This is a genomic window from Rossellomorea sp. RS05, from assembly GCF_039822645.1.
In the GTDB taxonomy this organism is placed as follows: Bacteria; Bacillota; Bacilli; order Bacillales; family Bacillaceae_B; genus Rossellomorea; species Rossellomorea marisflavi_B.
This window is the reverse complement of the sequence record NZ_JBDKWY010000006.1, coordinates 230687-276902: the sequence shown is the minus strand read 5'-3', so window position 1 is coordinate 276902 and position 46216 is coordinate 230687. Positions and strand designations below refer to the sequence as shown.

General features: G+C 50.2%; 34 protein-coding genes (1 of these 34 only partly in view). 8 read left to right on the top strand and 26 right to left on the bottom strand.

Translation table 11 applies throughout. The features are described from left to right. The first annotated feature begins 382 nt into the window (after positions 1-382). A complete protein-coding gene (locus ABJ225_RS16255; RefSeq protein WP_347321090.1) occupies positions 383-2641 on the top strand; it encodes a hypothetical protein in 2259 nt (752 codons plus the stop codon). A 37-nt stretch (positions 2642-2678) separates the two neighbouring features. On the opposite strand, the gene ABJ225_RS16250 is transcribed toward ABJ225_RS16255, so the two are convergent. Then, a complete protein-coding gene (locus ABJ225_RS16250) occupies positions 2679-2981 on the bottom strand; it encodes a DUF3817 domain-containing protein (protein WP_048006498.1) in 303 nt (100 codons plus the stop codon). Between the two features lie 321 nt (positions 2982-3302). Between ABJ225_RS16250 and ABJ225_RS16245 the strand changes: the two genes are divergently transcribed. Continuing rightward, on the top strand, positions 3303-3395 hold the full coding sequence (locus ABJ225_RS16245) for a putative holin-like toxin (RefSeq protein WP_220096603.1): 93 nt from the start codon (positions 3303-3305) through the stop codon (positions 3393-3395). A gap of 189 nt (positions 3396-3584) precedes the next feature. Here ABJ225_RS16245 and ABJ225_RS16240 read toward each other — a convergent pair whose 3' ends face one another. From ABJ225_RS16240 to ABJ225_RS16225, 4 genes are all read right to left on the bottom strand, one after another. Further along, the gene (locus tag ABJ225_RS16240; protein ID WP_347321089.1) at positions 3585-5576 is read right to left on the bottom strand and encodes a sigma 54-interacting transcriptional regulator; all 1992 of its coding nucleotides are present in this window, start codon (positions 5574-5576) and stop codon (positions 3585-3587) included. A 16-nt stretch (positions 5577-5592) separates the two neighbouring features. Then, complete coding sequence (gene iadA, locus ABJ225_RS16235; RefSeq protein WP_347321088.1) at positions 5593-6753, bottom strand: beta-aspartyl-peptidase; 1161 nt, start codon at positions 6751-6753, stop codon at positions 5593-5595. 27 nt (positions 6754-6780) lie between these two features. Continuing rightward, positions 6781-8208: a Na+/H+ antiporter NhaC gene (gene nhaC / locus ABJ225_RS16230; RefSeq protein WP_347321087.1), complete on the bottom strand. Its 1428-nt coding sequence runs from the start codon at positions 8206-8208 to the stop codon at positions 6781-6783. 329 nt (positions 8209-8537) lie between these two features. After that, positions 8538-10511, bottom strand: a complete 1974-nt coding sequence (locus tag ABJ225_RS16225; RefSeq protein WP_347321086.1) for an acyltransferase family protein — start codon at positions 10509-10511, stop codon at positions 8538-8540. 191 nt (positions 10512-10702) lie between these two features. On the opposite strand from ABJ225_RS16225, the gene ABJ225_RS16220 reads away from it, so the two are divergent. Next, positions 10703-11239 (top strand): hypothetical protein, encoded by a 537-nt coding sequence (locus tag ABJ225_RS16220; RefSeq protein ID WP_218247592.1) that lies wholly within the window; start codon positions 10703-10705, stop codon positions 11237-11239. Between the two features lie 41 nt (positions 11240-11280). Here ABJ225_RS16220 and ABJ225_RS16215 read toward each other — a convergent pair whose 3' ends face one another. From ABJ225_RS16215 to manA, 16 genes are all read right to left on the bottom strand, one after another. Beyond that, entirely contained in the window at positions 11281-11721 is a 441-nt protein-coding gene (locus ABJ225_RS16215; RefSeq protein WP_347321085.1) for a hypothetical protein, read from the bottom strand. Between the two features lie 164 nt (positions 11722-11885). Beyond that, positions 11886-12158 (bottom strand): hypothetical protein, encoded by a 273-nt coding sequence (locus ABJ225_RS16210; RefSeq protein WP_056538759.1) that lies wholly within the window; start codon positions 12156-12158, stop codon positions 11886-11888. Positions 12159-12284: 126 nt separating this feature from the next. Beyond that, on the bottom strand, positions 12285-13736 hold the full coding sequence (locus ABJ225_RS16205) for an ABC transporter substrate-binding protein (RefSeq protein ID WP_347321084.1): 1452 nt from the start codon (positions 13734-13736) through the stop codon (positions 12285-12287). 48 nt (positions 13737-13784) lie between these two features. After that, the gene (locus ABJ225_RS16200) at positions 13785-14639 is read right to left on the bottom strand and encodes a carbohydrate ABC transporter permease (protein ID WP_082139787.1); all 855 of its coding nucleotides are present in this window, start codon (positions 14637-14639) and stop codon (positions 13785-13787) included. A gap of 131 nt (positions 14640-14770) precedes the next feature. Continuing rightward, on the bottom strand, positions 14771-15709 hold the full coding sequence (locus ABJ225_RS16195; protein ID WP_048006490.1) for an ABC transporter permease: 939 nt from the start codon (positions 15707-15709) through the stop codon (positions 14771-14773). A gap of 299 nt (positions 15710-16008) precedes the next feature. Continuing rightward, positions 16009-17469 carry a response regulator transcription factor gene (locus tag ABJ225_RS16190; RefSeq protein WP_347321083.1) on the bottom strand — a complete coding sequence of 487 codons (1461 nt, stop codon included), beginning with the start codon at positions 17467-17469 and terminating at the stop codon, positions 16009-16011. Next, positions 17470-19221: a sensor histidine kinase gene (locus tag ABJ225_RS16185; RefSeq protein ID WP_347321082.1), complete on the bottom strand. Its 1752-nt coding sequence runs from the start codon at positions 19219-19221 to the stop codon at positions 17470-17472. A 63-nt stretch (positions 19222-19284) separates the two neighbouring features. Next, on the bottom strand, positions 19285-22371 hold the full coding sequence (locus ABJ225_RS16180; RefSeq protein WP_290031956.1) for an alpha-mannosidase: 3087 nt from the start codon (positions 22369-22371) through the stop codon (positions 19285-19287). A 12-nt stretch (positions 22372-22383) separates the two neighbouring features. After that, a complete protein-coding gene (locus ABJ225_RS16175; protein WP_290031955.1) occupies positions 22384-23697 on the bottom strand; it encodes a glycoside hydrolase family 125 protein in 1314 nt (437 codons plus the stop codon). Positions 23698-23709: 12 nt separating this feature from the next. After that, entirely contained in the window at positions 23710-26385 is a 2676-nt protein-coding gene (locus ABJ225_RS16170; protein ID WP_347321081.1) for an alpha-mannosidase, read from the bottom strand. Further along, entirely contained in the window at positions 26382-27005 is a 624-nt protein-coding gene (locus ABJ225_RS16165; protein WP_056538790.1) for a YesL family protein, read from the bottom strand. The genes ABJ225_RS16170 and ABJ225_RS16165 overlap by 4 nt, the downstream gene beginning before the upstream one ends. Then, entirely contained in the window at positions 26998-27891 is an 894-nt protein-coding gene (locus tag ABJ225_RS16160; protein WP_290031953.1) for an ROK family protein, read from the bottom strand. The genes ABJ225_RS16165 and ABJ225_RS16160 overlap by 8 nt, the downstream gene beginning before the upstream one ends. Continuing rightward, positions 27869-29269 carry a glycoside hydrolase family 1 protein gene (locus ABJ225_RS16155; protein WP_347321080.1) on the bottom strand — a complete coding sequence of 467 codons (1401 nt, stop codon included), beginning with the start codon at positions 29267-29269 and terminating at the stop codon, positions 27869-27871. Before ABJ225_RS16155 ends, ABJ225_RS16160 begins: the two co-directional genes overlap by 23 nt. 293 nt (positions 29270-29562) lie before the next feature. Then, on the bottom strand, positions 29563-31518 hold the full coding sequence (locus ABJ225_RS16150) for a PTS fructose transporter subunit IIABC (protein WP_290031951.1): 1956 nt from the start codon (positions 31516-31518) through the stop codon (positions 29563-29565). Between the two features lie 370 nt (positions 31519-31888). Further along, positions 31889-33814, bottom strand: a complete 1926-nt coding sequence (locus ABJ225_RS16145) for a BglG family transcription antiterminator (RefSeq protein ID WP_347321079.1) — start codon at positions 33812-33814, stop codon at positions 31889-31891. A 683-nt stretch (positions 33815-34497) separates the two neighbouring features. Continuing rightward, positions 34498-35445: a mannose-6-phosphate isomerase, class I gene (gene manA / locus ABJ225_RS16140; protein ID WP_347321078.1), complete on the bottom strand. Its 948-nt coding sequence runs from the start codon at positions 35443-35445 to the stop codon at positions 34498-34500. A gap of 266 nt (positions 35446-35711) precedes the next feature. Between manA and ABJ225_RS16135 the strand changes: the two genes are divergently transcribed. The 3 genes from ABJ225_RS16135 (at position 35712) to ABJ225_RS16125 (ending at position 40651) form a co-directional block, all read left to right on the top strand. Then, positions 35712-36923, top strand: coding sequence for an SGNH/GDSL hydrolase family protein (locus ABJ225_RS16135; protein ID WP_347321077.1), 1212 nt, complete (start codon positions 35712-35714; stop codon positions 36921-36923). 363 nt (positions 36924-37286) lie between these two features. Further along, positions 37287-39008, top strand: coding sequence for a pyruvate oxidase (locus ABJ225_RS16130; protein WP_048012449.1), 1722 nt, complete (start codon positions 37287-37289; stop codon positions 39006-39008). 62 nt (positions 39009-39070) lie between these two features. Next, complete coding sequence (locus ABJ225_RS16125; RefSeq protein ID WP_347321076.1) at positions 39071-40651, top strand: FMN-binding glutamate synthase family protein; 1581 nt, start codon at positions 39071-39073, stop codon at positions 40649-40651. Between the two features lie 37 nt (positions 40652-40688). On the opposite strand, the gene nadR is transcribed toward ABJ225_RS16125, so the two are convergent. From nadR to ABJ225_RS16100, 5 genes are all read right to left on the bottom strand, one after another. Beyond that, positions 40689-41711: a multifunctional transcriptional regulator/nicotinamide-nucleotide adenylyltransferase/ribosylnicotinamide kinase NadR gene (gene nadR / locus ABJ225_RS16120; protein WP_218247576.1), complete on the bottom strand. Its 1023-nt coding sequence runs from the start codon at positions 41709-41711 to the stop codon at positions 40689-40691. Position 41712: 1 nt separating this feature from the next. After that, entirely contained in the window at positions 41713-42408 is a 696-nt protein-coding gene (gene pnuC, locus ABJ225_RS16115) for a nicotinamide riboside transporter PnuC (protein WP_079514452.1), read from the bottom strand. Continuing rightward, complete coding sequence (locus ABJ225_RS16110) at positions 42405-42956, bottom strand: cysteine hydrolase family protein (RefSeq protein ID WP_347321075.1); 552 nt, start codon at positions 42954-42956, stop codon at positions 42405-42407. Before ABJ225_RS16110 ends, pnuC begins: the two co-directional genes overlap by 4 nt. 18 nt (positions 42957-42974) lie before the next feature. Next, entirely contained in the window at positions 42975-43751 is a 777-nt protein-coding gene (locus tag ABJ225_RS16105; RefSeq protein WP_347321074.1) for an NUDIX domain-containing protein, read from the bottom strand. Between the two features lie 207 nt (positions 43752-43958). Next, the gene (locus ABJ225_RS16100) at positions 43959-44606 is read right to left on the bottom strand and encodes an SDR family oxidoreductase (RefSeq protein WP_309515893.1); all 648 of its coding nucleotides are present in this window, start codon (positions 44604-44606) and stop codon (positions 43959-43961) included. Between the two features lie 221 nt (positions 44607-44827). Here ABJ225_RS16100 and ABJ225_RS16095 point away from each other — a divergent pair, with 221 nt between their 5' ends. Together ABJ225_RS16095 and ABJ225_RS16090 are read left to right on the top strand one after the other, a co-directional pair. Further along, positions 44828-44998 carry a hypothetical protein gene (locus ABJ225_RS16095; RefSeq protein WP_179125662.1) on the top strand — a complete coding sequence of 57 codons (171 nt, stop codon included), beginning with the start codon at positions 44828-44830 and terminating at the stop codon, positions 44996-44998. Positions 44999-45070: 72 nt separating this feature from the next. Further along, positions 45071-46216: the 5' portion of a sigma-54 interaction domain-containing protein gene (locus tag ABJ225_RS16090; protein WP_347321073.1), read on the top strand. It continues 213 nt past the right edge of the window; the window shows 1146 of its 1359 coding nt (coding positions 1-1146); the start codon lies at positions 45071-45073; its stop codon lies off the right edge, out of view.

Genomic DNA, 46216 nt, shown 5'->3' with positions numbered 1-46216 from the left:
CATGACACTCTCTATCGTACCAAGGGAGCTTTTTTTATGCACATCGCTAAAATCCCACTTTATCCTCATATTCCTTTATAACAGGAATGCTCCTCGTGCCTGCGGGGTCTCGATCATCCTCCTTTTCCGCAGGAGTCAAGCACCTTCCGCTCCACTCCACTCTACGTTTTTTATCAAAGTACGGATGCAAGAGGAGCGAATCTCCCAAACCATCCCTTCTTTACAAACCATTCACAAAAAAAGAGAATAATAGATGGGCACATCACCCATTTTATGAACCATCTTGAAATCCATCACCACGACCTCAACACCATCCATCTTGAAACCAACCCAATAACTGAATCGTAAATAAGGAAAAGCATCCAGCGAAAGGAGCACCCACGTGAAAAAGATCATCCGATTCCTCACCTTCAACGGCGTCTTCTTCATCCCGGCCATTATCCTGAGTGTTATGCTCTGGAGCGGATACAATGACTCTATCTCAGAAGGGAAACTCAAACCGGACGACATCGACCGGCTCTACACATTTGATGGAGGAAACCGTGTCATCGGCATTACATTTGACCATGTACCAATGACACAAATGACTTCTAGTATGTACGATACGAAAACCAAGCAAAAACTCCGGTCCTGGACATCCGGAAGCTACTCGTTCGATGAAATGTCGGTGACAATTCAAGGAAAACAGCTTCTGCTCGCATCCAAAAGCCCTGCAGAAGATCTTGAGATCTACAATTATTTTCCCGATGATGACCGAAAGGAACTGGTCAAAAAAAGACTCACCATCCCTTCTTTCCTGAACTCGAATACATATCAGTGGAATGGTCGAATGATTTTCTCTGGAGGAAGCGAAGGGACCGCTCTCATACTCGGGGAACTGAAAGATGGAAGATTCCTTCTTCACAATCTGAATGAGGAAGACCTCCCGGCAAGACCCACCAGGATGGAACCTGTCATGAATACCTTTAACGGCCAGACCCGCATCCCGATCTTTGAAGTTACACTTAAAAATGATCAAAAGGCCTTTGTCAGCGCCATATCAGACGACAACGATCACCTCAGTGTCTACGTTGCAGACGAAGAGGACCAGTTTCCCATCGTGGGAAATGCGGTCGAGAAGCAAATGCGCCGAGATATCGGTCAAGAGCAGGAGATGGCGGTGGATGTAGAACGGGAATACCCCAACAGGGCCCGACTGGTGAAGACTGACGGGGAACTTGGAGAAGTCGTAGCCACACCTGAGGAAGTTTACCAAGCGAACGTGTACCAGCTGAACGACGAGGAAGTGCTGATTGCGGGCTCCACGGATGAGGACGATGCGAAAGGAGAACTCACCGGGTTCATTTACAACCATCACACCGGCGACTCTGTCTCGGTGGATCCTGTCTTTAACTCGCTATCCTTTAAGTCACTTGAAGACAGCGGGCTGTCGTTCCATAAAAACCTTGAGAGCACCTCCCTTTACTATGCATACAACAATCAATCCACAGGTGTATACGATATGGATTCAAAGGAAATGAACGAATGGACGGCTGCAGATATTGTTGCGATGGAAAACGCCGACCCTTCTCATGAAAAATCGTTCGATTCCTTCAAAGACTATGTACTTGAAGGCGGGGCACTCGTGCTAAACTGGGCCATTTGGATTTTCATCCCCCTACTGCTTTTGGCAGTGGTGTTCATCCTTCCTCCTATCCTCAGGGTCATCAGAAGGAAGAAGCTCGAGGAAAGTGAAACCTTGGCGGCCGAGATCGTATCGATTCAAGAGACGGGCAGCTATCTGAACGAGCAGCCCGTTGTAAGAATCCAGCTCAGGTTCCTGCATGAAGGGAAGCGGATCGAGAAGACGGTCAAAACCGTCGTTTCCTATGTTCAGATCCCACGTCCGGGACAGCAGATTCTGATCCACTATCATCCGAAAAAACAAAGGGTGACGCTGCTTAAAGAAGGAGATGCGATCAGGGAGACCAAACCGGAGATGATCAACGGGGCAGTGTTGCGGAAAGTGGAGTCCTACGGGATGGTCGGACGGGGACATGTCGTCCTGCTTACGTTTGAACACAATCGGGAAAGCTATACGATCCCTGCCATCCAGGCTTCCGGTTTCGAATTCCAAGAGGGAGAAAAAGCAGATCTTATGCGGATCAACGGGCAACTGAAGATGGTTGCTTACGGTGACGCAATCATGAACCGATCGGGAAAAGATGTCACGGTTACGGGGACCATCCTCCGTGCCCAGACATTCCCGATCGCCCTGCATGATCAAACGCCGGTCCTCCTGGATTTGACGATATCCTCCGACGGGAAACCCGTTCAAAGGACCGTAAGTCAGTTTATCCCCAGTCATATGACCATTGAGCCTGGTGCCACCATCCAGATTCAAACGAAACAAGGGGACTTGGAGAAGGAGCTTGCCTTCGCGAACGAAAAACAAGGAAGCGCCACGATCACCAGCGTGTCCTTTACCGGTGTGGTAGGCAACCTCCCTCTTGCCACCATTCACGCTGATCGAAACGGTATACAGTATGACATCCAGCAGACCATCGACCCGATCACGGGTGTGATGCCAGGCGATGAATGTTGGATTGCCTATAACGAAAGGACGCATCAAGCACTCATCATCAAGTACGCGTCCATATAAAAAAAGCGTTCCTCTTCTGGAGGAGCGCTTTTTGCTTTTAAGCACGGGTTTCAAACTTGCGTAGGACCCTATCATAGATGAAATTCCCAAACGGAATGAAGGCGACCAACACCCCTGCCACGGACCATTTCAAATGCCAGCGCACCTTGAACGTCACGTAAGCGAGGATCAACAGATAGATCACGAACAGACCGCCATGAAGCGAACCGACAATCGTGACGGCCATGGGGATATCCGCCATATATTTAAGCGGCATGGCGATCAAAAGCAGAATCAGAAGCGACATCCCTTCAACAAAACCGGCCTGACGAAGCCGACCAATACTCGTTGTATGTTGCATATACAAACCTCCCTGAGCTAAAGCTTGTTTTCCTCCTTCTAATATAAACGAAAGATGAGAGGTACATGCCTGAATCGATCAAAGATTCGAAATTTGTTCATGATTAAGGAATGAAATCCCTTACCCAATCGAAGCAGGAAGACTTCCTTCAATCCCTGATAACGTTACCAAAACAATCCGCAAGCCTGTCAAATATTCAACATGGGTCCTTTGTAAGAGAGTAGGACAATCCCAAAACGTGTTATAATAGAGGTACACAACATATATGGGGGCAGCGGCTCACCCACTCCTGATTTCATTCGGAAGGGGGGTGATACGCTTATGATAGCAATAGGTGATGTGCTTCATCTCATGATTGCGTTTGGTTCGCTTATTGTGGCGATTATCGCGGTTACCAACGAAAAAAAGAAGTAACCATCGTCCCCATGGCCTTGAGGAAAATCAATGATTACTTCACTTTCGATTGACTCTTGTGAGCCGCTGCATTCATGCAGGTTATGTTGTGAAGGAGTCCCGATGGCAGTCGGGGCTCCTTGTTTTATTTTGGTTTCGTACTTCTATTATATACGCTAAGCCTGGATTTAGTAAAGAAATTACACCACATCAGCCGAATGAGACAAGCTTTTTCGCTTCATTTCTTCCCTCTTCTGTCACCGTGCATCCACGAGCCCCTTTATGGACGGTGATCCAGCCCCGCTCCTTGAGCTCTTGAATGATTGATTTCACTTTCGATTCACCAATCAACATGCCTTTTTGCCTGAGCTGGTCGACCATTTTACGCCGTCCTATTCCATATGTATGATAAATCGTAAGCAGCACCTGCTCTTCCTCGGAAAGGGCAGAAGTGGAATTTCCCCGGCTCTCTGCCTCTCTGATCAAATATGTAGGAAGCTCGGAAAGCTCGATCCGTTCACTGGGTGGCCTAATATTGATGACATATTCCACTACATTGGTAAGTTCCCGAATATTTCCCGGCCAGGGGTGGTGAACAAGGAACTGAAGAGCTTCCTCCGTAAACATCTCATGAAGATGATAATGTTCTTCCTCTGAATGAACATTTAAATAGCTCAGCAATAAGGATGTAATGTCTTCCCTCCTCTTCCTCAGAGGGTGTGTCTGCAAGGGGAGGACGTTTAAGCGATAATAAAGATCCTCTCGAAAGCTCCCTTCCGCCACTTTTTCTTCAAGATTGATATTCGTGGCCGCAATCACCCGGACATCGATCGGTACAAGTTCTGTTCCTCCGACTCTCCGTACGACCCCTTCCTGAAGGACGCGAAGGAGCTTCACTTGCAGTGACAACGGTGCATCTCCGATCTCGTCCATAAAGATGGTCCCCCCATGGGCTTCTTCGAACAGTCCATGTTTACCACCTTTTTTTGCACCAGTGTAGGCTCCTTCTACATAGCCGAATAGCTCGCTCTCGAGTATCGACGGGGAAAGGGCAGCGAAATTCACCGGCACAAACGCCTGCCCTGCCCGCCCCGAGCCGTTATGGATCGCTTGGGCCAGCAGTTCCTTCCCTGTCCCGCTTTCTCCTTGAATCAAGATTGTGGAGTCACTTTTAGCCATTCGCTTCGCCATGTCGATCATCCGCGTGACCTCAGGATTCTTAGATGAGAGATCTTCAAAAACATGACGTGGAATGAACCTATGATGCTGGATCTTAGACCTGAGGGCCGTATCCAAGCGCCTGAAGCTATCGTAGTTCCGGCATTCCACCAAGTAGCAGATGACTCCCTCCTGATTCTCGACTTGGTCCACGGAGACAATGAACAGATTGCCGCCGATCTCGACGATTTCTTCTTCTCCCAGCTGATTGAGTGCCGTCCCTTCACCCATCAGGTCCGAAATATTCTCCCCATTGAAGATCCACTTCATTTTCTCGTTGGCGTAGGTGATGGTTCCATAGGGATCACAGAACATCAGGGCTTTGGAATATTTATCGAAGATCGTCGTCAGCAATAGATTGGATCGGTCCAGTTTACGATTGAGGGTGGAAAGGTAGCGTGTAAGATGCACAATTTCACTAACGAACTCTGAAGAAGCCACGGCCCCTGCATCATCCAGGATTTCAAGCTGTGCCATGACTTCCGTGATGGTCGTGATATCCACTTGCCGATGACCGATGTTGATGACCTGCTTGACCCCTTCAGGAACAAGATGGGGTTCACCAGGTGTAATGGAAACATCGCACGTTCGGTATTCCTTGATCCCCGGGTAATATGGATGGAAGGTGAACGAGTGGAATCCCTGGCTCTTCAGTTGTGCGATCGACTCGGTGCAGCTTTCCTCCGTATCATTCACAAGGAGGATATCGGTCGTTTCCTGAAGGGAAAAGACCGGCTCAATGAACTCATAGCTCATGGTCCTTCTCGCGACGATGAGCTTTTGTCCGGAAGAAAGGTTCTTTGCAATCATTCTGCCGACCAAATCGCTTGTCACCAGGATCAGGGGACAAGACCTGTCTGGCTCCATCCCCTTCTCCAGCGCAAATCCCTTTACCTGTACCCGATCGCCCAGGTAGCGGTTCAACTGCTCCATCATGCTGTTCAATGTATTCTCCCCAAGGGAGACCACCGCTAATTCCTTCATCCATTACACTCCTTCTTTACTCAAACACACCACGCTTCACCACGTCATAGCCCGCGACAAACGCTTCACCATTAATGAAGACGTCGCGTATGGTCAAAGAGTCATCAAGCAGAATCAGATCAGCGGCCCCACTTTCTTCAAGCTTTCCACGTCCACCCTGGAGCCCCAGGCCCTTGGCCGGATTGATCGTGAAGGGTTTGATTGCCTCCTCCAACGAGAGCCCTTCTTCAAAAACGAGCTCCTGAAGGGCAGTCAGATTCGGTTCGACTCCAGCCACTTTCAGTCCGACCAGCTGACCGTTTTCATCAAAGGTCGGCAGGCTCCCATTCGCATCGGAGCTGACAGTGATCGCATCGATTGAAACGCCTTTATCGAGAAGGTAGGTGACGCCTTGTGCAGGCGAAAGACTCCCAGCTGACGTCTTTGTCTGGATATTCGACGTCAGGTCGACCAGCCCGCCCCGACCTGCAAATTCTACCGACGCATCGAGCAACTCGCTTGTACGGTTGATATGGGTCGGACTGAACAGGGAAATCGGTAAATCCGTCGACTCCACTACGTCGTAGATCTGTTGGTAGTGCCCTTTTCCCGACCCCATATGAAGGTGGATAAACCCTTTTTTCTTGGAAAGCATCGACGACACCCGGACATAGGATGCGAGGCGTCTCAGTTCCTCGGTGGTCACGTAGGAAGCTCGGTGGTCTTCGATGGCCAGTTTCAATCCAAGTACTTCACTGAAGAACATGATGTCTTCCCGGATATCACCGGTGATGGAGTTCGGAGGATAGCCGTAGCCCCCCGTCAGCATGAAGGCGTTCATTCCCTCTTCCCGAAGTGACTTCACTTTGGACAGCAGACTTTTCGTGCTCCTCCCCACGTCGTTGGTCCCCAACAGCCCCACCACGGATGTGATACCGTTCTTCACAAGGGAACTGAGTCGTACCTCCGGCGTGCTGGATGAAAATCCGCCTTCCCCACCCCCTCCGGTCAGATGGACATGCCTGTCAACCATCCCGGGTATCATATGCATCCCGTTTGCTTCAATCACAGTATGATCAAGGGAGCCAAGGCTCAGGTCCGTGCCGATCTCGATGACCTTACCGCCCCCGACCAATACATCCCGGACTCCGGCGAATTGTGGTGTATATACGTTTGCTTGTTTAATCAATTTTAACATGAGTGATTTCCTTTCTGTCGGTGAACTTTAGATCGCTGATTTCTTAGGGTCTTCTAATGTCTCAGGCTCGGACTTTGCAATTCCGAACCCCGTATATCCAAAGATGATGGCGAACACAAAGCCCATGTAACACATCACGGCCCAAGGAAGATAGTCGAGAACGGGTACGCCGAGTGTACTGGACATGTAGACGCCTGCCAGTGACCACGGGACGATTGGAACAATGACCGTTCCGGAATCCTCCAATGTACGGGATAGGTTTTTGGCATCAAGCCCTCTTTCCGCATAGACTTTCCGGAACAGCTCTCCAGGGATGAGGATGGACAGATAGGAGCTCCCGGTTGTCACCGCCATCGTAATACACGAGAGGACGGTAGCGAGGACGAGACTACCAGTGGACTTCGCCTTTTGATTGATCTTCTCGAGAACGACCTCTAACGAACCTGTTTTACTCAGGATTCCGGCAAAAGAGAAGGCACAAAAGGCAATCAGCGTCGTGCCCATCATGGAGCTCATGCCCCCTCTATTCAGAAGGTTGGCCACTTCAGGTGAAATCCCTTCAGATCCCGAAAGCATATCGACATTGAACCCTGATACGGATGAGAGCAGGGCGTTTTCAAGGCTTGCTCCCTGGATGCCCACCCCCAGGATGATGGCGACAATCGAGGATCCAAGCATGACCGGTATGGTCGGGTATTTCATGATCGATCCAAGCAGGACGATGAGGACGGGAATGACCAAAAGGATATTCCAGCCGAACATGGACGTGAGGGCCGACATCATAGCCTCCAGCTTGGCCGGGTCTCCAGCACCTTCTGTCATGGCAGATTTACCGACGAACAGATAGATCACCATTCCCACCAATGCAGCCGGGATGGTCGTGTACAGCATATGACGTATATGATCATACAGATTGCTCCCTGCGGCAGCAGGAGCGAGATTCGTCGTATCAGAAAGTGGGGAGATCTTGTCCCCGAAGTATCCACCTGCCACAATGGCCCCTGCTGTAACCGGGAGGGACACTCCCTGCACCATGGCAATGCCGATGACCGCCACCCCGATGGTTCCTACCGATCCCCAGGATGTACCGGTAAAAGTCGAAACGATGGCCGTTACCAGGAAAGCCGTGATGATCAGGTAATCCGGATTGATGAAGCGGATGCCGTAGTAGATCATCATCGGGATCGTCCCTGAAATCATCCACGTCCCGATCAGGATCCCGACCGTTATTAGAATAAGGATCGCCGGCATGGATTTAGCCACTTTCTCCACAATTCCCTCCTGCATCTCTTCCCACGATAGCCCTAGAGCTAGCCCGATCACCCCTGCGATGATTGTGGCTGATATCAACAGCGGCTCTGCTTTAAAATGGAAGACCCCATATCCGACACCCAAAAGCACGAGCATAGAGACAATTGGTAGCAGTGCAAGTAACAAACCTGGTTTCTTTGTCATCTTTCATTCCCCCTCTTCTTTATACTTTTCATAAGCAAGAACTGTGCCAACTTTTAATTTTACTGATTTATCTGAATTATAAGGGAAAATAGATTATAAACACGCCCTCCAAACGGGGTCAAAATGGGGTTAACGGGGTGATTTAACCCATTTATGCTGTACTATATATATTCTGAACACAAAAAACGTTCCGAGCACCCTCAGAACGTTTCCATATACTATTAACCCTACGCCAAGCGAAGGTAAAAACAGGTTCAATGATCAGGACCCATCCTGACACCTCATTTTGTATCCTATAGGTTCGAAAAAGGCCCGGCGCATCTCCAATCTTACTTCAATGCCTCTCTCAGCGGTTCCTTCAACGGCCCGGCAAGCGTCTTCGAGTACAACGTCGAGATATGATGATAATCCCGGTAAACATACACATTCCCTACTACGGGTGGACATGTACCATCCTGACAGAATGATCCGGATAAATCGGCAAACGTCACATTGGACGGTTGTGTATCGAGACGTTCCCAAGGAGCTTCAGGGGAAAGGACATCTGACCGTTTGGGACTGCAGGCTTCAATACCGTTTTGCTCCACGCACGTAACCGGATCTCCTTCCATGGCAGGATTGTCACGGACAGCGAAAATCTCTGTCACGCCTTCAAGCTTCTTCCACTGATCGAGGTATCCTTTCGGAACGGTATCTCCAATCCCCACATTCGCCGTCGTGAACACAAGGCCTGGAGGATCTTCTTTAAGCATCTCCACCACCGTCCTGTTCCACTCCATGCAGGAGCTGTTCAACGCTCCGTCAAAATCATCGGCCGAGAACCGGCATGCGTCTTTATTATAAATATCGATTTGAAGATGAAGGTCATCAGACAGCTCTTCAAGAGCCGGGAACCAGTGGCCTGAGTGTGATCCCCCCACAAGGGCAATCGTATGTTCAGGATTCTTCGTATCTCCCATGGAACACTTTGTCACTCGGTCATCTTCCATATTGGAGAAGCAGTCAGCATGGTCGTAAAAAGAAGGTAGATCTTCTTTGACAAGGGCCGGTGACGGAGCAGGATCCTTTCTTTCTGCAGGGGTGATCCCTTCCGATATTGCCCTTGCTCCCGGATAATCCTCGATAGCATATGTTTCTTCCCCTTTTTGATGAACGTAGTAGCCCCAGGCTGTATTGGAACCCATAACAGTAAAGAGAAAGAGCGCCAGCGTAAAAATGAGTTTTTTCTTCGATGTACGGACGCTCATCTTGCGGACGGGCTTCTCCATCATCCTGACCGATATCCATGCTAGTATGGCAGCAGAGATCATAATGGCGAGACCCGGGATGAAGGTCACTTTATCGGTACCCGTTTTGGCATAATAAAAAATCAACAGTGGCCAATGCCAAAGATAAAAACCGTAGGAAATTGATCCGAACGCCTGAAACGGTTTGGATCCCAGGAGCTTTTCTGCTCCGAAACGGCTTCCATTCTCTGCTGCGATGATGATCATGATGACACCGCCTGTGGGAAGAAGCGCTGCATATCCCGGGAATACCGTCGATACGGGAAGCAGGATCCCGGTCAAGCAGATGATAGAGAGACCGATCCATCCGAAAATGACCCCCATGGCTTTCGGAAACCGCAGATACGGAAGCAGGAGGGCGAGTATTCCACCAAGGCTGAACTCCCATGCCCTGGCGAACGTATCAAAGTATGCCCAAGGCTGTTCCACGGCCGTCTTGTAGATCGAGTACGCCATGGATAGCGTGAACAAAACAAGAAGGACCCCGAGAAGCGTTTTCCTTTGCGGCTTCTTCCACACCTTCCGGGCAAGCCAAAAGGAAAACAGGATCACAATCGGCCATGTGAGGTAAAACTGTCCCTGAATGGACAGAGCCCAGAAGTGCTGGAGTGGACTTGCCTGATTTGTCTGTCCGAGATAGTCAACGGCACTGGTCGCGAGATACCAGTTCTGAGTATAGGTCCCGGAAGCGATAACCTCCCCGATGATCTGTTTCCACTGACTTTCCGGAACAAGGAGGATCGATCCTGCCACTACAAACAGAAGGACCGTGAAAGCAAGGGGGAATAATCGCCGTGCCAGACCGAGCAAATACTCTCCAAAATGGATCCTCCCCTCACGTTCCATCTTGGACACAAGCGAGGTGGTGATCAGGTATCCTGACACGATAAAAAATACATCCACCCCTCCGGAGACCGCTCCGATCCATATGTGATAGACTGCCACCAATAAGGCGGCGACCGTTCGAACGCCCTCTAATTCCGGGCGGAACTTTTTCTCGGGTACTCGTAAATCCATCTTCCCCACTCCCTGAAGTCATGTTGCTTCGATCATAGATCATTTGTGTAAAGAAAAGGCATGGAGAGTGTTAGATCTTTGTAAAGGATCTCTCTCCCCCTACCGGTTTTATCTGCAAAACATCCTCGCTTTTATTTTGTACTGCTCGATCCACACCCTCCGTGGTAAACTTTAACAAAGGAGGAGATGGGATGATTAAGATGATCAAGCAGACCGACGAGGATACGTTTTATTGGGAGATCTGGGAGGAGGAAGAAGACCAGGAGCTCTTGGAGCACTTCGGTATCGTGGGAGATCAGGGTGAGGCCCGGCGTTTTGCACTACCAGCGGGAGAAGATGCGGAGGTATGGATGGAAGAAATCGCAGAGGAGAAAGAATCAGAAGGCTATGAATACCTCGATGAAGAAGAACTACATGAACTGGTGATTCAATACAGCTATGAAGAAGACCAGATCGAGGAAGCCCTCGAACGAAGACATGCCGTGGAGGAATTGATGAACGAATGCCTCGGTTGGACGGGGAACGGTCACTGTGACGGAGGGGACATCGGGAGCGGAACGACCAATATCTTCACCTATGTGGTCCATGTAGAGCGAGCCGTCAAGTCGATCCTCGATGATCTTCAGGAAAACGACTTGATCGAGGGCGTTAAGCTGGCATATGGCAACCCGGATAACGAAGAGTATGAAGCCCTCTATCCAAAGGGAGCTCATTTTGAGCTCATCTGAAGGACAGAGCCCTCCCCCTTCCTTAGGGGGAGGAGCGAAAATCACCTATATGCAGTAACCGTCAAAAAGATCGTCACGAGCACGATGCCAAAGGATGCCATCATGAACGGTGTGATAGAAAGAGAAAAGGCCGATACATCCCTATCTGCCGACCCCGAGCTCGATATGTATCGCCGCTGCACCGTTTCCGTATTCAACCTCGACTTGGCCAGAAACGGTGAAGCCACTGAAGAGAGCACCAGGAAGAAGCTTGAGACGAACAGTGTATTAAGAAGCAAAAAGTGATACGTGTAATTGATGGCCACTACCCCGCCTAATAGCAGGGAAAAGATAATGCCGGACATTAAGACAAACTGCCCGACATGCCCGCACTTTCCCTCTAGGCTTTTATACAGCCAGGCTTCAAAACCTGTCCACCCTTTTGTGAGAAACAAAACCAGGACAATCAGTAATAATACATTCAGAACTCCAATCCACAACAAGTTGAAAACTCCTTTTTTTACCATTATACCAAATTACACACAGTACAAAAAGCGTAGATATTACCTTATTTATACAAATATTTCTCCTTCCTTTAAGTTCTCTGACGTTTCTATTAGAGTCAATATAAAGAAAAAAGACTCCTAGAATAGAAGTCTCTCTCCCTTTAAGCCCCTGCAGCTACGAGCAACCAGAAGCCGAATTTATACACAAACGTCACGATTCCAAGAATCAAGCCGGTGTAGCTCATCCCCTTTGATTGATTCTGCCGGATGCCCACCGCACCGAATATAATCGCCAAGATCCACGCAGGCATAAAGAACCAGCCGATGATCGGGATAATACCGATCACAAATCCCACGATTCCCAAAACAAGCGACGTCACGGCCATACCGTTATGATGCGGGTCTTCCACCGCCACTACTTTTTCTGTTTCCATTCCATCACCCCCAGTTCACTTTATGAGGATGACTTTTGGATTATTCGTTGGTTTTTCAGAATGAAACATAGGGACGGTTCCTGTGCGTCATTTGTTTGACGCATCGGAACCGTCCCCTTGCTTCACTTATTGTTTCTTCTTCCACTCATCGTACTGTTTCTGGATTTCATCGAGTACTTTTTCCATTCCAGCTTCTTTCAGCTTTTTGTTGAAGGCCGGCAGATATTCTTCCGGATCGACGGCGCCTTTGAGAAGGGCTGGTGAGAATTCGCTTGTTACGTTGGAAATGGCTGCAATTTCCGTACGTACGGGATTGGAATCAAAATAGAATCCTAGAGCAGGTGACGGTGTAGAGTTCTTGTTGAACTCCTCGAATTTCTCCCATTTGTCCTTAGGATCATCTTCGTACAGCTTCAGAATCAGCTGGTTTCCGATGGCGAAGCTTGGCATGTTGTAGTTTTCTACACGTGCTGGAAGATCTTTGATGGTACCATCTTCGTTTTCTTCATAGTGGGTTCCTTTAATCCCTTTATCAAGAAGGTTCCGAAGGTATTCATCGGAGTTCAATAGATTCAGGAACATCATGGCACGTTCAGGATTCTTCGATGTGGCAGAGATGGCCTGCATGGATCCTGTGACAGAGTTATTGAAGATATACGGTTCGTGAAGTTCCCTTGTCACAATCTCATAACCGGCAGAGCGGGACCATACGTCTTCAGCATAAGGCTGATTGATTTCTTTGCGGACGAACCAGTTCGGTGTTTCAAGGGGCCAGGAATCCGTGCTTGTGGCAGCATCTTTTTGGATATAGCCTTTTTTATAATACTCATGCATGGTTTTTAATGTTTCCATTGTGATGTCTTCTTCGTACTTGTTGACGACTTCATCTGTATTCCCATCTAAACGGAAGGCAAATGGAAGCTCTTCTTGAAGAATGGAATCAAATGGTAGATAGGCATCGAATGTTGCGATTGGTGTGACATTCTTCTCTTTCTCTTTGATGACTTTTAGAAGGGGTTCAAGATCGGCAATGGAATTCACATTCGAGATATCGAGATTATGCTTTTTAACAAGTTCATTATTAAAGGAAAGCACAGCCTGCTGGCCCACCTCTTTATTGGCTGGGATCGCGTAGAGTTCGCCATCGATTTGAGCACCTTCCAGGAAGGCAGGATCGATGAGCTTCTTCATATCCTTTCCATGCTTATCCATAAGATCGTTCAGGCCTAGGAAGGCGCCTTTTCTTGCATTGAGGGCATAGTTATTCGCCCATGAGCTTGTAAAGGCGATATCATAGTTTTCCCCAGAAGTCGTAATGACCTGCATGCGATCATTGTACTCACCCCAATCGAGCATTTTCATATCGATGGTGGCGTTGATTTTTTCCTTTGTGTACTTGTTGACTTCCTTCATGACGTCCTTCGTATCCTTTTGAGGCGTACCGATCATATACCATGTAAGTTTCACTTCTTCATCAGTCGAGTCTCCCGATGATTTTTCACTTCCCCCTCCGCTACATGCAGCAAGGACACCAGTGAGCAGAAGCAAGACGAGCGACAGAATTCCGATTTTCTTCATGTTTCATCCCCCAATTCATAGTTTTGTTTCAAATACATACAGAGGTGATCAGTCTTTCACACCGCCGATGGTCAATCCCTTAATGAAATATTTCTGGAAGAATGGATAAGACAAGGCGATCGGCAGGGTCGCAATGACGACCATGGCCATCCTTGCAGAATCCTGCGGTATCGACTTCAAAATGGCACTGTTCTGGTTGGAAAGCATGGCATTCTGCTTAATGAAGTCCATGTTATTCTCGATCCGCATCAATAGGGACTGAAGCGGGATCTTGTTGGGATCATCAATGAATAGCAAAGCATTGAACCAGTCATTCCAATACGCGAGCGTACTGAAAAGGGCGATGGTAGCAATACCCGGTATGGATAACGGCAATACGATCGTGAGGAAGATCCTCATCTCTCCTGCACCGTCAATTCTGGCTGATTCGAGAATGGCCTCCGGCACTGAACGAAGGAAGAATGTCCTCATGATGATAATGTAGAATGCATTCACGGCCATCGGAAGGATGAGGGCCCACATCGTATTCTTCAGATCAAGGAACTGAGTCATGACGATGTAGAACGGGACCATCCCCCCGCTGAACAGCATGGTGAAGAAGGCAATGAATGTAAACTGTTTACGGAACTTGAATTGCTTGCGCGAGATAGCGTAGGCATACATGGAGATGACCGTCACGCTGAGGAAGGTCCCCACTACGGTCACAAAGATGGTGACACCATAGGCCTGTAACACTTGGGCCTTCATATCCCACAGATACTTATATGCATCCAGGCTCCACTGCTCCGGAATGAGCTGATAGCCATTCTCCGCAAGGGATTGCTCATTGCTGATGGAGATAATGATGACGTACAGGAACGGGAAGATGCACATGAAGGCAAAACTTCCGAGCAGCACATGCATGAGGACGCTTGTCTTACCTGTGAAGCCATAGGGGTTATACGATTTGGGCTTCTTGACGGCCGGCTTCCCCTTAAGTCCGGCCTCCGTGGTCTTGGTCGTCGTTTCCACCTGACACACTCCTTTCGTTCAGATTAGAAGAGGGCATTGTCTTCGTCGATCTTCCTGACAATGTAGTTGGTGATCAAAATGAGGACGAATCCGACAGTGGCCTGATAAAGACCTGCGGCTGTGCTCATCCCGATATCCCCCATGGTCATGAGTCCGCGATAAACATATGTATCAATGACATTTGTAACGGAATAAAGTGGCCCGGAATCGCGTGGGATCTGATAGAATAATCCAAAGTCCGCGCTGAAGATGCTTCCGATGTTCAAGATGGTCAGGATGACGATAAGCGGCATGATCATCGGGATCGTCACATGGCGGATTTGCTGCCACTTGTTCGCGCCATCGATCATGGCGGCTTCATAATGCGTCCGGTCAATCCCTACAATGGCTGCCAAATACACGATCGAACTGAATCCGACCCCTTTCCACTGACTGATGAACGTGATGAAATATGGCCAGTATTTGGGCTCGTTATACCAGGAGACGGGCTCGATGTTGAAGTAACCGAGTACGCTGTTAAACAAACCCCTATCGACGCTCAGGAAGGCGAAGACGAAGTAGCTTACGACCACCCAGGAAAGGAAATGCGGGAAAAGCATGCCCGTCTGGTAGATTTTCGCCAGCTTCTGCTTGGTGATTTCACTAAGAATGATGGCTACTGCTACGGATAAGATTAGGCCGACGACAATGAAAAGGATGTTATAAAGCAGGGTGTTCCGCGTAATGACGAATGCGTCATTCGTGCTGAACAGGAATTTGAAGTTTTCGAATCCTACCCATTCGCTCGTAAAGACGCTGGCGAAGAATCCGTCCGGGTGGAACCGGAAGTTTTTGAAGGCGATCACTTGACCGAACATGGGAATGTACTTCATGACGATCAGCCAGATGAGGCCCGGCAGGATCATTAAAAGCCAGATCCGGTTGTCGTATAGATCTTTGAAAAATTGTTTGACTCTGTTCATGTTTCTCCTCCCCTCGGTGCTATACTCTCATTATATGAAAACCCTTTCATTTGAAATAGTTGAGATATCTTAGATTTACTGGTCAAAGTAAATAGTTGTTTTTTTCAGTTAAAGGAATGGTAGATTAAGCTTTGGAATTTCAACCTTTTGTTCCGCGATGAGTGCAAAGGTTAAGCCAATTATCTTCACCTGTTATGGAAAACTTTCAATCTACTTTCCTATTTCATAACGTCGCAGAGATCTGTCTAACGACTATCATCTCTCCTTTCCCTATAAAAAAATCCCTTTCACAAAAGGGATCAAACTCGCTGCTTCCTCCATTCTGAAGGAGTGGCATTTTCGTATTTTTTAAACTGCTTATAGAAGTAGGTGGCGTCGGTATAGCCTACACGTTTACCGATTTGGCCAGCTTTCTCATGAGAATTCAATAAGAGCTTTTTGGCCCGGTCAATGCGAAGTTTATTCAAGTACTTGGTGAAAGAGTCCCCAGCTTCCTTCTGGAAGAGCTGGCCAAGGTAGATTGGATTGATGTGGAAGCGATGGCCCAACGTTTTGAGGGACATATCCTCCGAATAATGTTGATGGATATACGTCAGGACCGTCTGGATGATCGGACTTCTCGTTTCTTCTCCTTGACCTGCTCCTTCCATTAAATCCATACATGTATCAAGAAGCCTCATCGCATCCTCTTCTCCATCAATATGGAGGATTTCATGGATGATTTGCACATACTGACCGTATTCCAAAGATAGGAGGAAACGACCTTTCATCTGGAAGAAGGTATCAAGGAAAACACTTTTCAATAGGAAAGGGTCAGAGGCGAGCTGAATGAAGACGTTACCGAGTTCCTCGCGTACGCGTCCATACTCCTCGTTTGCCAGCCCCTCGAGCATCTCCGGCTTCAAATAGTTCCTGACATCGATTGTCTTGATGGATGGAGAGAGGATCATATCCTCTGCCAGATGTTGCTCCTGGTCGGGAAGGATCATCTTTAATTCACTCGCACGCTCCAGCTCCTTCATCACTCTCGGGGTTTCGGCAATCTCTTCTACTCTTCCACTCGTCACCATGATTCCTTTGCTTTCTTCTACAATCGGAATGATCCGTTCTTGCTCGGACTCAATATGAGCAGGGTCCCATACGATCATCAAGTCCCCATGTGGAGTGGTAACGCAGATGGATGGTCCGGATTCTATCTGTTTTTGAACCTTTACACTGTCACTGTCTTCGACTTTCAAAAGCCCGAGATGAAAGGGTACCGGGAGAGCCAATTCAGGATAGAGTGCCAGCCTTTCCTGAAATTCACGGAGGGGCATCTTCCCCATCATGTACCTCCAGATGGAGTGATCCCGAAGGATGAGAATTGATTCCTCTCCAAGATCCTGTTGATCGAGTTTATCTTTTATATGAAGAAGGGAGGAGACCAGTTCATCTTCATTCACCGGCTTCAATAAATAGTTTTCAATTCCCAGGACGAGCCCCTTCTTAATTAAATCAAACTCCTGGAATCCCGAAAGGACGATGGCTTTCACTTCCTCCTGTTCTTCCTTCAGTGCTTCAATGAGCTCGAGCCCCGTCATTTCCGGCATTTTTATGTCGGTGATCAGAACGTCGAATGCAATCGTCCTGGATAGTTCCAGAGCTTCTCTGCCGTTTCTCGCTTTGGCCACCACTTCAAATCCAAGGGACTCCCAATCCAATAGATAGGTCAGTCCATCCAAAATTAATGGTTCGTCGTCTACAATCATCACCCGGATCATTTATTGCACCTCTTTCATGAATGGTAAAGTGATCTGTACGGTCGTCTTTACACCCGCTATGCTTTTTATCTCCACCCCGTATCCTTGTCCATATTTCAGTCGGATCCGGCGATGGACATTCCCCACACCTATGGAGCTGGTGGATCCCACTTCCTCCTTTAACCTTTCCATGATGTTGTGAAGTCGATCCTGTTCAATCCCGGTACCATTATCTTCAATAATGATTTTGGCCGTATCGCCCATTTTATGGATCGAGACACTCAAGTGATTATCCTGCCTATCCCTCCTGAACCCATGAATCAAAAAGTTTTCGATGAAGGGCTGCAGGATGAAAGGTGGTAGATAAAAGGACTTCAGCTCCTCTTCTACATACAGTTCAGTTGTCAGCTGATCAGGGAAGCGGACCTTGAACAGCTCGATGTATTGATGGGCATGATTGATTTCATCTTCTACGGGTACCAGGTCTGCGGATTTTAAGGAGTAGCGGAACAGGTGGGCAAGCTGTACGATCATTTTTGCAGACGTCCGCCCTCCTTCAGATAGCGACTTCATGCGGATTGCTTCCAACGTATTGTAGAGGAAGTGTGGGTTGATCTGTGCCTGGAGGTTGGCGAGCTCCGCTTCTGTCTGCTTCAGTTTGGAACGATACACTTTATCGATGTAATCATTCAGATCGTCCAATGTCTTATTGATGGTGTGCGAGATGTCAGTGAGATCATCGTCTACATGTGTCGTCTCGATACGTGCGTCAATGTTCCCTTCCTGGACCTCCTTCATCTTGTTCATGATTTCATCCAATCGCTTGGAGTACCCCCTGAGTGCAAAGTAAGGAAGGATGATGGCTATGTTCGTAAGAAGGATCAAGAGGAAGAAGATCGTCGTTTTATACGTAAACAGCTGAGCGATCTCTTTCTCAGGTACGATGGCCGTCACCATGTGCCCGCTCACCGGCTCTATGGCAGATTGAATATAATACCGGCCATTGTCGTCCACCTTCTTTTGCACGGCACTATAAGAAAGATTATCGGTGAGGGATTTAGAGACTTTTCCATAGCTATACAGAATGTCCCCCTCCTCATTCGTGATGATAAACGCGCTTTTCGCAGGCATATCCGTGAGGGTGAGGAGACCGTCGATGGAGTCGTACCCGAAGTACACCATCGCTTTCCCAAGACGGTCCATGGAGACAGGATCATTGATCTGCTCCTCCACGACAAACATATCTTTAGGCTCTGATGGTTCATCGGTAATAGGAGATGCTCCTTCTTTATAGTGATTCCCTTGTTTCCACCGGCTGTGGTCGAATAGATATATATATTCTGTACCCAGACTTTCATTCCGGATCCGCAGGGCGATCGATTCAGGGTCTCTGGAAAAATAGTTCTTCACGAAGATATCAAAGTTGTATGGGACGAATGAATCACTGTTGGAAAACTTATCGAGCCGGTAGCCGATATAGTCTTGATAGTCATGCTGCAGGGCAAATGCCAGATCTTCGATGAGGGGCTGCTCCTGATACAGTTGCTGGATGCCCTGTCTTACGAACTGATGCTTGCCCTGCAGCTCCGATTTGATTTCGTTGATGATCGTTTCCTGGCGGTCGATTTCCCTTTGAACGATAAAATCAGAATAATAGTCTGTCAGAAAGACAAACAAGACGGTCATCGTCAGAAAAATGATTAGGGAGTATGTAAGAAAGACCCGGTAAAACATCCTTTTGCTGATACGTCTAATCGGCTGTAACGCTTTCATTTCATCACTTCCTCATCAAGGTAAAAAGGGAACAGGAGCTGTGAGCTCCTGTTCACCCTGAAATCACTTTTCCAGTTCGATTGTTTTTATTTCATATGGGTGGAAGGTGAGGTCGATTGGACCTGACGTGTATTCCGAAAGATACTCATCTTCCATGAGGTTCACTTCCCGCCATTTCCCCGCGTCCATGTCGATCCTGCAGGACGCGGTGGCTCCTTCCATTTCATGAAGGCGCACGATCAGCGTACCCCGTTCTTCTGCCTTCTTGATCGTATCGACGATGACACCCGTGCCGCTGATGGAGAGTAGAGAGCCGGTAAACTCCTCGGAGACCGTTCCCTCCATGACCCTGATGGGCGCATTGAGGTAGGTGGCTTCCCTTTCCACATCATGCTTGGCCGTCTGTCCCGCGAATGGATACAGGGAGTAGACAAAATGGTGTTGACCGATATCCGCCTTCGGATCTGGATAGATCGGACCTTTAAGAAGGGAGAGGGCCATGACATTGTCTTTAATCGAGTAGCCGTATTTGCTGTCGTTCATGAGGCTGACGCCATAGAATGGTTCTGAAAGGGCCGCCCACTTGTGAGCGACGGATTCGAAGCGCGCCACATCCCAGGACGTATTCCAGTGGGTCGGTCGTTTGACGTTCCCGAACTGGATATCATAGATGGCTTCCGTCGACCGTATCGCTACGGGGAATTCCACCTTGAGGAGCTGTTGACGTGCTTCCCAGTCCACATCCGTTTCAAAATCGATCCGTTTGGAATGGGCATAACAATGGATCCGCTGAATGATCTTCACCTGCGGGGCTTCCCACGTGAACTCGATGGTCGTCTGCAGGGGCCCATTATCAAGTATAGTACAGTCCTTCAGTAAATCAATAGACTTGGATTTTTCCATATAATAGAGATCAAGATCCCAGGCATCATGGGCCATCGGCTTATCTTCATAGAGTTTCAGGACATTCCCTGCACGTCCCGGCTCGATCATTTCGCGCCCTTCCGCTTTATCGAATATGCTTGTGAATTGACCTTGTTCATTCCAGGTTAATCGATAGAATGGCGTTTCCCATGATCGATGGGTAAGGTCAATTTGACTCAAAGGAGATTCCTCTGAAGGACTTGCTCCCGTCTCGGTCAGCGTGCCATATGCAAATGCCTTCACATCCGGCACCAGTACAAGCGTGCCCCCTCCTGACAAGGGTTGGGTCTGTACCGGTTTCCCCTCGTGTTCATAGGAGCCGTGCTCACCCGGGACTGTCATCAGTACAGGTGCTGTGTATTGATGGGGATGCATGAATGACCAGTTCTGCTTTCCACTGATGATCTGTGATTCCAATTGGGAGACAACCTCGTTTTGGATGATTCTCGCCTCTTCATACTCACGGTGGGCGTCCTCATAGACTTCCGTGATGGAGGAGCCCGGGATAATGTCATGGAACTGATTGAGGAGGATCTTTTTCCACCCTTCTTCTAGTGCCACCCCATCATATCGCTCCCACCCGTTCAGCAAAGCATGCCAGGCAGAAAGGAACTCCGCTTCCCTGTAGGACAGTTCAAGCTTTCGATTCTGTTCTTTCATCCTGGCTTGGGATGTGTACGTTCCACGATGGTACTCGAGGTACAGCTCACCATCCCATGTGTGTACATACTGATCGGTTCCATCCACGGTCTCGTGAAGCTCTTCAAAAAACTCCGAAGCATGAGTCGATTGAACAAAGGGCATGCCAGGCACATCAGACAGCTTCCGCTTCATCTCGATCATCTCGCGGTTCACTCCGCCCCCACCGTCCCCATAACCGTAGGCCAGGAGCAGATTCCGGTTCACGTCCTTATCCCGGTATTTCTCCCAGATGCCCTTCACCGTCTCACCCGTGAGGAGTCCGTTGTACGTATAGAACCAAGAGTCTGCAGGTCTGCCCGGCTCAGGGGTCGTAATGAAGTGGGTCAGGATCTCGGAGCCGTCGATCCCCCGCCACCTGAACGTATCGTGAGGCATGCGGTTATACTGATTCCAGCTGATCTTGGTGGTCATGAAGGTATCAATCCCTGATTTCCGCAGAATCTGCGGGATCGACCAGCTGTAGCCGAAGACATCGGGAAGCCAAAGCGTGCGATTCCGACGATTGAATTCCTTCTGGAAAAAGGCCTTTCCATAGAGGAGCTGCCGAATGAACGATTCACCTGACGGGATGTTGCAGTCGGCTTCTACCCACATGGAGCCTTCCACTTCCCATTGACCTTCTTCGACCTTTTTTTGAATGGCAGCGTAAAGCTCAGGCTCTTCCTCCTTTACCCATGCATACAGCTGCGGTTGACTCTGAATGTAGGTGTAATCCGGGTACAGCTCCATGAGGCGGAGAACAGTTGAGAATGTCCTTTTCGCCTTCTCCTTTGTATGTTTGGTACGCCACAACCAGGCAAGGTCGATATGGGAATGACCGATTGCATGGACCGTCACCTCCGAGTGCTTCTGCCACTTTTTCTTCTCGGCTTCCAGCACAGCCGCTGCCTTCCTGACGCTTTCATAAAAATACTCTCCCCGATCGGTCCAGTCAATTTCGTAAAATACCCTGTTCAGGAGGGCAATCAAATTCGAGCGCACACCATCATGTTCATCCAGCTGCTTCACCGTTTCCAAGATGGCTTTGGTTTTGAAATAAAAATCATCCACCTCACCATCAAGGAAGCCCCACCACGCTTCTTTCAACCGGTAGTATTGCTCAGACGGGTTCCCACCGCCTTCAAGACCCGACCATAGCTGAATCGTGATATCGAATCGTTCCCCCTCAGGAAGGATGACTTCACGGTGATTGGAATCCACTCCCTGAAACGGCCGTCCGTTCAGGTAGAGAAGTGATTCGAACCCGGAGTTGTTCCCGCCACCGGTTCGCCCGAGATCAAGATAAAGCACTGCACTCCGGTCATCTTCGGGTACATGTAGAGTAGTGTGAAGCCACACATACCGGTCCCGTCCGGACCACGTATCGTGTACATTCATTTTTCCTTCGAAATGGGTTGGATGGAGATTCTCTTCCCCCTGCTTCGGTTCGTGGACGCCAAATGGGCCGAGCCACCTGCAATCACGGTACCGAAGTCGATCCAGTTCGTTCAGTCTATTTTCGATTTTTTGGATTGAATAAAACATATGGACCCTCCGTTATGAAGTGTGATGTGATTGGGCAAGAGGGCTTTCCGGAACATGGATGCCCAGCTCACTCAGGATGAATTCACTGAACATCGAGTTCGCCCATGCAAACCAGTCGCGTGTGAACTCTTCCGGACGATCGGCATCAAAGCCTTCATGCATGAAACCTGTTCCCCCATGGGTGTTCTTGAACATATTCACGATTGCGTCCCGCTCTTTCCTGGAGATGGCCGTCATCCCCTGAACCGCCAGGCCGATATGCCAAATGTAGTGATCCGGGGTATGCGGGCTGCCGATTCCGGAAGCCTTTTTGCCTTCGTAATAGTAAGGGTTGTGACGGCTGAGGATGAAGTTTCGCGTATTCACGTACGTCTCATCTTCTGCGTCTGCATACCCCATATATGGAATTGCCATGAGGCTGGGTACGTTCGCATCGTCCATCAGGTTATATCGTCCTGAACCATCTGTTTCGAACGAGTAGATCTTCCCGAATTCCGGATGATCCACTACGGCATGTGCTTCGATGCCATCGCGTATTTCACGACCGAGTGCCGCCATCTTCTCACCCAGATCAGATTCTCCCATCGTAACGAGCATTTCCTTCGCATAGTCGAGGACAACGGCTGCGAACATATTGGCAGGCACAAGATACCCGTATAGGCAGGCATCATCACTCGGACGGAATCCGGACCACGTCATGCCTGTCGGGACGGAATAGCCGCCCCTTCCGTCGCGCAACAACGTATCGGATACGCGGCAGTCATCACGTTGGAACCGGTAAAGGGAGTTTTCTTCATGGTCCTGCTCCACCCTCCATAGATCATGGATCACAGCAAGGACTTCCTTAAGCGTCTCATTCAGGACCGTCTCGTCCCCCGTTGCCTTCCAGTATAGATAAGTGAGCTGAATCGGATAGCAGAGGGAATCCACCTCGTACTTACGCTCCCAGATCCATGGGGTCATGTCGGTGTGATCCTGTTGATGCCCTTTGTTGTCCGCTGTCCTGTTGAACGCATTGGCATAAGGGTCCATGAGGATGTACTTCCATTGGCGCTGGATGACTTCCTTCAGCATGGAGGCGATTTCCCTGTCCTCTTTGGCCAGGATCAAGTAGGGACGGACCTGTGCAGATGAGTCACGGAGCCACATGGCCGGAATATCGCCTGTGATCACAAAGGTCCCCTCTTCGTCCTTCTTCAATGTGGTCTGATACGTATTCAGGAAGCATTTTTCAAATAACGCATATACCTCCGGATCGTGCTCGTAAGCTTTCTTGACCTTCTCCAATATGTGTTGAAATGAGGCTGGTATCACTTGTTCTGTCATCGTCTCCACTCCTTATTCTTCATCAATGATCATGGTGATGATCTCATATGGTCGAACGTTGCATGTCGCTTTTCCTGTACCGATCTGTTCCTTCTTTTCTTCAAGTATGGTAGAACGGTAGAGCACGCTGCCCTCTACGGTTAACAACTGTTCCTCTGCTGTCGGATTGAACCAACGGACAATGATCCCAGTTCCCTTAAGTAATGGTTTGATGGCCGTAAGCGTTAGGGAGTCTCCTGTCCACTTGAAGGGGGCTTCATCCCTTGAGCCGTTCCCATCATTCCGCTCGACCTGAACCACCGTCGGATCGATCGGATAGCTGTACGCTCTGTTATACATGTTGGATTCAAGAACCGATCCTGCATGAGGAATGATCATGAAGGATGCCGATTGCTCCCCGATGCACTGTGCTTCCGGAGTATCGAACACACCCCAGTCACCCAGTTCCCCGACAGATCGAAGCAAGGTGATCTCCATGACGTTTCCTCCTGTGATCTCGTATTCATGGAGACCGATGCCTGCCACCGTGAGACCCTTCACCCCGTCATCAAGACTGGCGAATCGTTGCATATGGTGGTCGAATGTCGGATTCGCCCACTGCCTTTCCGGTTGATTGGGACGCTTGACGATTTCGAAGATGCTGTCCGCATAATGATGGTCATTTCCCTTGCCGACCGGGAAACGGGCGCGGGTACGGTGATCCCTTACCTGATTATCCATCTTCACATCCACCTTCAGCCCCTCTGCTCCTTTCAGGAGGGTGAGGGTCGTCGTGATCGGGAATTCCCTCAGCTCTTCTGATCGCGCTGAAGTCCGCTCCGGGTGCCATACCAAGTTTTCACGTTCTTTCTGGAGATGTTCATGTGCGCTTTTCGGGATGATCATGGTTGTGCGGATCTCAACGATGGATTTGTATGGGGTATCCGTGACGACATCGATAGTAGACAGGGCATCTTCCGTCGTAAACCTGAGGCGATCGCCGGTTTCCTTGAACATGTATTCGTTTCCGATATCACCGCTATCCTCATAGACGCCGAGATTCGGATACTCATAGCCTGTACGTTTATCCACGAGGCTATAGCTTCCATTCTCATGGATCGTAACCAGAAGGTTGCCGTTTTCAAGCTGACGCTTCTCCTCGTTCCACATCCCTTTCTCCACTACTCTTTCATCTGAAGGAATGAGGTGTACCACTTCATAGCCGAGAGCCGTCGTGAAGTCGATGGGGAACGTGATGCTGATCTCCCTGCCGTAGTAAGGACGCCTGAAGCCATCACGCGGCAGATCATATCCGAAGGAAACGCCATGGTCCTCTACTTGAACCGGGATCAACGTTCCATCAGCTCGCTCCAATGCATATACCGGAAGCTCACAACCTTTTAATAACCCAGGGATCTCACGGAAATCCCTGTCGCTGAAGTAGATCTTATCCACCATAACCTTTTGGGTGATCACCCGGGATGATGCTTCCGTATGGAAAAGGATAAGGGGGACGGCCAACGGATCGGCATGCCCGGTATCAAGACCTGACGCCATGTCGCGGAGCTGCTCATGGATAAAGCGCTGGGCTCCCTTCTCCACCTTTTCGAATCGCGTCACCATCTCCCTGTGGACTTCATCGATACTGCACCCGCAGATGCTATCGTGTGGATGATTCTCCATGAGGAGCTTCCAGTAGTATTCGGAGAAATCCCGATGCAGATCCCGATCGCCCACAAGAACCCCGAGGGGTTCAAGCACTTTCTCCAGCAGCAGCTGGCAGCGGTCGTTCGCCTGTTTCAAATAGATGCGCGCTGAAGCCGTGTTCACAAGCGTTGACCAACCATCGGTCTTTTGATTCCTCAGCTCCCCACGGATCGTTTGCAGATCATCGGGCAGCTCGTTTTTCACTTCGTCTATGTATGCTTTGAAGCTCGAATGCTTAAACGTTACATCCGGCATGAGTTCGTTGGCGACTTCAATGGCCGTCGTAATGTCTGCCTGCAGGGGTTGATGATCGCATCCGTTCATATACAGAAGCTGGGAGGTCGAGGCAAACCGCTCCGATTCCGCGAGCTTCTTCTCCCAATAGGCCCTCGCCTCTTCACGGTCTGAAGGAACTTCATTTCCATTCGAGTACCAGTTGGCAAACAGGATCCCGAGCACCTGCGATCCATCGGGCGCTTCCCAAACCATTTCGGAGTAAGGGGATGAGAACTCATCATGGTGCACCTGATTATTAAAGCCTGTCGGGGTCACACCTCTTCCAAAGGCAGCTGTATCTATACTGGCCTGTTTCAGAAGCTGGGGTGCCTGACCGTAGACTCCGAATGTGTCTGGATAATATCCGAGATACCCGTCCTGCCCCCACTCTGCCGTATCCTTCATCCCATAAAGGAGATTGCGGACATTTGCCTCGGAACTGGTAAGAAAGGCATCCTGAAGAATGTACCACGGGCCGACAATCAGCCGCCCCTCCCGGATATACGCCTTCACTTCAGCTTCCCTTTCCGGCCGGACGCCGAGGTAGTCATCTACCATGATGGTCTGCCCATCAAGATGGAAACTATGAAAATCAGGATCTTCCTTTAATTTCACAAGAAGATCATCGAACAGTTTGACGAGATAATATTTATGTTCTTCCAAGGACATATACCACTCCCTGTCCCAGTGAGAATGGGAGATGATATGGGCCGTCTTCTTCATCATGCTTTTCCTCCTGTCGATGCAAATTGGGTATAGCGGTTCATAGATACTTTCATGATCCAGTAGGCCGGCATGACGCCCAAGGCAAATGGAATCAATCCAGGCATCTGATAGATGAGATAGCCGACCATCGCGAGGCCGATTGTGATGACCAGATTCTGCTTGAAGCTGATCAGGGTGAGGATGAACGGCTGGATCAAATAATGTTTGATCGACTGCTCAAAATGAACGTAGTACGGGAAAACATATAGAAATGAAAACACATATAGGATAGAGAGGAAGAGGATGATTGCCGTGCTGAACAACACGAAGATCCCTTTCAGCTGGGTAACGAGATATAGATCCAGGGCAAGGAACACACCGATTGACATATAAATCCATCCAATTGCATTCGTCTTCCAGAAATGCTCCTTATAGTAGCGATGATAGCCATCGTAGATTGGCTCCTCAAGACCACCCTTCAGCCATCTTCTCGTGGTAGCGAACATGGCCGTTGTGGCAGGAAAGAAGCCCAGAACGACTCCACCAAGAAGGATATGCATGAACCAGATCACATTGAGCTGCATCGTCTTCCAGATCCAGAGGCTCGCTTCTGTGAACAGACTTCCCAAGCGATTAAACATGTACATCCTCCTTTCCGTATGCCTTTCTCCACACATAGGCTGCGCCTATGAGCTGAGCCTGGTCCAAATGGGTACAGATCTCCACAGTCGGCTTCACCTTTGCAATCGGCTTGGCCCTCATGACAAGATCAAGCTCAGTCTGCAAACGCTGAAGGAAACTCGGCTGTCTTGTGATGCCTCCACCCACCAGGATTTTCTCGGGATCAAGCATATATTGAAGATTGAATATCCCGACAGCCATGGTATGGAAAAACTGTTGAAGGGAGTTCCCTGCTGCTACATGACCCTTTTCAGCCTCCTCGAACACACGCGAGCCGGTCCATGCGACTCCATACGGGGGCTCATCCTTCATACGCTTCGTCAGGGCAAATGATGATCCACGTTCACTCCACGTTTCATAGCCTTCCATCAGGGAATAACCGAATTCTCCACCATGGAGGTTCGCTCCCTTATGCAGGCGACCGTTGATGACGATCCCTCCGCCGATCCCTGTGCCACACACGATGCAGGCAAACGTATCACAACCGGCACCAGCCCCGCTCCACTGCTCTGCAAGGGTCGCACAATTGGCGTCGTTCTCCATTGTGACCGGCAACCCGTATCGTTCGCGGAATAAAGCACGCAGATTCACGACATGGATGAAATTCACCGCACTATGCCCGAGGACAAAACCAGCATCTGTTACGCTGCCTGGAGAACTGATGGCGATTCCCTCTATATGATAATTTCTCCGCCATCTTCCTAGAACCTGATCCACATGAACGCTGAATTCCTCTACACTGACAGGCGTCGGAACCTCCTCTTTCAGGACAATGTTAGCTTGACTCGTGACCAAGGCGAATTTCGTGAACGTCCCACCAATATCAATGGCGAATAGATGGTTCATCACATGCCTCCTCTCCCGGTAATCGATTCGATTCCGCCAGTTTCCTGAACCAGTCAGCACTCTTCTTTTTCCTGCGTTCGCCACTATCAAGATCGAACTCGACAAGCCCATAGCGGTTTTTGTATTCATTGAGCCATGACCAGTTATCAATATAGGTCCATACATGGAATCCATAGCAATTGGAGCCTTCACGTATCCCCTTATGGAGCCATTTCAGGTGCTCTTCGAAAAACTCGATCCTGTACTCATCCTGGATGAATCCCGCCTCGTTCCTGAAACGGTCTTCCCCCTCGACCCCCATACCGTTCTCAGCGATGAACCAAGGAATATTTCCGTATTCATCCCGGATCTGAATCGCGATGTCATAGATCCCCTTTTCATAGATCTCCCAACCACGGTGCGGGTTCATCTTTCGATCAGGCCACTCGTAAGGAAGGAAAGAACGATCTAAGACATGCTCAGCGCTCTCATCCCCTGCCTTCACCCGTCTCGGCTGATAATAATTCACCCCTAGGAAATCCACAGTATGGGCTTTGATCAGCGCCAGGTCATTGGGGTACATGTTGACATGGATGCTTTCATTCCGGATGAACTCACATAGGACATCCGGATATTCGCCCTTGACGACTGGGTCAAGAAAACTCTTGTTGAATAGCGCGTCTGCCAGTTCAGCAGCCTTCACATCCTCTACATTCTCTGATTTTGGATAACTCGGTGTCAGATTCAGTACGATGCCGATCCTTCCCCGGTGCTCATTCTTCCGGAAAGCCTGTACCGCTTTGACATGGGCAAGCAACGTATGGAACCCAGCCTGACAGGCTCTCTTGAGGTCGAACACACCGGGCAGATGCTTGTCATTCAAATAGCCCATCTCTACAGGGACAATCGGTTCATTGAAGGTCACCCAGTCCTCGACCAGATCACCGAAGCACGCAAAAGCTTTCTCTGCATAAACAGCGAACATCTCAGCGGACTCTCGAATATCCCAACCGCCTTTTTCATACAGCCAATACGGCATATCAAAATGAAAGAGATTCACCACAGGACGGATGCCTGTGGCAAGCATCCTTTCGAACACATCACGGTAAAATCCCACTGCTTCCTCATTCAACGTGTGACCGTCCGGCAGCAGTCTCGTCCACGAAATCGATGTGCGATAGGAATTGAACCCGAGCTCTCTCATCAGTAAAATGTCCTTCTTATACTTGCTATAAAAACCCGTTGTTTCCTCTGGGCCGATCCGTTGATAAAATACGTGAGGCTCTTCCTGGAACCAGTGATCCCAGACACTCGGAGACTTCCTACCCCGGCTTGAAGCTCCTTCCATCTGAGGTGCCGACGAGGCTGCCCCCCACATAAAACCTTTCGGGAATTCCATAATCCCCACCCCCTTAGAAATCGCTTACATTTTCTCTTATCCCTATCATATAGACAAAAAATCAACCATGGAACTGCCTGGCTGGAAGTCCTTTAATAAAGGCAGAAAAACTTTAATATGGACAGTTTATGAGAGCGAATAGGTGGCACCCAAGAAAAAAAACCTTCCGCCATAAGCGGAAGGTTCACTTTGATTACTACACATATTTCTAGAACGTCATGTTCTTGGAGACACATAGGGGACGGCACCTGTGCGTCATTTTTGACGCATCGGAACCGTCCCCTTGCTTCACTCTATTCTATTTTTTCCAACAGTGTGTAGGCTTGTTCTTTTGTTTGGACGGAGAGGAGCTGGTTGCGGAAGTCGTCGTCCATGAGCTGGCGTGATAGGAGCTGAAGGATCTTTAAATGTTCGTTGCCGGCGCTTTGCTTCGGTACGGCGATCATGAAGATAAGCTTGGCATCGGATCCGTCCAGGCTCTTCCAGTCTACTCCGTCCCGTTTGATGCCGAATACGACGCTTGGTTTTTGGACCGAATCGGACTTACCATGCGGAATGGCGATGTTCATGCCGATCCCGGTGGAGCTTTCTTCTTCACGGGCAATGATGGCTTCCTTGAAGTCTGCTGTTGAAGCGATGCTTCCATTGGCATGAAGCTTGGTGATCATTTCGTCGATGACGTCATCACGGGTCTCCCCGGCGAGGTCGATCTCGATCAGGTCGAAGTTCGTGATATCGGTCAGGCGGTTGATTTCAACCGGTGCTGCAGCCTGTGTTGCCTCAGGCGCAGTTTTGTGTACGGCAGGTTCTTCACCTTTCTCCTCTACAGGTACGCTTACTGAGACACCTTCAGGAGTAAGGGCTTCTTCCACAATGTCTTTTTTCAATAGATTCACGACGATGGCTGCGACGAACGAGCCGACGATGACGGCGACGAAGAACATGAATACATTATCCACGGCACCAAGTACGGCAACGATCGGACCACCGTGTGCCACGCGGTCTCCTACGTGACCGAGCATGGCGATGACGGAACCGGTCATGGATCCGATCATGATGCTCGGGATGACGCGGAGTGGATCTTGTGCAGCGAATGGGATTGCTCCTTCGGTGATTCCGAAGAGCCCCATCGTGAACGATGCTTTCCCTGTTTCTTTCTCAGCGGCATGGAATTTCTTGCGGCCGATGAATGTTGCGAGTCCCATGGAGATCGGAGGGATACAGATCGCTGCGGCAATAGGGCCCATGATCTCATAGTTTCCTTCTCCGATCATGGCAGATCCGAAGAGGAAGGCGACCTTGTTGACCGGCCCACCCATATCGAATGACACCATGGCTCCAAGGATCAATGCAAGAAGAATGGAGCTCGTTCCCTGCATACCGGCGAGCCAGTCTGTCAGGACTTCAAAGATATTCGCAACCGGCGCCCCGATCAGATAAACGAAGGCAAGACCGACGATGAGGGAGGCGAGTACCGGGATGATGATGATCGGCATGATCGGCATGATGGCTTTTGGTACTTTGATCTTCTTGATCAAGAGAGCGGCATACCCTGCAAGGAAACCGGCGATGATCCCACCGATGAATCCGGCTCCTGCTTCACTTCCATAAAAACTTCCGTTGGCGGCGATGAATCCTCCGACGACACCTGGTGCAAGACCCGGCCTGTCGGCGATGCTGTAGGCGATGAACCCGGCGAGGATCGGCACCATGAACGTGAAGGACGCAGAACCGATGGCTTCGATATGCTTCCAGAATGAATCATCCGGAATGACCAGTCCGCCCGGCGTTTTCTGGCCTCCGAGTGTGAGGGCCACGGCGATGAGCAGACCGCCGATGACGATGAACGGAACCATGTACGATACGCCGTTCATAAGGTGACGATAAATCGGGTTTTCTTTCTTATCGGACTTCTTCTCGGTCTGTCCGCTTGATTGATGGATCGGAGCATTTCCGTCAATCACCTTTTGGATGAGTTCCTTCGGCTTGCGGATCCCGTCCTGTACGCCCGTGACGAGGAGCTGCTTGCCGTTGAAGCGGTCTTTGTTGACGGTTTTATCAGCGGCGATGATGATGCCTGCTGCTTCTTGAATGTCTTTATCGGTCAGTTCGTTCTCGACACCGATGGAGCCCTGTGTCTCGACTTTTATTTCGACGCCCATTTCTTTGGCTGCTTTTTCGAGGTTCTCGGCGGCCATGTATGTATGGGCAATTCCATTTGGACATGAGGTGATAGCTAGTATTTTCATAGTGTCTGTCTCCTTTATCGAAATCGCTTACATTTACTATACACCTAGAATCCTGTCGAAAAAGGTCAAGTTGTTACCGGAGATTGTGGTAAAAGTGGATATATTGTTTTTCGCGGGGTTATGATTCTAGGTCACTAATCCATAGATGGGACGTGTCTTTCCGCTTCGGTCGACCGCTTTCCTGCGGGGCGGGCGGTGAGCCGCTTTTCCTGCTGGAGTCGGTCGACCTCCGCTGCAAGACACTTGTGGGTAATAGTAGGAGATGTTCCTACCGATTGGTCCATTTAATATCTTGTACTCAGACCTATGACCCTTTTCCCACGAGCTTAGGGCTTACTCCCCCTTAAGAAAACATAAAAAAGAGGCCGTTTCATACGGCCCCGAGATGGGTCAGGAATGTCATGGCGTCACGGTCGGAAAGGAGCTGCTCGATCCGTTCCGGGTTCTCGGTGAGGTGAGAGATTTCCTGGAAGAGCTGGCGGGATTCGGCCGGGTCGGTGCTTTTGACGGCGAGGAGGAAGACGAGGGAGACCTTCTCCTCGCCCCATTCGATCGGTTCTCGCAGGGTGGCGATGGGGATGGCCGACTGGTGGATGAGGTCGGGATGACCATGGGGGATGGCGATGCCTGCTCCGATGGTGGTGGCCGACATCCGTTCGCGGATCATGGCATTTTCTATGTAGGCATGATCGACGAACCCTTTGTCCACGAGGGTCCCTGCAAGCTTCCGGATCAACTCATAGCGAGTGAAGCCCTCCTGTTGAGGAAAGACGAGGAACGGGTTGGCGAACTTCAGGATGATTGACTCCTTCTGTCCCCTTTGCACCGGGTCCTCGAGATACTTCAATCGCTCTTTCAACCTTTCTTCATCTTGTTTCCCTAGGAGCGGGGAGACGACGATCGCCGGGACGCCCATGTCGGGAAGGCTGATTGTGGAGATGATGAGATCCGTCTCGCTTGTCTCAAGGAAGGACTGCAGCTCCCCTTTCCCGATGCTTGCCAGCACGAGGACAGACGCGAATTTCCGCTCGATTTTTGTACGAAGGAGCTGGGACATCCCCATTCCCATATGACAGACGATGACGACTCTTTTCACATCCGTTATGGGCTGCTGAAGACGTTCGAGGGACGCCTGGAAGTGAAGGGTGATATAGGCCGCTTCCTCTTCCGGCACCTCGATGCCTTCCAGTTCTTCAAGTACAAGCATGATCCGGTCGAACATGAACGGATACATCCGCTTGATGTCTCCGAGCATCACATTCGTGACGGGAAGCCCGTATGTCAGGCGATTCAACGTGGAATTCAAGTGCACGGTCAGACCGTTGAAGAGTTCCGGGTCACTGTAGAAATCCACTCCGTGCATCTCGGACAGCTTCCCGAGAAGAAGGTCTGTCACTTCCCCGAGTCGATTGTCGTGACCGGTAAGCTCGCGGATCGCTTCGTCATCCTGATAGCGAAACTTTCCGCCAAGGAAATGCAGGGCCAGGTATGCCTGCTCCGCTTCGGGAAAGCGAACGGAAAAATACGGTTCGATCCCTTCGAGGAATGCCACCGTCCATTCGTATTCTTTCTTTTCCATGATCATCGTTTTTTCTTTTTCCGAAAGGGAGATCGTCTGCTGCAGCTTCGTCCTCTTGATCATGAGGAGGGTATGAACGACGATCCGTTCGAAGGTTTCATCGGTCAGATGAAGATCGAACCTCTCCTGCAGTTCTTCAAGCCTCCGCCGCACGATGGTGATCTCATGCTGGGTAAATTGGGCGCTGATGAAGGAATCCGCCCCATCATCCACGAGCTGTGAAAGCCGCGTCAAAGCCAGACGACGGTTCAGCTCGGTCCCTTCGATCGTGAGCCCCACCTTCTGCTTTGACAGAAGCTCCAGATCAAACCGTTTCAACCAGTCCCCAATCCGTTCGAGGTCCTTCCTGATCACCGACTTGCTTACATAATACCGATCTACCAGGTTCTGCACGACGACAGGGTCTGTATTCATGAGAAGAAAGTACGCAATCTGGACGATCCGATCCTCCTCATCCACATGACCGCTTCCCCTCGTTTGCAGTTCGCGGTATAGCTCCGCACGGTCGCGTCCGTCGATTTCCAGACAGATTCCCTGACCCGGCTTCCGGATCAACTCCGCCGTCGGATAGGCTGCCATGGATTCCTGTATCACCTTGAGGTCGTTCCGCACCGTTTTTTCAGAACAGTGCAGCTCCTCACTGAATTCTTTGATCAAGACATATTCATGATGCCGGCTCACCAGCATCCGCAAGATCTCCTGCTGTCTTTCATTCATGCTCGTCACCTTCTCTGTTTTGACAGGGAGTTTTATCTATTTATGATACTTTTTGCTTACGGAAATGTAAACAAACGTTTGAATGGAGGGAGTGGATTGAGTACTGTCCCGGGTGGTGGGGTTAAACAGTTGTTTAGATTTGGTGGTGGAAGATCGGAGGGGTGGTTGTATGAGATGCTCCGTCCGTTTGTTGGGGATGTGGGAATGGAGAAGGCCTGGGCGTGTTGGCAGATCTCTTATTTGCTTCTTTTATCAAGACCTAGCGGAATGGTTCGCTTATTTGCAAATAGGGTCCAGATATCAGCGATACTCTAGGACGAAAATACTCCATCCGGCCTCTATGACATCATTCGACAGTTCTTGCAGCCACTTTTCCCTGTTTTAAGGATTCTGGCACTGTCTGGTAGGTCCAGCGAGAGCCCATACTTGCGAATTCTCAAGAAATAATTGCGAAAATCAAAAAATTATTTGCGGAACTAAAAAATTTATTTGCGAATCGGATTTCGGACCGTTTTCTTATTTTGCGAACAAAGTTGTTACCATATGATTGAATCTCAATACTTGCGCTCAACCCGGTTTCCATACGAAACCCGCCTATTATTTGCGAACCCGAATCCGCCCCACCAGCCAGCAAACAAAAAAGAAGCGCAAAACCCAAAGGTCCTGCGCTCCCCCTCTATCCATTACACATGAGAAACAATCAATTCAACCTGACCTTCCACTTCAAACGTCTCCACTTCGGCAGGGATGATGAGATGCATACCCTTTTCCAACACGTGGTCTTCGCCCTGCACGCGCAGTGTCCCCGCTCCGCTCAGTACGCTGGCGAGCTGGAACGGCTTGTCCTGTACAAAGGATGCGTGACCGTTCACTTCCCATTTGTGTACGGTGAAGTATTCCGCTTCAACGAAGGTGGTGATCGTCACACCGTCGCGGCTGTCGACCTTCGGCTCCACGGCTTCTGCCGTATGTGGGATCGTGGTCACGTCGATGGATTTGTCGATGTGCAGCTCACGGGTGTTGCCTTCTGCATCGGTACGGTCGTAGTCGTATACGCGATACGTCGTATCGGAGCTCTGCTGCGTTTCAAGGACGAGTGTACCCGTGCAGAGGGCATGGATTGTGCCGCTTGGTACATAGAAGAAGTCGCCCGGTTTGATCTTCACGCGGCGGAGTAGATCGCTCCACTCCCCTTTTTCGATCATGCTTGTGAATTCTTCTTTGGAAAGGGCGTTGTGACCGAAGATCATGTCTGCTCCTTCATCACAGTCGATGATGTACCAGCATTCAGTCTTTCCGAGCTCTCCATTTTCATTGATGTTTGCGTAGCTGTCGTCAGGATGCACCTGGACAGACAGATCGGCGTTGGCATCGAGGATTTTCGTCAATAACGGGAATACAGGTGAATCGTAATTCCCAAATAATTCAGGGTGCTGCTCCCAAAGTTCACCGACGGTTTTCCCTGCAAATTCTCCGCTTCTGACGGTACTTTGTCCGTTCGGGTGTCCTGAAATGGCCCAGCATTCGCCAGTCTTGTCAGAAGGAATGTCATAACCGAATTGATCCCTGAGGGCCGTCCCTCCCCAAATTCGTTCCTGGAACACGGGTGTTAAGAATAATGGTTGATTCATGATGGTCCTCCTATGTATGTAAGAATGAACAGAGCCATTCCTTTTTCGCTTCCCCACTATTTTCTTACATTGTGAGAAGGGTTTCAATCTTTTTTATTCCATTGCCATGCCAGAAGGCGGATGCCAGGAATTGTTCATTGACTGTTCCGCCCCTCTCCCCTATCTTGGAGCCATATAGCCCAATCATAAAATTCCGCTTGCATTGGCATTACTATATAGAGAGTTCGGGTAAGGAATACTGTCAGTCTTAAATGAGGTGAAAAAAGGTGAGGATCTTTTTGTACATAGCACTTGCCGCGGTAGCGTTGGCGGGCTTTCTTTTCATGACTGAAGGAAAAGAAGAGAAGGTGAAGGAAAAGCACTGGATGGGCGCCTGGATGACGGCGATGCAGGAGCCCTTCAAGGACGGTGAATCCCATGAAGGGTTCAAGGATCAGACCGTGCGCATGGTGGTCAAACCCCATGTGGACGGAGATCAGGTCCGCATCCGGCTGTCAAACGTGTTTTCAGATGAAGAGCTGAATGTCGACAAAGTGAGCATCGGCATAACGAAAAAAGGAGCGGAAACAAAGGGAGAACCTGTATCCGTCTCCTTCGACGGTAAAAAGGATGTGCGCATCCCGGCCGGCGAACGGACCTCTAGTGATCCGATCCCCATCAAGATCTCTGAAGATGAAGCTCTGACGGTGAGCCTTTATTTCAAAGGGGAATCAGGACCTGCCACCTGGCACCCGAGGTCGATGCAGACAACCTATTCCGCTGATGGAGACGCCACTGGCAAGGCAGGAAAAGACGGCTACAAATCCATTGAAAAAGGATGGTACTGGCTTGATGGGGTCGAAGTGCGGACAGATAAGAAAGTCAAAGGGTCCATCGTCGTCCTCGGCAGCTCAATTGATAATGGAAATGATTCAAAGATCGACTCCAATCACCGGTGGACGGACTATCTGTCTGAGCGGATCAATGATAAGGCCGATGGAAAATGGACGGTCCTGAACGCAGGAATCTCTGCGAATCAGCTCCTCGACAGCCCGGAGGAAAAAGGGGAAAAAGCCCCCGATCGACTGAAGAGGGATGTGTTTGAACAAACCGGCGTGAAAGGCGTCATCGTTCATCAGGGCATAAATGACATCCGCCATCATCCGGAGACAGATGCCGTGACCATCATCGATGAAATGAAGGCCATGATCAAGGAGGCCCATAAGAACGGCGTCGAAATCTACGGGGTCACGATCTCCCCATACAATGACTCAGGAAAATATACCGCGGAAGGCGACCGGACGCGCCGCAAGGTCAACGCATGGATACGGAACAGCGGCGCCTTCGACGGGGTGATCGACTTTGATAAAGTACTTCGGAATGCAGATGATCCATCCAGACTCCAGCCGAAATACAATTCAGGGGACGGACTGCATCCAAATGAAGCGGGGTACCGACAAATGGCCGAGACGGTAAAACTGAAGATGTTTGAGCATTGAAGTGATAGGCAGAGCAAATGACAAAGAAGCGGTCCCGCCTAATGGGGCCGCTTCTTTCGTCATCTCCTAACAAACGCCCTTCTCTCCGCATATTCAGTACACTTCCTGCACACGAGCACCGGCTCCCCACGGTCATTCTTGTAACGCTGGAACTGCACGGGCTTCCGGCCGCATACTGCGCAGCGGGATGGCTTGAACCATTGCCTGATTGTGTTGAGCATTCCTGTTCCCCCTTGTATATAATCCGTTTAATCCAGTTTAGAAAAATCCTCCTCCATTATGCAATCATTTCTACTCCCGTAGTTTAGTTGGAAAGAAATAGTGGTAGAGAATGAGAGACATATACACCAGGAGGGAATACTTATGGCAAAAACGCTGGCAGGACATGCCGCTGCAGACGTCCTTCAAAACTGGGACGTTCAGCATATCTTCGGGATGCCCGGTGATTCGATCAATAACTTTGTTGATGTACTTCGCGGAAAGAAAGACGACATTGAGTTCATCCAGATCCGTCATGAGGAAGTGGCGGCATTGGCAGCCTCGTCCTATGCAAAGCTGACCGGGAAGATCGGTGTCTGCATGACGATCGGAGGACCTGGCGCGATCCATCTGTTGAACGGACTGTATGACGCAAAGGCCGACGGAGCACCGGTGCTGGTCCTCGCAGGTCAGGTGGCGACAACGGAACTCGGCCGGGATTCATTCCAGGAGGTTCATCTGGCACGCATGTTCGACGACGTTTCGGTCTATTCAGAGACCGTAGCCTCGGCGGAAGCTTTCCCTGACATGCTGAACCAGGCCATCCGCACAGCCTATGCGCGAAATGGGGTCGCCGTCCTCGTCATCCCGGACGACATCCCGAGGGACAAAATCAAGAATGCAACTTCTTTCACATCGAGTCTGACATCATTCTCAAGACACATCCCTCAAAAGGAGGATCTCATCACCGGTCTCAACTTCATCGAAAATGCCAAGCGCCCTGTCATCCTGGCAGGAACCGGAACGAAAGCGGCAAAGAAAGAGCTCGAGGCATTCGCCGATACGATCGGGGCCCCGATCATCTTCACCCTTCCCGCTAAAGGCGTGCTGCCGGACCGGCATCCTCTGAACCTCGGACAGCTTGGTCAGATTGGGACGAAGCCTGCATATGAAGCAATGGAAGAAACAGACCTCATGATCATGATCGGAACCTCCTTCCCGTACCGGGATTATCTACCGGATGATGCCGAAGCGATCCAGGTCGATGTGGATCCCGCCCAGATCGGTAAGCGGTACCCCGTCTCCGCCGGCATCGTAGGGGATACGGCCCTCGTACTGGAGGAATGGAATAAGCACCTCCAGCGCAGGGACGATCGCTCCTTCCTGGAAGAGTGCCAGAAGAATATGCAGAACTGGTGGACCCATATCGGGAAAGACACGGAAGAAACGTCCACACCACTCAAAGCACCCCAGGTCATCCCTCACATCGAGCGGATTGCAGACGAGGATGCCGTCCTTTCTGTTGATGTCGGAAACGTAACCGTGTGGATGGCCCGCTACTTCAACATCACCAATCAGGACTTCATCATTTCCAGCTGGCTGGCCACGATGGGTTGCGGACTGCCGGGTGCCATTGCAAGCTCGCTCGCCTATCCGGACCGACAGGCCATCGCCGTCTGCGGAGACGGTGGTTTCGCGATGAACATGCAGGACTTCGTGACCGCCGTTAAATATAAGCTTCCGATCATCGTGGTGGTGCTCAACAACAGCCGCATCGGCATGATCAAGTATGAACAGGAAGCAGCCGGTCATCTTGAATACGCCACAGAGCTTCAGGAGATCGATTTTGCCCAATTCGCCAAGTCATGCGGAGGGGAAGGCTATCACGTGAAGACATACGAAGACCTCGGACCTGCCTTCGATATGGCGAAAGCATCGAATAAACCTGTCATCATCGATGTTGAAATCGACCTTGAACCTCCCCTTCCAGGCAAAATCACCTGGGAACAGGCCCAAGGCTATACGAAACATATGATGAAGAAATTCTACAAAGATCACAGCGTCGAAATGCCGCCTCTCAAGAAAGCTTTGAAGCGCCTGTTCTGACCATGATTTGGCCGGGCATCCGCCCGGCTTTTTTCCATTCAATCACTAAAGGGGGCTACCTCATGGAAACGATCTTACTCTGGATCCTGCTCATCCTCCTTGCCCTGGTCATCCTAGTTCCCTCCGCCTTTCTTTTTTACATATGGCGGGTCGATGAACGCCAGGAGGAACATGCGATTTTGCGTCACTATCCCGTTCTCGGCAAGATGCGATATATCCTCGAGAAGATGGGACCCGAGCTCAGGCAATATTTCTTCAATAATGATTCTGAAGGGAAACCCTTCTCCCGGAATGACTACACAAGCACGGTGAAATCCGGCAAGTATAACACCCGCATGCTCGGCTTCGGTTCGGAGCGCGATTTCGACGGGGAGGGCTACTTCATCCGGAATACCCTCTTCCCCATCCAGCGAGATGAGCTGAACGTGGACAATGAAAAAAAGGTGCCGACGAAAGTATACAAGATTGATAAGGACAACCTCTTCAACCGCAAGGAACATCGTGAAGAAACGTTGGCCGATCCGTTCCTCCTGAAAGATGAAGACGCTCCCATCATCGGCGAGTACACATGCCGCCATCCCTTCCGCGTCAAAGGGCTCGTCGGACAGTCGGCCATGAGCTACGGCTCCCTCGGGGGCAACGCCATCACCGCCCTGTCGACGGGACTCGGACTTGCCGGTGGAACATGGATGAACACCGGGGAAGGAGGGTTATCGAAGCACCATTTAAAAGGCGGCGTCGACATCATCTGCCAGATAGGACCCGGGCTATTCGGTGTGAGGAAGAAAGACGGGGATTTCTCCTGGGAAGAATTCAAAAAGAAGAGCGATCTGAAAGAAATCAAAGCGTTCGAATTGAAACTTGCCCAAGGAGCCAAGACCCGTGGCGGCCATCTTGACGGTAAGAAGGTCACACCTGAGATTGCCTCGATCCGTAACGTGGAGGCGTGGGAGTCCATCGACAGCCCGAACAGATTCCGTGAGTTCAAATCCCCTGAAGGCATGCTCGACTTCATCGAACAACTTCGTGAAGTCGGTGGAAAACCCGTCGGCATCAAGCTCGTCGTCGGGAACACCGGGGATATCGAGGAGCTCGCTTCCTTCATGGCCAAAACGGGCCGACACCCCGATTTCATCACCGTCGATGGTGGTGAAGGCGGTACTGGTGCTTCCTACCAAGAGCTTGCCGATGCCACGGGGGTGCCCATCAAATCGGCTCTCCCCTTCGTCCATGATACCCTTGTCAGGCACGGTGTCCGGGACAAGGTGAAGATCTTTGCATCAGGGAAGCTCCTTACACCCGACAAGATTGCGTATGCCCTCGCCCTTGGAGCCGACTTCGTCAATATCGCCAGGGGACTCATGTTCTCCGTCGGCTGCATCCAGGCTCAGGTATGCCACACGAACAACTGTCCCGTCGGGGTTGCCACCACCGACGATAAGCTTCAGGAATCACTCGTGGTCGAAGAGAAGTCCTTCCGCGTCTGCAACTACATCCTTTCTCTCAGGGAAGGGCTCTTCAATCTCGCAGCAGCGGCCGGTATCGATTCCCCGGCAAAATTCACCCGGGACCACATCGTATACAAGGACCGGGACGGCCGCCTGATGCCCCTGTCACCCGATGTCCCTCAGAAAGCCCTGTAAGCATAGCAAAGCCCGGTGATGCCACCGGGCTTTTGTTCTATTTCAACATTCCATTCACAAGCCGGAACGCTTTCTCCCACTTCTCCCGGTACGACCCCGAGAGCGTGGTGAACGTAATGCCGTTCTTTTCCAGCAGCTCCTGTAGCCTCTCGTGATTCTGCCTCCGGACTGTTTCTTCCCCGTGCATCCGCCAGCCGTCATCCACCCACTCGACGTCAGGCTCAAGGAGCAGATACAGATCATATTCCTGGGCTTTTGCGATGGAATCCAGTACCTCCTGAAGCTTCCCATTATACAGCTCAGAATAAAATTGGGTCACCGTCGCTTCCGTATCCACGAACAGGACGCGATTGCTGAAGGCAGAGGCCTTCTCTACCTGACGCTGCTGCTCATAAGCGATCATGGGGTAATCCTCATCAAGGAGCACCCCGTCATATCCACCAATCTCCTCACAGCGCGTCCGGCCGTATTCCGCCACATAATTGGTATTGAAAACCGAAGCCAGATTCCGCACGAGCGTCGATTTCCCGCAGCTCTCGGTACCGACCACTACGACTTTTTTCACGTAATACGATTTTGCCACAGACGGGATCATATCCCAGTGATGGTACACCCCGTCAGTCCTGATCCTGGTGGCAGAAATCGGGGCAGCTACCCGTTCTTCATCCAAGATGATGTGCTCGGCACCGGGGTAGCACTCCCCGAAGATATCGGTGTACCCCCGTTCCGACGAAAAGACCGCATCAATGGGCTTGCCAATTGCCTCTTTGATCAAGTCTGCTCCCTCTCTCCAGTCATAATCCTCATCTCCCGCATCGTCTTCAATCGATACAACATGAACGTAAGGCATATCCTTCGTAAGCTGATGGAGCCAGCGCAGTCGGACCGCCGCCGGAACATAGGGGAAATCCGTTCGGGCGCAGATCTCCCGGTCCCGCTTTTCCGAATGTGACAACACGACATACAGCTCCTCCACCATGGTGGACGCCTGAATCAGGGCATACACATGTCCCTGGTGAAGCGGCAGGAACTTCCCGCCGTAAAATCCGATTTTCTTCATATCATGCTGCCTCCATTCCCTGTTGGCTTCCAATTCGTCTCCAGTTGATGTACCCGTAGACGCTGTTCACAAGGAACGCACTCCACATCACCAGCATGGCAAAGTCATTACCTCCCTGGGTCATCAGGGTCGTGAGCCAAAGGACGATGGAGAGGACATTCACCATGATCCATACGAGCCACTGCTCCGTGAACCGCTTCAGCATGAGGAGCTGGGCGATGACCGACAGCACCGTGGTGGCAGAATCGACCCACACATTCCGCCCGCCGATTTCTTGGAGAATCAGGGCATAGGCGATGAAACCAACGACGAATCCCGCAATCGTCCACACCCAGCCACGCTTACTTAGGGAATGGACCACCACATCCTCCCCACGTGCATCACTTTTCACAGTATGTCGGCTCCACAAATAGATCCCCACAAACTGGAGGGGAAAATAGAACAGGCCGTTCAGCATGACCTCCCCGTACAACCCGTAGCCGTAAGCGATGTACGCATACAGCCCGGTCTGGATGATCCCGAAATAGTAATTGGCGATCTTCCCCTTTGCCACCAGCACCACACACATCATCCCCGTCAGGGACACAATCAGCCCGAGAAAGGTGTCATCGAGGGCAACGAAAAGATACAGATTGATGACCGTAAAGACCGCCAGCCAGCACTTCTCAAACAGCGTCCAGTCCTTGAAGACACTCATCTCACATCAGCCCCCAGAGTATGTTTGAAATGCTCAAGCGCCCATTCGTGCCCCGCCTGATTAAAGCTAGCAACGGCTTCCCGGTGCACGACCATGCTGTACCCGAGGTTGTAGCCATCGACCGCTGTATGGAGGACGCAGATGTCCGTACATACACCAACAAGGTGGATCTCCCAGATGCCGCGCTCCCGCAGGCGCAGATCGAGCTCCGTTCCGGCGAAGGCACTGTATCTTGTTTTAACAAATTCAAGGACCGAAGCACCTGATGCTTTCACATCGTCATACGCCGTACGGACGGCTCCGTATAGCTCCCGTCCTTCCGTCCCCGCGATATTATGAGGCGGGAACAGTCTGGCTTCCGGATGGAACTCATCCCCTTCGAAGTGGATATCATTTGCCACGACCACATAGTCACCCACTTCAGCAAACTCCCTCATGAGCCCGGCAATCTTCCCTTGGATCACCTGCCCCGGCTCCCCGCACGTAAGCTTACCTTCATCCGCTACAAAATCCACCGTATAATCGATCACGATCAATGCTCTCTTCATTGTTCTTCCCCCTAAAGATTAATAGATTGATGGTGCAGGTGCCTCTCCCCTGAAGCGGAACAACCGCGTCGCCCGCTTCGCTGTCCGCGTCGTGGTCTTCACATTCCCTTCCCTGTCCGTCACGGGCTCAAGGAACGGGTATTTCGGGGCATCCCGATTGAAGGCAGACACATTGGCAATCCCCGGGTCATCCGTCATGAGAAGAAGAAGACTCCTAAGCTCTGATAGCGTGAATGCTTCAGGCAAAAACTCTTTCGCCACCGTCGTCTGTAACATCTCCCCCTGGATCATCCGGAAGGCATCATTCAACATGTCACGGTGATCAAACGCAAGATCCAACTCTAGCGCTTCCTCCCACGTGAACAGCTCCACTTCCGCTGCATCTTCTGAGGCCCTCCGGCCAGCCAGGTACCCGGCTTTTACAATCGCAAAGAATGCATTCGAGAGGATCCACCCGCGTGGATCACGACCCGGCACATCGTACACGGCAAAATGCTTCAGATGGATGCGATCGACCCCGGCCTCCTCCTTCAGTTCTCGGATCGCCGCTTCGGCCGCCGTCTCCTCTGGCCTGACGAAACCACCCGGCAGCGCCCATTTCCCCGCTTCTATATTCGGTTCCCCTTCAAGATTGACCTCAGCCCTTTTGATGAGCAGGATCTTCAGCGTCGGAGCCGGCGGTTTATGTTCCTCCGGGTAGTGGAGGTCGATGGTGAACACCGCGATGTCGCTCGTGTATCCATCCGGAGTGATGAAAGCTGGCTGGTTGGTGCGTGAGGATGTAGTGTGATTCATGACAGGCTCCTTTTTAATTTGCAATTTGTTAATTAATAATAGTGTACGCTGTGGAGGGAGGATTTGGCAAGAGTTTTTTTGGTGTGGCTCGCAGTCTTGTACTCTATTTGCTACATTTTTTGTATCCTAGTGAGAGGGTGGAGATATCCAACTCAAACAAAAAAAGCAGAGGAATTCATCCCCTGCTTTCATCAAACCTATATCCAATTAAATCCCGCTCAACGCATCCTCTACAGAATGATCGCCGCTCTTAATGAACACGGATTTCTTCTTCAAATTTTCTTTCCCGATCGCTCCTACAAGGACACGCGCCACGTCTCCACGCGGAATCTCATAGCTTCCAGGATCACCGGTCAGCTCTGCCTTCACATCGACCTTCCCTGTTGGATCATCGTTTTTGAGTGGTCCGGGATGGACGGTCGTGTAGGCAAGTGACGATTTTTGCAGGTAGTCATCTGCCATATGCTTGGCAACGGCGTATGGTTTCATCTTGTCGCTCTCTGAATCCGGGTCAAGGCTGTCGGTTGCGCTCAGCAAGACGAAGTGTTTGACGTCATGTTTCTCCGCGTAGTTCACTGCTTTGACGGCACCCCATAGGTCAATGAGCATTGTTTTGTCAGCTCCCGTGCTTCCGCCTGATCCGGCTGCGAAGACAACGGCATCCACATTATCGAACGCATGGGAGAAATCTTCTTCAAGATCCCCCAATACGACTTTATCAGCACCTGCTGATTCGAGATCTTTGATCTGCTCTTCTTTCCTCACTAGGGCAACGGATTGATGATCCGACTCCTTCAGCTGTTCGATCACCTGGGTTCCTACTTGTCCGTTTGCTCCGATTACTAAGACGTTCATGATATCCCTCCATAATGTAATTAACTGAATATGTTCATATCCTATCTATTCCCTTTTATTTCTCCATCAAACGTCACGACTCTCTCCGTCCCTCTATCTCTGTAAAGACATTGAAAATTAATAACCTACTAAAAACAGGTAAAAGGAACGATTCCACTTTCTCTCAAAACGAAACCAAATACTTCCTGTTACCGTATGATTGGTATAAGGAGGAGATGTTCATGATATGCAAAGAATGCAACGGCACCGAATTCATAAAGGCAACGGATTTCATTAATCTTCGCCCTCTTCATAAAAGGATGAGCGTGGGAACGGAGAAGATCTTCACGATCTGCGCCGGATGCGGGGAAGTGGTTTCCATTAAAGTGCGAGACACAACCAAGCTGAAATAAACGGATGATCGGTGGTATAATCCCCTTACATGCCATATAATTTAAATTATCAGAAAATAAATGGGGGATACCATGCTTTCTCAGAATCAGATGGTGGACTGGCTAGAAGGCGTTATAGAAGCCATCCATGACGGGATATTAGTCATTGACCGGAATGGAACCGTTCAATTGATCAATGAAGAATATACACAGATAACAGGAGTCAGACGAGAACAAATCATCGGGAAACCATTGATACAGGTACGTCCCAGCGCCAAGCTCCCTCAGGTTTTAAAAGATGGACAAGCCAGGGAAGGTGTCTTTCGCAAAGAAAAATCCTTGGAATATGTAGTGGACATGGCTCCAATCATCAAGGATGATGAGGTCGTCGGGGCGGTATCCGTGTGCAAGAGCATTCCGGAAGTCTATCAGCTTTCTGAGGAATTAAAGCGAAGCCGGAAAAGGGTACAACAGTTGAAGCAGGCGTTCGGAAGGATTCATCAGTCCACCTACACGTTCTCGCACATCGTCGGACAAAACACAGACCTTCTCCACATGATCGAACGGGCAAAGAAAGCCGCAGCCACGAACCTGAGCATCCTACTGACAGGCGAATCCGGGACGGGAAAAGAACTTGTGGCCCAATCCATCCATCATACCAGTAGTCGATCCTCGTCCCCCTTCGTCCCAGTGAACTGCGCAGCCATCCCAAGTACGCTTTTGGAAAGTGAACTGTTCGGATACGAAAAAGGGGCCTTCACCTCTTCAAAGGAAGATGGAAAAATCGGCCTGTTCGAACTTGCCCATGGGGGAACGCTGTTCTTAGATGAGATTGGCGATATGCCGGTTGACCTTCAATCTAAACTGCTTCGGGTGCTTCAAGAAGGTACGTTCCGTAAGATCGGTGGCCTTGAAGAACAAAAGGTCGATGTTCGAATCATTGCCGCAACAAATAAAGACCTGCCCAGTATGGTCGCGAACAAAAAGTTCAGGGAAGACTTGTTCTATCGGATGAATACCATCCAACTGACCATCCCACCACTCAGGAAGCGCAAGGACGATATTCCTGCCATCCTGACATCTCTCCTGAAAGAGCAAGGTGACAGCGATATCCAGATTGACCCACAAGCGATGAGCACGCTTCACCAGTATGAATGGCCAGGGAATATACGGGAACTGAAGAATGCCGTCCACTACGCCATCAGTATGTGTGAAGGAAGCACCATATCGGTGGATCAC

Bases quoted from the DNA above. Each gene is read 5' to 3' on its own strand.
- ABJ225_RS16125 (WP_347321076.1), top strand. From the start codon at position 39,071: ATGGAAACGATCTTACTCTGGATCCTGCTCATCCTCCTTGCCCTGGTC.
- ABJ225_RS16170 (WP_347321081.1), bottom strand. From the start codon at position 26,385: ATGATGAAGAAGACGGCCCATATCATCTCCCATTCTCACTGGGACAGG.
- manA (WP_347321078.1), bottom strand. From the start codon at position 35,445: ATGAATCAACCATTATTCTTAACACCCGTGTTCCAGGAACGAATTTGG.
- ABJ225_RS16150 (WP_290031951.1), bottom strand. From the start codon at position 31,518: ATGAAAATACTAGCTATCACCTCATGTCCAAATGGAATTGCCCATACA.
- ABJ225_RS16210 (WP_056538759.1), bottom strand. From the start codon at position 12,158: ATGGAAACAGAAAAAGTAGTGGCGGTGGAAGACCCGCATCATAACGGT.
- ABJ225_RS16200 (WP_082139787.1), bottom strand. From the start codon at position 14,639: ATGCATGTGCTGCTCGGAAGTTTTGCCTTCATGTGCATCTTCCCGTTC.
- ABJ225_RS16195 (WP_048006490.1), bottom strand. From the start codon at position 15,709: ATGAACAGAGTCAAACAATTTTTCAAAGATCTATACGACAACCGGATC.
- nadR (WP_218247576.1), bottom strand. From the start codon at position 41,711: ATGAAGAAAATCGGATTTTACGGCGGGAAGTTCCTGCCGCTTCACCAG.
- ABJ225_RS16185 (WP_347321082.1), bottom strand. From the start codon at position 19,221: ATGAAAGCGTTACAGCCGATTAGACGTATCAGCAAAAGGATGTTTTAC.
- ABJ225_RS16100 (WP_309515893.1), bottom strand. From the start codon at position 44,606: ATGAACGTCTTAGTAATCGGAGCAAACGGACAAGTAGGAACCCAGGTG.
- ABJ225_RS16245 (WP_220096603.1), top strand. From the start codon at position 3,303: ATGATAGCAATAGGTGATGTGCTTCATCTCATGATTGCGTTTGGTTCG.
- nhaC (WP_347321087.1), bottom strand. From the start codon at position 8,208: ATGACAAAGAAACCAGGTTTGTTACTTGCACTGCTACCAATTGTCTCT.
- ABJ225_RS16205 (WP_347321084.1), bottom strand. From the start codon at position 13,736: ATGAAGAAAATCGGAATTCTGTCGCTCGTCTTGCTTCTGCTCACTGGT.
- ABJ225_RS16095 (WP_179125662.1), top strand. From the start codon at position 44,828: ATGATATGCAAAGAATGCAACGGCACCGAATTCATAAAGGCAACGGAT.
- ABJ225_RS16240 (WP_347321089.1), bottom strand. From the start codon at position 5,576: ATGAAGGAATTAGCGGTGGTCTCCCTTGGGGAGAATACATTGAACAGC.
- ABJ225_RS16180 (WP_290031956.1), bottom strand. From the start codon at position 22,371: ATGTTTTATTCAATCCAAAAAATCGAAAATAGACTGAACGAACTGGAT.
- ABJ225_RS16225 (WP_347321086.1), bottom strand. From the start codon at position 10,511: ATGGATTTACGAGTACCCGAGAAAAAGTTCCGCCCGGAATTAGAGGGC.
- ABJ225_RS16250 (WP_048006498.1), bottom strand. From the start codon at position 2,981: ATGCAACATACAACGAGTATTGGTCGGCTTCGTCAGGCCGGTTTTGTT.
- ABJ225_RS16130 (WP_048012449.1), top strand. From the start codon at position 37,287: ATGGCAAAAACGCTGGCAGGACATGCCGCTGCAGACGTCCTTCAAAAC.
- ABJ225_RS16145 (WP_347321079.1), bottom strand. From the start codon at position 33,814: ATGAATGAAAGACAGCAGGAGATCTTGCGGATGCTGGTGAGCCGGCAT.
- ABJ225_RS16160 (WP_290031953.1), bottom strand. From the start codon at position 27,891: ATGAACCATCTATTCGCCATTGATATTGGTGGGACGTTCACGAAATTC.
- iadA (WP_347321088.1), bottom strand. From the start codon at position 6,753: ATGTTAAAATTGATTAAACAAGCAAACGTATATACACCACAATTCGCC.
- pnuC (WP_079514452.1), bottom strand. From the start codon at position 42,408: ATGAGTGTCTTCAAGGACTGGACGCTGTTTGAGAAGTGCTGGCTGGCG.
- ABJ225_RS16190 (WP_347321083.1), bottom strand. From the start codon at position 17,469: ATGATCCGGGTGATGATTGTAGACGACGAACCATTAATTTTGGATGGA.
- ABJ225_RS16165 (WP_056538790.1), bottom strand. From the start codon at position 27,005: ATGTTTAATCGCTTGGGAAGTCTGTTCACAGAAGCGAGCCTCTGGATC.
- ABJ225_RS16155 (WP_347321080.1), bottom strand. From the start codon at position 29,269: ATGGAATTCCCGAAAGGTTTTATGTGGGGGGCAGCCTCGTCGGCACCT.
- ABJ225_RS16220 (WP_218247592.1), top strand. From the start codon at position 10,703: ATGATTAAGATGATCAAGCAGACCGACGAGGATACGTTTTATTGGGAG.
- ABJ225_RS16105 (WP_347321074.1), bottom strand. From the start codon at position 43,751: ATGAATCACACTACATCCTCACGCACCAACCAGCCAGCTTTCATCACT.
- ABJ225_RS16110 (WP_347321075.1), bottom strand. From the start codon at position 42,956: ATGAAGAGAGCATTGATCGTGATCGATTATACGGTGGATTTTGTAGCG.
- ABJ225_RS16175 (WP_290031955.1), bottom strand. From the start codon at position 23,697: ATGACAGAACAAGTGATACCAGCCTCATTTCAACACATATTGGAGAAG.